This window comes from Hymenobacter coalescens, from assembly GCF_054783195.1.
Genome location: NZ_BAAGRA010000018.1, coordinates 1 through 57,671, shown reverse-complemented (window position 1 = coordinate 57,671; position 57,671 = coordinate 1). Strand labels below are relative to the sequence as shown.

General features: G+C 60.6%; 51 protein-coding genes and 1 pseudogene (1 of these 52 running past the window's edge). 43 read left to right on the top strand and 9 right to left on the bottom strand.

Annotation, left to right across the window (positions count from 1 at the left end; translation table 11 throughout):
• The 11 genes from ACYVKQ_RS16310 to ACYVKQ_RS16260 all read left to right on the top strand — a co-directional run.
• Positions 1-252 carry the 3' portion of a hypothetical protein gene (locus ACYVKQ_RS16310; RefSeq protein WP_345226614.1) on the top strand. The gene continues 114 nt to the left of window position 1, outside the view, so 252 of the gene's 366 nt are visible here — the last part of the coding sequence; its start codon lies beyond the left edge, outside the window; its stop codon occupies positions 250-252.
• Between the two features lie 27 nt (positions 253-279).
• Positions 280-1,209 carry a PAS domain-containing protein gene (locus tag ACYVKQ_RS16305; RefSeq protein ID WP_345226616.1) on the top strand — a complete coding sequence of 310 codons (930 nt, stop codon included), beginning with the start codon at positions 280-282 and terminating at the stop codon, positions 1,207-1,209.
• Between the two features lie 49 nt (positions 1,210-1,258).
• Positions 1,259-4,099 (top strand): PAS domain-containing protein, encoded by a 2,841-nt coding sequence (locus ACYVKQ_RS16300; protein WP_345226618.1) that lies wholly within the window; start codon positions 1,259-1,261, stop codon positions 4,097-4,099.
• Between the two features lie 143 nt (positions 4,100-4,242).
• A complete protein-coding gene (locus tag ACYVKQ_RS16295; protein ID WP_460676417.1) occupies positions 4,243-4,494 on the top strand; it encodes a hypothetical protein in 252 nt (83 codons plus the stop codon).
• A 248-nt stretch (positions 4,495-4,742) separates the two neighbouring features.
• Positions 4,743-5,393 (top strand): GAF domain-containing protein, encoded by a 651-nt coding sequence (locus tag ACYVKQ_RS16290; protein WP_345226621.1) that lies wholly within the window; start codon positions 4,743-4,745, stop codon positions 5,391-5,393.
• 558 nt (positions 5,394-5,951) lie between these two features.
• Positions 5,952-6,479 (top strand): LexA family protein, encoded by a 528-nt coding sequence (locus ACYVKQ_RS16285; RefSeq protein WP_460676416.1) that lies wholly within the window; start codon positions 5,952-5,954, stop codon positions 6,477-6,479.
• Positions 6,480-6,481: 2 nt separating this feature from the next.
• Positions 6,482-7,780, top strand: coding sequence for a Y-family DNA polymerase (locus tag ACYVKQ_RS16280; RefSeq protein WP_183405565.1), 1,299 nt, complete (start codon positions 6,482-6,484; stop codon positions 7,778-7,780).
• Between the two features lie 144 nt (positions 7,781-7,924).
• Positions 7,925-8,743 carry an ion transporter gene (locus ACYVKQ_RS16275; RefSeq protein WP_183405566.1) on the top strand — a complete coding sequence of 273 codons (819 nt, stop codon included), beginning with the start codon at positions 7,925-7,927 and terminating at the stop codon, positions 8,741-8,743.
• An 86-nt stretch (positions 8,744-8,829) separates the two neighbouring features.
• The gene (locus tag ACYVKQ_RS16270; RefSeq protein WP_183405567.1) at positions 8,830-9,159 is read left to right on the top strand and encodes a four-helix bundle copper-binding protein; all 330 of its coding nucleotides are present in this window, start codon (positions 8,830-8,832) and stop codon (positions 9,157-9,159) included.
• Between the two features lie 76 nt (positions 9,160-9,235).
• Positions 9,236-10,195, top strand: coding sequence for a mechanosensitive ion channel family protein (locus ACYVKQ_RS16265; protein WP_183405568.1), 960 nt, complete (start codon positions 9,236-9,238; stop codon positions 10,193-10,195).
• A gap of 127 nt (positions 10,196-10,322) precedes the next feature.
• Complete coding sequence (locus ACYVKQ_RS16260; protein WP_460676415.1) at positions 10,323-10,679, top strand: hypothetical protein; 357 nt, start codon at positions 10,323-10,325, stop codon at positions 10,677-10,679.
• A gap of 10 nt (positions 10,680-10,689) precedes the next feature.
• Here the strand turns inward: ACYVKQ_RS16260 and ACYVKQ_RS16255 are convergent, their stop codons facing one another.
• Entirely contained in the window at positions 10,690-12,036 is a 1,347-nt protein-coding gene (locus ACYVKQ_RS16255) for a DUF2254 domain-containing protein (RefSeq protein WP_460676414.1), read from the bottom strand.
• A gap of 20 nt (positions 12,037-12,056) precedes the next feature.
• Complete coding sequence (locus ACYVKQ_RS16250) at positions 12,057-13,325, bottom strand: cation:proton antiporter (RefSeq protein WP_460676413.1); 1,269 nt, start codon at positions 13,323-13,325, stop codon at positions 12,057-12,059.
• A 301-nt stretch (positions 13,326-13,626) separates the two neighbouring features.
• Here ACYVKQ_RS16250 and ACYVKQ_RS16245 point away from each other — a divergent pair, with 301 nt between their 5' ends.
• From ACYVKQ_RS16245 to ACYVKQ_RS16235, 3 genes are all read left to right on the top strand, one after another.
• Positions 13,627-15,000, top strand: a complete 1,374-nt coding sequence (locus ACYVKQ_RS16245; RefSeq protein ID WP_073288302.1) for a DUF389 domain-containing protein — start codon at positions 13,627-13,629, stop codon at positions 14,998-15,000.
• 389 nt (positions 15,001-15,389) lie between these two features.
• A complete protein-coding gene (locus ACYVKQ_RS16240; protein WP_183405572.1) occupies positions 15,390-16,274 on the top strand; it encodes a mechanosensitive ion channel family protein in 885 nt (294 codons plus the stop codon).
• 66 nt (positions 16,275-16,340) lie between these two features.
• The gene (locus ACYVKQ_RS16235) at positions 16,341-17,945 is read left to right on the top strand and encodes a mechanosensitive ion channel family protein (RefSeq protein ID WP_460676412.1); all 1,605 of its coding nucleotides are present in this window, start codon (positions 16,341-16,343) and stop codon (positions 17,943-17,945) included.
• 376 nt (positions 17,946-18,321) lie between these two features.
• Here the strand turns inward: ACYVKQ_RS16235 and ACYVKQ_RS16230 are convergent, their stop codons facing one another.
• Together ACYVKQ_RS16230 and ACYVKQ_RS16225 are read right to left on the bottom strand one after the other, a co-directional pair.
• The gene (locus ACYVKQ_RS16230) at positions 18,322-20,901 is read right to left on the bottom strand and encodes a toprim domain-containing protein (RefSeq protein WP_460676411.1); all 2,580 of its coding nucleotides are present in this window, start codon (positions 20,899-20,901) and stop codon (positions 18,322-18,324) included.
• An 84-nt stretch (positions 20,902-20,985) separates the two neighbouring features.
• Positions 20,986-21,342 (bottom strand): hypothetical protein, encoded by a 357-nt coding sequence (locus tag ACYVKQ_RS16225; RefSeq protein ID WP_460676410.1) that lies wholly within the window; start codon positions 21,340-21,342, stop codon positions 20,986-20,988.
• 296 nt (positions 21,343-21,638) lie between these two features.
• Here ACYVKQ_RS16225 and ACYVKQ_RS16220 point away from each other — a divergent pair, with 296 nt between their 5' ends.
• The 13 genes from ACYVKQ_RS16220 to ACYVKQ_RS16160 all read left to right on the top strand — a co-directional run bounded on the left by ACYVKQ_RS16220 (position 21,639) and on the right by ACYVKQ_RS16160 (position 32,901).
• Positions 21,639-22,304, top strand: coding sequence for a hypothetical protein (locus ACYVKQ_RS16220; protein WP_460676409.1), 666 nt, complete (start codon positions 21,639-21,641; stop codon positions 22,302-22,304).
• A gap of 56 nt (positions 22,305-22,360) precedes the next feature.
• Complete coding sequence (locus ACYVKQ_RS16215) at positions 22,361-22,780, top strand: hypothetical protein (protein WP_460676408.1); 420 nt, start codon at positions 22,361-22,363, stop codon at positions 22,778-22,780.
• Positions 22,781-22,787: 7 nt separating this feature from the next.
• Complete coding sequence (locus ACYVKQ_RS16210) at positions 22,788-23,114, top strand: hypothetical protein (protein ID WP_460676407.1); 327 nt, start codon at positions 22,788-22,790, stop codon at positions 23,112-23,114.
• Positions 23,083-25,698 (top strand): TraG/VirB4 family ATPase, encoded by a 2,616-nt coding sequence (locus ACYVKQ_RS16205; RefSeq protein ID WP_460676406.1) that lies wholly within the window; start codon positions 23,083-23,085, stop codon positions 25,696-25,698. The genes ACYVKQ_RS16210 and ACYVKQ_RS16205 overlap by 32 nt, the downstream gene beginning before the upstream one ends.
• Before the next feature lie 2 nt (positions 25,699-25,700).
• Complete coding sequence (locus ACYVKQ_RS16200; protein WP_460676405.1) at positions 25,701-26,819, top strand: hypothetical protein; 1,119 nt, start codon at positions 25,701-25,703, stop codon at positions 26,817-26,819.
• Between the two features lie 184 nt (positions 26,820-27,003).
• On the top strand, positions 27,004-27,519 hold the full coding sequence (locus ACYVKQ_RS16195) for a hypothetical protein (protein WP_460676404.1): 516 nt from the start codon (positions 27,004-27,006) through the stop codon (positions 27,517-27,519).
• A 42-nt stretch (positions 27,520-27,561) separates the two neighbouring features.
• Complete coding sequence (locus ACYVKQ_RS16190) at positions 27,562-28,311, top strand: conjugal transfer protein TraK (RefSeq protein WP_460676403.1); 750 nt, start codon at positions 27,562-27,564, stop codon at positions 28,309-28,311.
• A gap of 19 nt (positions 28,312-28,330) precedes the next feature.
• Positions 28,331-29,230, top strand: a complete 900-nt coding sequence (locus ACYVKQ_RS16185) for a DUF4138 domain-containing protein (RefSeq protein ID WP_460676402.1) — start codon at positions 28,331-28,333, stop codon at positions 29,228-29,230.
• 17 nt (positions 29,231-29,247) lie between these two features.
• Positions 29,248-30,648: a conjugative transposon protein TraM gene (gene traM, locus ACYVKQ_RS16180; RefSeq protein WP_460676401.1), complete on the top strand. Its 1,401-nt coding sequence runs from the start codon at positions 29,248-29,250 to the stop codon at positions 30,646-30,648.
• 24 nt (positions 30,649-30,672) lie between these two features.
• The gene (locus ACYVKQ_RS16175) at positions 30,673-31,563 is read left to right on the top strand and encodes a hypothetical protein (RefSeq protein WP_460676400.1); all 891 of its coding nucleotides are present in this window, start codon (positions 30,673-30,675) and stop codon (positions 31,561-31,563) included.
• 6 nt (positions 31,564-31,569) lie between these two features.
• On the top strand, positions 31,570-32,109 hold the full coding sequence (locus ACYVKQ_RS16170) for a hypothetical protein (protein WP_460676399.1): 540 nt from the start codon (positions 31,570-31,572) through the stop codon (positions 32,107-32,109).
• Between the two features lie 13 nt (positions 32,110-32,122).
• Entirely contained in the window at positions 32,123-32,512 is a 390-nt protein-coding gene (locus ACYVKQ_RS16165) for a hypothetical protein (protein WP_460676398.1), read from the top strand.
• A gap of 23 nt (positions 32,513-32,535) precedes the next feature.
• Complete coding sequence (locus tag ACYVKQ_RS16160; RefSeq protein WP_460676397.1) at positions 32,536-32,901, top strand: hypothetical protein; 366 nt, start codon at positions 32,536-32,538, stop codon at positions 32,899-32,901.
• Positions 32,902-32,973: 72 nt separating this feature from the next.
• Here ACYVKQ_RS16160 and ACYVKQ_RS16155 read toward each other — a convergent pair whose 3' ends face one another.
• Positions 32,974-33,123: a hypothetical protein gene (locus tag ACYVKQ_RS16155; protein WP_460676396.1), complete on the bottom strand. Its 150-nt coding sequence runs from the start codon at positions 33,121-33,123 to the stop codon at positions 32,974-32,976.
• Positions 33,124-33,816: 693 nt separating this feature from the next.
• Between ACYVKQ_RS16155 and ACYVKQ_RS16150 the strand changes: the two genes are divergently transcribed.
• From ACYVKQ_RS16150 to ACYVKQ_RS16090, 13 genes are all read left to right on the top strand, one after another.
• Positions 33,817-34,260: a hypothetical protein gene (locus ACYVKQ_RS16150; protein WP_460676395.1), complete on the top strand. Its 444-nt coding sequence runs from the start codon at positions 33,817-33,819 to the stop codon at positions 34,258-34,260.
• Between the two features lie 43 nt (positions 34,261-34,303).
• The gene (locus ACYVKQ_RS16145; protein ID WP_460676394.1) at positions 34,304-34,642 is read left to right on the top strand and encodes a hypothetical protein; all 339 of its coding nucleotides are present in this window, start codon (positions 34,304-34,306) and stop codon (positions 34,640-34,642) included.
• Positions 34,643-34,706: 64 nt separating this feature from the next.
• Positions 34,707-34,901 (top strand): hypothetical protein, encoded by a 195-nt coding sequence (locus ACYVKQ_RS16140; RefSeq protein WP_460676393.1) that lies wholly within the window; start codon positions 34,707-34,709, stop codon positions 34,899-34,901.
• Positions 34,902-35,372: 471 nt separating this feature from the next.
• Positions 35,373-36,311 (top strand): D-2-hydroxyacid dehydrogenase, encoded by a 939-nt coding sequence (locus ACYVKQ_RS16135; protein ID WP_460676392.1) that lies wholly within the window; start codon positions 35,373-35,375, stop codon positions 36,309-36,311.
• A 220-nt stretch (positions 36,312-36,531) separates the two neighbouring features.
• Entirely contained in the window at positions 36,532-37,713 is a 1,182-nt protein-coding gene (locus ACYVKQ_RS16130; protein WP_460676391.1) for a glycosyltransferase family protein, read from the top strand.
• A 129-nt stretch (positions 37,714-37,842) separates the two neighbouring features.
• A complete protein-coding gene (locus ACYVKQ_RS16125; protein ID WP_460676390.1) occupies positions 37,843-38,439 on the top strand; it encodes a polysaccharide deacetylase family protein in 597 nt (198 codons plus the stop codon).
• A gap of 1 nt (position 38,440) precedes the next feature.
• Entirely contained in the window at positions 38,441-39,205 is a 765-nt protein-coding gene (locus ACYVKQ_RS16120; protein ID WP_460676389.1) for a radical SAM/SPASM domain-containing protein, read from the top strand.
• Between the two features lie 13 nt (positions 39,206-39,218).
• Complete coding sequence (locus ACYVKQ_RS16115; RefSeq protein ID WP_460676388.1) at positions 39,219-40,106, top strand: class I SAM-dependent methyltransferase; 888 nt, start codon at positions 39,219-39,221, stop codon at positions 40,104-40,106.
• Between the two features lie 243 nt (positions 40,107-40,349).
• A complete protein-coding gene (locus ACYVKQ_RS16110; protein WP_460676387.1) occupies positions 40,350-41,207 on the top strand; it encodes a TauD/TfdA dioxygenase family protein in 858 nt (285 codons plus the stop codon).
• A gap of 119 nt (positions 41,208-41,326) precedes the next feature.
• Entirely contained in the window at positions 41,327-42,871 is a 1,545-nt protein-coding gene (locus ACYVKQ_RS16105) for a Gfo/Idh/MocA family oxidoreductase (RefSeq protein ID WP_460676386.1), read from the top strand.
• An 84-nt stretch (positions 42,872-42,955) separates the two neighbouring features.
• Positions 42,956-44,008: a GIY-YIG nuclease family protein gene (locus tag ACYVKQ_RS16100; RefSeq protein ID WP_460676385.1), complete on the top strand. Its 1,053-nt coding sequence runs from the start codon at positions 42,956-42,958 to the stop codon at positions 44,006-44,008.
• Between the two features lie 4 nt (positions 44,009-44,012).
• The gene (locus ACYVKQ_RS16095; protein WP_460676384.1) at positions 44,013-44,300 is read left to right on the top strand and encodes a hypothetical protein; all 288 of its coding nucleotides are present in this window, start codon (positions 44,013-44,015) and stop codon (positions 44,298-44,300) included.
• 16 nt (positions 44,301-44,316) lie between these two features.
• Complete coding sequence (locus tag ACYVKQ_RS16090) at positions 44,317-44,895, top strand: uracil-DNA glycosylase family protein (RefSeq protein WP_460676383.1); 579 nt, start codon at positions 44,317-44,319, stop codon at positions 44,893-44,895.
• A gap of 96 nt (positions 44,896-44,991) precedes the next feature.
• On the opposite strand, the gene ACYVKQ_RS16085 is transcribed toward ACYVKQ_RS16090, so the two are convergent.
• The 4 genes from ACYVKQ_RS16085 to ACYVKQ_RS16070 form a co-directional block, all read right to left on the bottom strand.
• The gene (locus ACYVKQ_RS16085) at positions 44,992-46,053 is read right to left on the bottom strand and encodes an HNH endonuclease (protein WP_460676382.1); all 1,062 of its coding nucleotides are present in this window, start codon (positions 46,051-46,053) and stop codon (positions 44,992-44,994) included.
• Positions 46,054-46,096: 43 nt separating this feature from the next.
• The gene (locus ACYVKQ_RS16080) at positions 46,097-48,046 is read right to left on the bottom strand and encodes an ADP-ribosylglycohydrolase family protein (RefSeq protein WP_460676381.1); all 1,950 of its coding nucleotides are present in this window, start codon (positions 48,044-48,046) and stop codon (positions 46,097-46,099) included.
• A 67-nt stretch (positions 48,047-48,113) separates the two neighbouring features.
• Entirely contained in the window at positions 48,114-50,513 is a 2,400-nt protein-coding gene (locus tag ACYVKQ_RS16075) for a GmrSD restriction endonuclease domain-containing protein (protein ID WP_460676380.1), read from the bottom strand.
• 1 nt (position 50,514) lies between these two features.
• A complete protein-coding gene (locus tag ACYVKQ_RS16070; protein WP_460676379.1) occupies positions 50,515-52,386 on the bottom strand; it encodes a DUF262 domain-containing protein in 1,872 nt (623 codons plus the stop codon).
• Positions 52,387-52,848: 462 nt separating this feature from the next.
• Here ACYVKQ_RS16070 and ACYVKQ_RS16065 point away from each other — a divergent pair, with 462 nt between their 5' ends.
• The 3 genes and pseudogenes from ACYVKQ_RS16065 to ACYVKQ_RS16055 form a co-directional block, all read left to right on the top strand.
• Positions 52,849-53,856, top strand: coding sequence for a site-specific integrase (locus ACYVKQ_RS16065; RefSeq protein WP_460676378.1), 1,008 nt, complete (start codon positions 52,849-52,851; stop codon positions 53,854-53,856).
• Between the two features lie 239 nt (positions 53,857-54,095).
• A complete protein-coding gene (locus ACYVKQ_RS16060; protein WP_460676377.1) occupies positions 54,096-57,071 on the top strand; it encodes an NB-ARC domain-containing protein in 2,976 nt (991 codons plus the stop codon).
• A gap of 377 nt (positions 57,072-57,448) precedes the next feature.
• Positions 57,449-57,671 (top strand): annotated as a pseudogene (locus ACYVKQ_RS16055) (hypothetical protein); the annotation flags it as partial.

Below are 57,671 nucleotides of genomic sequence, written 5' to 3'. Positions count from 1 at the left end.
TGGGCCGAAGCTACGCACTTGCAGCTGCACCAGACGCATTTTTCGCTGCACACCCGCGCCGGCGACCGCCACGCCGGCACCTGGCACCTGCAGCGCCACTCCCGCCTGGGCCAGCCGTTCCTGGCCCTGCAGGAGGCGGAAACCCCGGTCCTGGCGCTCATCACCCGCTTGCGGCGCTCGGCCGACGGAACGGTCCGCCAAATGGTTGTATATTTTCAATCGGGCTTGGAGCTGCAGCTTACGCACCCCTAGTCTTTAACCCCTAACGTTATTTCGCACATGTCAGCTTCCCTTGCCTCCGCGCTGACGCCCGAACGCATCGAAGCGGCGCTGGACGCCGCCGGCATCGGCGTCTGGGAGATGGATTGGACCGGCCGCCAGTTTTCGTGCTCGTCGCGCTGCAAGCACCTGTTTGGGTTGCCCGCCGAGGCGGCCGTGAGCTTGGACGACGTGCTGGGCGCCGCCCACCCCGAAGACCGCCCCGTGCTCGAGCAGCAGCTCCAGCAGGCCCTTGACCCGCAGGGCAACGGCCGCCTCGCCGTCGAGCACCGCGTGCTGCTGCCCGGCGACGAGGTGCGCTGGGTGCGCACCACGGGCCTGGCCGTCTTCGACGAGGCCCGCACGCAACCGGTGCGCTTCCAGGGCATCACCAAGGACATCACCGACACGCAGGCCGGGGCCCGGCTGCAGGAAGCGCAACGCCGCGAACTGGAATTTCTGGCCGAAAGCATCCCGGGCATCCTCTGGATGGCGCGCCCCGACGGGGCCGTGACCTACTTCAACCAGCGGTGGATGGAGTACACCGGCCAAACCCTGGAGCAGGCGCTGGACTGGGGCTGGGAGCCCGTGGTGCACCCCGACGACTTGCCGCGCTGCCTGGAGCGCTGGCGTGCGGCGCTGGCCACCGGCTCGCTCTACGAGGTGGAGTACCGCTTCCGCCGCCACGACGGGCAGTACCGCTGGTACGTAGGCCGGGCGTTGCCCTACCGCGACGCGGCGGGGCAGATCGTGAAGTGGTTCGGCACCTGCGCCGACATCCACGGACAGAAGCAAACCGAAGACGCGCTGCGCCGCCGCGAAGAGGAGCTCGAACGCGCCTACCAGGACCTGGAGGCCAAAGTCACCTTCCGCACCCTGGCGCTGGAAGACGAAGTGACGACGCTGCGCCGGCGCGTGGCCCAGCTGCCGGCTTCCAACCCTGGTTCGTAGCCGCGCAGCCCGGCGTTCCGTACCAGATCGGGTATCTTCGCTCGCCCCCATGCCGCACCCTGTTGATTCTTCTGCCGCGTCGCTGCTGGCCGACACGCTGTTGCGCGTGTCGGCCAGCGGCATCATTCTGTACCAGCCGATCACGGCCGCCGACGGGCGGATCGAGGATTTTCAGTTTGTGCGGGTCAATGCCGCGGCGCAGCAGCGGCTGGCGTTGCCCGAACGCCCCGCCCAAACGTTTCTGCAGCAATACCCCCACGCCGCGGCCCAGGGCGTGTTTGCTTTTTACTGCCACGCATACGCCTCGGGCGAACTGCGCCAGTTCAGCGTCGATTACCCGGGCAACAGCCTCAACGCGTATTTTCAGCTGACGGCCCAGCGCTGCGGCGAGCTGTTGGTCATCAGCTTCGCCGACGTGAGCCACCGCCACAACACGTCCGTGGAAACGCTGCTGCGCGAGGGGCGGCGCCTGGAACACGCGGCCCGCGTGGCTGCGGAAACCCAATACGCCCAGCTGCAGCGGGTGCTGGACCAGGCACCGGCGCTGCTGTGCATCTTGGCCGGCCCCGAATTGGTGGTGGAGTTTACCAACGCGGCCTACCGGCAACTGCTGGGCGGACGCGAGTTGGTGGGCCAGCCATTGGGGCAGGCGCTGCCGGAACTGGCGGCGCAAGGCTACCTGGACTTGCTGGATAAGGTCTACCACTCGGGCGAATTGCTGCATGCCGTGGAGCAACCGGCCACCCTGGACTTTGCCCGCACCGGCGCGGTCGAAACCCGTTACTTTACCTTCAGCTACCAACCCCGGCGCGGCGCCACCGGCCGCGTCGACGGCGTCATCGTGCTCGGGTACGACGCGACCGAGCAAGTACGCGCCCGCCAACAGGTGCTCGCGCTCAACCAGGACTTGGCCGGGGCCAACCAACGGTTGGAAAGCCGGGTGCACGCGCGCACCCGGGAGCTGCAGCAGGCCCGCGCCGAAGCCGAACACCAGCGCGCCCGTTTGGAGCGGTTGTTTCGCACGGCGCCGGCCATCGTCAACACCAACGTGGGCCCCGACCACGTCTTCGAGTTGGTGCACCCGCTTACGGACCAGCTCTTCGGGTTCCGGCCGTTGGCGGGCCTGCCCATCCGCGACGCCCTGCCCGATGTAGAGGCGGCGTTTTTCGACCTGATGGACCGGGTGTACCGCACCGGCCAACCTTACCACGGCCGGGGCGTGCCGGTGCGCGCCGGCCCCGCCGGCGGCCCGCTCACCGAGGCCTACTTCGATTTCACCTACCAGCCGTTGCGGGCCGCCGACGGCCAGATCGAGGGCGTGATGACCTTTGCCGTGAACGTAACCGAGCAGGTGCGCGCCCGGCAATTGGCCGAGCAGAACGAGGCGCGGTTCCGCCGCTTGGCCGAAACCGCCCCGCTCATCGTGTGGGAAGCCGATGCCGCTGGACAGACCACGTACTTGAGCCCGTACTGGGAGCAAATTACTTCGGCTGCCAACGGCCAAGGCCTGGACTGGCGCGCCTACGTCCACCCCGACGACCAGGCAGCGCTCGTGCAGGCGTGGCAAGCCTGCGTGCGCACCGAACAACCCTTTCAGCACGAATTGCGCCTGCGCCTGGCCGCCACCGGCGACTACCGCTGGTTTCTGGACCGGGCTGACCCGGTGCGTGACCCCGCCGGCCACGTCGTGCAGTGGGTGGGGGCGGCCGCCGACATCGACGCGCAAAAACGGGTGCAGCAGGCCCTGCAGGCCAGCGAGCAGTACTTCCGGGACATGGCCGACTTGGTGCCCACCCTCATCTGGCAAACCGACGCCCACGGGGCCTGCGTGTACCTGAATGCCTCTTGGTATGCTTACACGGGCCAGCGGCCCGGCGAAGCCTTGGGCTACGGCTGGCAGCAGGCGGTCCATCCCGAGGACTTGGCCCGCGTGGCCGAGCTGGCGTTGCCGGCGGTGGCCGCCGGCCAGCCGTTTACCGCCGTGTACCGCCTGCGCAACGCCGCCGGGCAGTACCGCTGGATCACCGACTCGGGCCGTCCCCGCGTGGACGCCCAGGGCAACGCCGGCGGTTACCTCGGTTCGGTGACGGACATCGACGAGCAGAAACGCGCCGAGCAGGCCCTGCAGCTTCTCGCCGGGGAGCTGCGCACGGCCCACGCGCACGCCCAGCAACTCAACGACGAACTGGCCGCCCGCAACGCGCAGTTGCAACGCCTCAACGAAGAACTGGACACGTTTGTGTACATGGCCGCCCACGACCTGCGCGCGCCCCTGCTCGACATCGAAGGGCTGGTGCACGCGCTCGGCGAGGACCTGCCGCCGGCCGCCGTGCCGCCGGACGCGGCCCGCCTGCTGCACCTGCTGCGCGGCACCACGCAGCGCTTCAAGGACCTGGTGGAGGGCATGACAGCCGTGGCGCGGGCGCAACAGCCGCCCACTGCTTTTGAGGAGGTGGACCTGCTGCCCGTCATCGACGCGGTGCAGCTCGACCTGCAGCCGCTGATCCGGCAAACCCGGGCCCGCATCGACGTGGCGTCCAGCGGGTGCGCGCGGGCCACGCTGGCGCCGCCAAACGCCCGCTCGGTGGTGTACAACTTGCTCAGCAACGCGCTCAAGTACCGCCACCCCGACCGGGCGCCGCGGGTGCGCGTGGCCTGCTACGACGAGGAGCCCTACACCGTGCTCACGGTGCAAGACAACGGCTTGGGTCTGGACGCGGCCGCGCAAGCGGCCTTGTTCGCCCCGTTTCAGCGCCTGCACCACCACGTGGAAGGCCACGGCCTCGGGTTGTACATGATCAAGCGCCTGGTGGAAAACGCGGGCGGTCGCATCGAAGTGGACAGCCAAGACGGGTGGGGCACCACCTTCCGCGTGTTTCTCCGCCGGTGAGCACCGCGTGCTGTTGCAGCCGCGCCGCGGCGTGTCGGGGCCCTGCGCATGCTCTGCTGATTCGGCTTGGCAAGCATGCCGACCGGTCCCGGCAAAACTTTTGCACCCGCGGCCAGTTTGGTAGTGGCCGCACTTTCCTGCCGATGCCACACCTCGTAACCCAACTGTCGGACTTCACCATCCACCACCGCGCCGACCTGGACCTGCTCGTGGTCCGCTGGTGGGCGGAGTACCGCTCGCTTCCCGTGCTGCAGCAAGAACACGCGGCCTTGTTGGCGGCGTTGGCCAGCCACCCAACCAGCCGGGTGTTGCTCGACGTGCGCCGCCACCAACTGCCCCACGTCGAGCCCGCGGCGTGGATTGTGGAGCAGTGGTTCCCGCAAGCGGTGGCCTAACTGGCGCCCCGCCGCCTGCGGTTGGCTTATTTGCTCTCGCCCAGCCGTCGGGCGGCCTTGCAGGCCGGGCAAGCGTTGCACCCGGTTGTGGCCGAGGCCACCCGCCCGCACCAGCCGTATGACCTGGGGTTGTTCGATACCGAAGGCGAAGCCGTGCGGTGGTTGCGAGAGCGCGCACCCACGGCCGTGGCGTCGCGAGCCGGCGGCCCAGCGGCGGCCCAGGAGGGCAAATTTCTGTAATATAAGGCATGGATCATATTTCCCCCCTTTCAGCGGCCCAAGCGCGGCAACTCCGGTGGCAGGGCTACACCCTGTGCGGCACGGTGCAGGACCGGCTGCTCAACGAGGTGGCCCTGGTCACGGCCCGCTTGTTCGGCGCCTCCGTGGCCCTGGTGTCGCTGGCCGACGCCTCGCAGGTGTGGTTCCGGGGGCAGTGGGGGTGGGCCGGCCCGGCCCGCGTGCCGCGGGACCGGTGCCTGTGCGCCGCCGCCCTGCTGCGGGAGCAATGCCTGGTGTTCGAGGATTTGCAGCGCGACCCCTGCACGCTGGGCAGCGCCGCCGCCGCGGCCGCCAGCGGGCTGCGCTTTTACGCCGCCCACGCGCTGGGGGCGCTGAGCATCATGGCCGCCGAGCCGCGCCCCTTCGACGCGGCCAGCCGGGACGCGTTGGCGCAGCTGGCGCACCTGACCAGCGCCGTGCTGGCCCTGCGCGGCGCGGCCGCCGAAGCCCACGCGTTGCCGACGCTGTTGCCGGTTCTGGAGCAAGCCGCCCTGCGGCCGCTGACGCAATTGCTGGTGGTGGCCAACCGCTGGCGCCACCCCGCGTCGGTTTCCGACGCCCCGGCCAAGTGGGCCGCCGTCGCGCAGGCGGTGCGCCAGGGCTTGGCAGCGCTGAGCTAACCCGTAAGGCAGGGCTACGCCCGTACCGCGGGAGAACGGCGGCGCCCGGGCGAGTCGGTAACGCCCAACCCAGCCGTGGTGGCGCTGTTCCCCTCGCCGGGCGTGTCCCGGGGCCGTCTACGCGCGGGGACAGCACGGATGAACCACGGCCCCTGCGGCGGGCTTGCCGTGCCTCCCGCGCTTTGGGGTAGGGCCGGGCCTCCTGGATGCCAGTCCCCCTTTTACAGGGCCTTGCCAAGACCTGCTCCGCAGCGATGCGCAGGCGGTAGAGGATGTTTCCAGCCCGTCCGCTCGTTTAACCTTTGTACCAAACTTTTAACCAAGGCCGACCTTCTTTTCCCCACTGCCCCCCTATGGAAAGGCCCTCAAACAACTGCTTCTTTCAACTGGTCAGCCTGCGGGCTGAGGAGTTGAAAAACCACTTTTTATAAGCGCAGGATGCCCCAACGCGGGCCTGTATTTGAGCAGGCTGGCGTTGGGGTCTGGTGCGGCCGGCGCTGTATTGGCCAGCCAGAAACAGCTAAGCGAACTGATTCAGCAGCTACAATTTTTAGCCTTATGATTACTAATTTTATTAGCAGCGCGTATTATTGCGGACACGCCTACTTTATACCGCTCATGCGCAACGTCGAATTAATCCCCGTCCACGACTCCCAAACGCCTTTTTTGCTCCCGCTTTTCAGCTGCTCGGTGTCCGCCGGCTTTCCCTCGCCGGCCTCTGATTACACTGATGAGCTCTTCGACCTGAATCGCCTGCTCTTGCGGCACCCCGACGCCACGTACCTGGTGCGGGTGAGCGGGGAGAGCATGAAGAACGCCGAGATTCACGAAGGCGACCTGCTGGCCGTGGACAAGCAGATGGAGGCCGACCACAACCACATTGTGGTGGCCGTGGTGGAGGGCGAATGCACCGTCAAGCGCCTAGTCTGTGAGCACGGCACCTGGTGGCTCAAGCCGGAGAACCCGGATTACCAGCCCTGGGAGATTGTCGATGCCGGCGCGGTGCGCATCTGGGGCGTGGTCACCCACGTGCTGCACGAACTGATTCCTGGCAAACTAGCTGCGCTGCTGCGCACCCGCGACTAGCCATGTACGCCTTAGTCGACTGCAACAACTTCTACGTCAGCTGCGAGCGGGTTTTTCAGCCCCGGCTCGAAGGGCGACCCGTAGTTATTTTGAGCAATAATGATGGCTGTTTGATATCCCGGAGTGCGGAAGCCAAGGCCCTGGGCCTGCAGATGGGCGACCCGTACTTTCAGGTCAAGCCCCTGCTGGAGCAGCACAATGTGGCCGTGTTTTCCAGCAACTACGCGCTGTACGGCGACATGTCGCGCCGGGTGATGTGGTACCTGAGCCAAGTGGCGCCGGCCGTGGAAGTGTATTCCATCGACGAGGCCTTTCTGGACCTGCATGGCATGGAACGCTTCGTGGTCAGCAGCCTGGACACCTTTGCCCGCACCGTGCGCGCCAATTTGCTGGCCCGCACCGGCATCCCCACCTGCGTGGGCATTGCGCCCTCAAAAACGCTGGCAAAACTGGCCAACCGCTTGGCCAAGAAAAACCCGGAGATGGGCGGGGTGTGCTACCTGGATACGGCCGAGCGCCGCCGCTGGGCCCTGGAGCAGGTCGCCGTGGAAGATGTCTGGGGCATCGGCCTCCAGTATGCCCAGAAGCTTTACGCCGCCGGCATCACCACGGCCGCCGGGTTGGCCGGCTGCTCGGAAGCCTTTGCCCGCAAGCACCTGGGCGGGGTGGTCGGGGCTCGCCTCGTGCGCGAGCTGCAGGGCTACCCGTGCCAGGGACTGGCGCCAAGCGAAGACGGCACCTTATCGCGCCGCACCCTGTGCGTATCGCGCACCTTCGGCCGGCCGCTCTCGGATTTTCTCGATGTTACGGGCGCCGTCAGCGCCTTTGCCTCCCGGGCCGCGGAGAAATTGCGCCGCCAGGGCGACGCGGCACACCTGATGACCGTCTTCCTAAGTAAAAGCCGCTTCGGCCTGGAGCCCCCGCCGTATTCCTGCTCCGCCGTGCTCACGCTGCCCGTGGCCACCAACGACACCATTGAGCTGGTCCGCTTTGCCCGGGCGGCGCTCAAGCGCCTCTGGCAACCGGGCAACCGCTACACCAAGGCCGGCGTGATACTCGACGGCTTGGAGCCGGAAGGACAAACCCAGCTCACGCTGTTTGAGCCCGCGCCCGTTTCGGAAAAACGGGCCAAGTTGACGGCCGAGCTGGACGCGCTGAACCGCCGCTTCGGCAAAGGCACGGTGAAGCTGGCCTCGCTGGTGCTGCCCCCCAGCCAAGACAGAGCACCCTGGGAAGGGCAGGCGCAGTGGCGTACGCCGCAATACACCACTCGACTGGAAGATTTGCTGCTGGTAGGCTAAGGCCACCGCGGGAGTTGAACCAGTCTACGGCGTGCCGCCTCGCGCCCAAGCAAGCGCGGCAGCAACGGTGGCCCCTACCGCGCGAGCCATAACCCGGGCCGGTAAGGCGCGTAAGCGCGCTGGTACTTGGCTACGCTTCTGCCTATGTCCCACCCGGATTCCGAAAAGCAACAGCTCCAACAGGAGCGCTACCACCTCCTGCAGCAGCTTACTGACTGGCTGGAAACGCCCCTGCTGGTGTTGGGCTTTGCCTGGCTGGTGCTGCTGGGCGTGGAGCTGCTGTGGGGCCTTAGCCCGGCGTTGGAGCTGGCGGGCACGATTATCTGGGTGATTTTCATCCTGGACTTTCTGCTCAAGTTTATCCTGGCGCCCCGCAAACTGGCGTTTCTGAAAAATAACCTCATCACCCTGATTTCGCTGCTCGTGCCGGCCCTGCGCCTGTTTCGGCTGGCGCGGGTGTTTCGGGCGGCGCGGGCCGTGCGCGGGCTGCGGCTGGTGAAAGTCGTGGGCTCCCTGAACCGGGGCATGAAAGCGCTGGCCGCCAGCTTCGGGCGGCGTGGCGTGGGCTATGTGCTGGGCCTCTCGGCCTTGGTGCTGCTGCTGGGCGCGGCGGGCATGTACGCGTTTGAAAAGGACGTGCCGGGCGGCCTGCGCACCTACTCGGAAGCGCTGTGGTGGACGGCCATGTTACTCACCAGCATGGGCAGCGAGTACTGGCCCCGCACCGGCGAGGGCCGGGCCCTGTGCCTGCTGCTGGCCCTCTACGGCTTCGCGGTCTTTGGCTACTTTACGGCGACGCTGGCTACCTTCTTCATGGGCCGCGACGCCGAGAACCCCGAGGCCGAAGTGGCCGGGGCCGCCGCCGTAGCGGCGCTGCACGAGGAAGTGCGGCAGCTGCGCGCCGAACTCCGGCAGGGTTCCTTACCCGCGGCTTCAGCAGAACCGCCCCCAGCGGACGTGTAGCGGTTGCAGCTGTCGCCCCATCAACCTTTGCGCGGAACCGGGGGTATAGAAGGTTTTACCCAGTTGGAAACTTTACCTACCTCGCGATGAATACACAGCATCAATCCCTGCTCGACGCCCTGAATGCCTGCGTGGCGGCTTGTGAAAACTGTGCGTCGGCCTGCCTGCAGGAAGACGACGTGAAGATGATGGCGCCCTGCATTGCCCTTGACCGGGACTGCGCCGACATCTGCGCCCTGACGGCCCGTCTACTGTCCCGCGGCTCTGAGCACGCCTGGCACCTGCTGCGCGAATGCGCCGAAATCTGCCGCCTCTGCGGGGAAGAGTGCGCCAAGCATGCGCATGCGCACTGCCAGGCGTGCGCCGCCGCCTGCCGCCGCTGCGAAGAAGCTTGCCGCCAGGGAATGACTGCGTAAGAAAGCCTCATTCGAGCTCTTGCCGGGCCGGGGCCACCCGGCCCCGGTATGGTACTGCTCCACTTACCCCCCTCCCATGGATTTTTCCCTTGCCTGGCAGAAGCTCCACCAGATTGGCCGCGACCTGATGCTGGCCCTGCCCAACATCGTCTTTGGCCTGGTAGTCTTTCTGGGGTTTCTGCTGCTGGCCCGCGGCGTGCGCGCCCTGGTGCAGCGCATCACGCGCGGCAAAAAAAGCAGTCACAACCTGCCCCTGCTGCTGAGCCGGCTGGCCTACGTGGCCACGCTCATCCTGGGGGTGCTGGTCACGGTCACCATCGTGCTGCCGGGCTTTACCCCGGCGAGCCTGGTCAGCGCGCTGGGCGTGGGCGGCATTGCCATCGGCTTTGCCTTCAAGGACATCTTCCAGAACTTCCTGGCCGGCATTCTGCTGCTCTTTACCGAGCCCTTCCGCATCGGCGACCAGATTAAGTACAAGGATTTCGAGGGCACGGTGGAAGACATCCAGACCCGGGCCACCAGCATCAAAACCTACGACGGGCGCCGCGTTATCATCCCCAACGCGGAGCTGTTCACCAACGCCGTGACCGTGAACACGGCCTACGACAAGCGCCGCCTGCAGTACGACGTGGGCATCGGCTACAGCGACGACATTGCCCGGGCCCGGGAGCTGATGCTCGAAGCCATGCGCGCGGTGCCTGGCGTGCTCCAGGACCCCGCGCCGGAAGCTCTGGTGATGGATTTGGCCGCAAGCTCCGTGAACATCCGGGCGCGCTGGTGGGTGGACCCGCCCCGGCAGGCCGACATCCTTGATGCCCAGGACAAGGTGCTCGAAGCCATCAAGAACAAGCTCGCCGAGAACGGCATCGACCTGCCCTTTCCCACCCGGCAGATTCTATTCCACGACCAGACCGAAGCCACCGACGGGGACCGGCGCCGGCAGCGCGAGGGCTGGCCGGCGGGCCCCGGCGACATGCCGGCGGCCCGGGCGGCCGCACGCGGCTCCGAGCCACCGACGCCGGACAAACCCCAATAACCGGCGGGGCGGGGGCCGCTTTCAGCCCTGTTCCCCCTCTACACGTAAGGCAGTTGTTTCGGCTTAGTGTATTCGCGTGGTTCCAACTCGCTTCTATTTTTCCAATGCCGTGGGCGCGGTCGATTATGTGCCTCGAACCTACGTGTACCTGCACTGGACGGGAGCCCCGCTGACCAGCGTTGAGTTCCGCGCCCTGTACGTGCACGTGCGCAACCTCTTGCGGCGCCACCAGCTCAAAGCCATTTTGGCCGACCACCAGGCCATGCCCGAAGCACCCGACGAAGCCGACCGGGCGTGGCTGCTGGAGCAGTGGCTCCCGGAGACCATTGCGGAAACGTCCCTGGCCCGCTACGCCGCCCTGCCTACGCCCGACCCGGGCCACCGCCTGCACACGGAAACGGTGCTCGACGGCTTGCGGCGGCACCTGCACGTCGCCGTGTTCGACGACCTGGACCAGGCCAGCGCCTGGCTGCGGGAGGCGTAATTTCCTGCCCTTACGGGTTGTTCGGTTCATCAGCGGCGCCGAAAGCTGCTTCTGCTTCCACCAGCCGCTGACGCACCTGCGCCCGCTCGTAATCGGTGGGTAAGGTGCGCCGGGCGGCTTCGGCTATCAGGTCGGCTTGCTGGCGCAGGGCCTGGCGGCGGGCCGGGGCCTGGGTCCGCTGCCCGATGGTGGCCAGGGCCGTGAGCAGGCGCAGGTATACCGCCACGTTGCCGTCGGCACTGCCGCGTATCTGGTCGAAGGCCGTGGCCAGATAGCCGCCAAAAGTGGGACGCACGGCCAGGATGCGGACCCGCTCGTGGTCGGTGCGCCAGGGCTGCTCGAAGCGCCGGTCGGCCAGCTGCGCCAGCAGGGCGCTCAGGTGGTCGATGCCGATGAGGGCCGTGGTGGTGTCGTTGATGCCCGGCGAAAGGGCCTTGAGGGCAATGTCCACCAGCTGACGCAGGCCGAAGCCGGCATCCTGCTCGATGGTGCGCTGGCTGCCCAGGCTAAAGCAGTCGTTGAGCTGCGCGGTGAGCTCCTTGGGCAGCGAGATGGATACCTGGTCGTAGTACGCCACGCTGACCAGCGCCGCGCCCCGGGCCACGAACCCGCCCATGCCGTGCTCCAGGCGCACCACGCCCCCCAGCCGGCGGCCCAGCGCGAGCAGCGCTTCCTCGTCCAGGCTTTGCACGTAGCCCGTGGCCCGGGCCGGGACCGGCTGCCAGTGCAGCTGCCCGGCCTGCCGGAGCACCTCCTGCGCTTGCGCCGGGTCGGCTTCCTCGCCTAGCTGCTCGGGAAACAGGCGGGCAATGGCCGCCTGGGTTTCCTCAGTGGCGTGACGGATGATGGTGGACGCCTGAATGGCCGTGGCCATGTGGTGGATGAAGAATATCAGCACCCCGATGCTGACCAGGGCCAGCACCAGGCCCATGAGCACGGCCAGGGAGGGAATAAAGCCGCCTTCGTCGCCCCCGCGGATGGTGCGCAGCACGATCAGGCAGTACACGAAGATGCTGACGAAAAATCCCAGCACCACCTGGTTGGCCCGGTCGCGCATGAAGTTGCGCAGCACCCGGGACGTGTACTGGCTCGATACCTGCGCCAGGGTGCTCAGCGTGAGGGAGAAAATCAGGGCCGCCACTGTGACCATGGAGCCGGCAATGGCCGTGAGCATGCCCCGGGCCCCGTCGGAGCCGGCCCCGAACAGCAGGGGGTAGTCCGGCACCCAGTCGTGGCGGATACCGGCGTCGAGAAATACCAGCGCAAAGGCCAGCCCGATGGCGGCGGCTACCATCAGGGTGGGCACAAACCAGAGGCTGGCGTTCAGGTGCTGCCACAGGGCGCGGAGTCGGTGCATAGGAAGCGGATTACGAGCGGTTAATGACCGGCATCGGCGGAAGCCTCGCCGGTGCTCAGGCCCAGCCGCTTGACCAGCGGCCCGATGGTGAGGCCCTGCCCGATGATGCTGAACACCACCACCACGTAGGTAACGCCCACCAGCAGGTCGCGGGGCATGGACTGGGGCAGCGACAAGGCCAGGGCCACGGAAATGCCGCCCCGCAGCCCGCCCCAGGTCAGCACCCGCAGCGTCTGGCGGTCGAAGGGGTAGTAGCGCTGTAGCAGAGCCAGCGGCAGGCCCACCGACGCCCAGCGGGCCAGCAGCACCACCCCGATGGCCACGAGGCCGACCAGCAGGGTAGTGCGGCTGATGTCGAGCACGAGCATCTCCAGGCCGATGAGCACAAAGAGTACGGCATTCAGAATCTCATCGAGCAGCTCCCAGAATTTGTCCAGGTACTCCCGCGTCTCGTCCGACATGCCCAGCTCCCGGCCCTGGTCGCCCACAATCAGCCCCGCCACCACCATGGCCAGCGGCCCCGAGGTGTGCAGCCGCGCGGCCAGGGCGGTGCCGCCCATCACCAGGGCCAGGGTAAGGAGCACCTCCACCTGGTAGTGGTCGATGCTGCGCAGGGCCCAGAAACCGGCGTAGCCCAGCGCCGCCCCCAGGGCCAGGCCGCCCAGGGCTTCGCGCAGAAACAGCTCCCCGATAACGGTGGGCGTGGCCTGCCCAGTCCCGAATTGGGCAATTTGTAGCAGGCTTACGAACACGACCACGGCAATGCCGTCGTTAAAGAGTGACTCGCCCACAATTCGGATTTCCAGCCGCGGGTCGATGCGCGCTTGCTTGAGAATGCCCAGCACCGCAATGGGGTCGGTGGGGGAGATGAGGGCCCCGAACAGCAGGCAGTAGATAAAGTCGGTGGGCAGCCCGAACCAAGGCAGCAGGTAGTAGAACGCCGTGCCGACCAGCAGGGTCGAGAGCAGCGTGCCCATGGTGGCCATCGCGCCCACGGCCACGCCTTCCTTGCCCAGGGCCCGCAGGTCCACGTGCAGGGAGCCGGCAAACAGCAGAAAGCTCAGCATCACCTGCATGAGCACCGTGTGAAAATCAATGCCGCGCACCAGCTCGCCCGCGGTCAGTACCCAGTCGACGCCCAGCTTGCCCAGCCCGATGGCCAGCAGGGACGAAACCAGGGCCAGCACCATCAGCCCGATGGTACCGGGCAGCCGAAGGAAGCGGTGGTTGACGTAGCCGAATACGGCGGCTAGGACGATGAGCAGCGCCAAGGTATTGTATAATTCCATCGAAAGGCCAGGGGCAGGTTGGGGTAAGGTAGGGTAGACGCGGAACAATAGCGCTTGGTTGACGCATGCTCCATTTGCAGCGCAGACCGGCGGCGCTGATTCCGGCAAACCTACGCCTTTCCGGGACTGGGTTGCCTGCCGGGCCGGCCTACCCGCTCGCCGCTGCTCCCCTGCGCCTGCCCTGTGCTACTTGTGCGTCATAACAAGTTTCCTGCTGGTTTCCAGCGCGGGTTACGGCCGCGCTTTGCGGCTACCTTGCGGCGGGATGCGTATGCAGCGCATTCATTGCTATTACCCTTCTATGAATGTGCGCTTCTTGGTCTGGCTCCGCCAGCGCTTTGACCTTTCCCACGACATGGCCGACCCGGCCCACATCCTGGCTGGCGTGGAAGAGGGCATTGTCTTCCGCGGCACCAACCTGTGGGTGCTCATCTTCGCTATTCTGGTAGCCTCGGTGGGGCTCAACGTCAACTCCACGGCCGTTATCATCGGGGCTATGCTCATCTCGCCGCTCATGGGTCCCATCGTGGGCATTGGCTTCGGGGCCGCCACGGCCGAGGTAGAGCTGGTGCGGCGGGGTTTGAAAAACCTGTTCATTGCCGCCGGCATCAGTTTGCTGGTGTCGGCCCTGTACTTCCGGCTCACGCCCCTCACCGATGCGGGCTCCGAGCTGCTGGCCCGGACCCAACCTACCACCTGGGACGTGCTCATTGCTTTGTTCGGCGGGGCAGCCGGGGCCGTGGGCCTCACCCGCCGCTCGCGGGGCAATGCCGTGCCCGGCGTGGCCATTGCCACGGCCCTAATGCCGCCGCTGTGCACGGCCGGCTACGGCCTGGCCACATCCCACTGGAGCTATCTGCTGGGGGCGCTGTACCTGTTTTTCATCAACAGCGTGTTTATCAGCCTGGCCACCTTTCTGGTGGCCCGCATCCTGCCGCTGCCGCACCACACCTTTGTCAGCCGCCAGCGCGCCCGGCGCGTGCAGCTTTCCATCTGGGCCGTGGCCCTGCTCACCGGCATACCCAGCGTGTACCTGGCTTCGCGCATCGTGCAGCGCACCGTGTTTGCCCACAATGCCCAGCAGTTCGTGGACGAGCAGTTTAATCAACAGCCGGGCACCTACGTGGTCACGCGCCGCATCGAGGCCGACACACGCACCATCAACGTGCTGCTGGCCGGGCAGCGCCTCACGCGGGCGCAGCTGCGCGAGGCCCGGCAGCAGCTGGTCCGCTACCGCCTGCCCCAGGCCCAGCTGACCGTGCGCCAGGGCCTGGCCCAACTCGACTCGGCCGATGCCCAAACCATGCGCAACAGCCTGCTCGAAGACGTACGCAGCCGCAACGAGCAAACCCTGGCCGGCTACGATGCCCGCCTGGCCCAACTCCAGCAGGTGCTTACCCAGCCCGATAACCCCGCCCTGACCGGCCTGCCCACCGCCCCAGTTCTGCTACGCGAGGTGCAGGCCGAGCACCCCGCCGTGCGCCAATTGGGCGTGAGCCGTGTGGTGCGGCCCGCGGCCGATTCGCTGCGGGCCGATACGACCGTCGTCGTGTCGGTGCGCACCGCGCAGCCCCTGCCGGCGGTCGAGCAGCAGCGCCTACGGCAGTGGCTGAGCGTGCGCGCCGGCAGCCAGCATCCCGTGCAGCTGCTACTGGAAGCGCCACCCCGGCGCTAAGGATAGGGTCCCATCCTTCAGGTTGGACGCAGCTTCCACAGTTTGTCGATGTACTACCCACCCAGAACGTACACCCGCAAAGCCACCGGCAGGCCCGCTTCTGCTCGCTTCACCCCAACCTACGCAGCGCAAGTCCAACCAAGCCGGGCGCGAAGAGCCAGAATGTTTTTGGTGCGGTCCTCTTTTCTCGCTACCGCAAAAGAAGCGAGAAGCATTCAATGCTATTCACTTTCAGTAGCTTCTTGGTTAAGCTTATGACGTTGCCTGGGCACGATAACCACCCAACGCCCCGGCCGCCGCGGGGACTTTTTCGTGCCGCATCCGCGCCAGCCGACCCAACCCCGCTGCCCGGCCGTAGGTAAGGGTACCCTCCACCATTCCCCGGCCGCATGACAGATATTAACCGCGCCTTCACCCTATTATCGGGCAAGCTTACTCGCTGGCTGCAGCAGTTTATTCTGCTGCTGCCCAACCTGCTCATTGCCGTGCTGATTCTGGTCGTCACCTTCTTCGCGGCGCGGCTGGTGCGCCGGCTGATGGGCCAAGTGCTGCCACGGGTATCCACCCACGCCACGCTGAACAACCTGGTGAGCACCTTGGCCTACCTGGGCGTGCTGCTGGTGGGCACCTTCTTCACGCTGGAAGTGCTCAGCCTCGACAAGACGGTGACCTCGCTGCTGGCCGGCGTGGGCATCATCGGGCTGGCGCTGGGCTTTGCCTTTCAGGACATGGCCGCCAACTTTATCAGCGGCATCATCATCGCCGTGCAGCGGCCCTTCACCGTGGGCGACGTCATCCAGACCGACGCCTTTTTCGGCACCATCGAACGCATCAACCTACGCACCCTGGATTTGCGCCAGGTCACCGGTGAGCTGGTGCGGGTGCCCAACCGCAAGGTGTTTGAAAGCGCCGTGATAAACTACACCGTCACCACCCGCCGCCGCGTGGACCTGGACTGTGGCGTGGCCTACGACTCGGACCTGGAGCAGGTGCGCGCGGTGGCGCTGCAGGCTATGCGCGACTTTCCCAAGCTGCTCACCGACCGGCCGCCGGAAGTCATGTTTACCGGCTTTGGCGATAGTGCCATCACCTTCACGCTGCGCTTCTGGATTCCCTACCAGCAGCAGGTCGACTACGTGGGCGCCAAGAGCGAGGCTGTTATGCGCATCAAGCGGGCGTTTGACGAGGCCGGGATTGTCATTCCCTTCCCCATCCGGACCCTGGACGTATCGCCGGCGCTGCTGGCCCAACTGCGGCCCACGGCGGCCGAGTAGGGCTGGCACCTATTGACCTGAATCAGGAACCAGCCAGGAGGGTTTTTCTGTGTATTTTTCCCGCATATGAGGCCATTTTTTACCTGCTTATTCCTGTTGCTGACCTGGGGCGCGGTAGCCCAGACGCCCGATTCCCTGGCCCCGGCGGCCCAGCCCGCGCCGGCGGCACCGGCCGGCGCGGCCGTGGTGCTGCCCCCCGCCGATACCTTGTTTCGGGTGTACGGCCGGGTGGGTTCGTTTGGCCCCCGCGAGCGGGCCGAGGCCATCCAGCGCCGCCTGCAGGCTCTGCTCGACGCGCCGCTGTTCCGGCCCGACTCGCTCTACGTGGTCGACGCGGAGCAGGACTCCGAAATCATGTACGCCGACGCCCACGTGCTGAGCGTGGGCGAGGCCGAAGCGCAGGCCCTGGGCCAGCCCCGGCAAGCCGTGGCCCGCCAGTACCTCGGCCTGCTGCGCCGCCACCTCACGGCCGCCCAGCAGGCCAGCTCCCTGCCCGCGCTGCTGAAGCGCGGCGCCCTGGCCGTGCTCACGCTGGTGATGTTGGCCGGCTTGATTTTCGGGCTGAACCGCTTTTTTCGGGCCATCAACCAACGCATTCTGCGCTGGCGCGGCAGCCCCCTGCGGCCCTGGCGCATCAATAACTACGAGCTGCTCACGCAGCAGCGGCAGCTGGAGGTGCTGCGCACATTACTCAAGGTGCTGCGCCTGGTACTGGTAGCCCTGACGGTGTACCTCGCGCTACCCCTGCTCTTTAGCCTCTTTCCCTGGACCGAAGGCTTCTCGCGGCAGCTGCTGGGCTACGTGCTGGGCCCCGTGCAGCGGGTGGTGCTGGCCATCGTGCACTACATTCCCAACCTGCTCACCATCGTAGTCATCTACTTCTTTACCACCAACGCCGTGCGCCTGCTGCGCTTCCTGGCCACGGAAGTGGCCGAGGGCAAGCTGGTCATCGACGGCTTTTACGCCGACTGGGCCCTGCCTACCTTCAACCTGGTGCGCTTCGCCCTGTACGTGTTCATGTTCATCGTCATCTTTCCCTACCTGCCCGGCTCCGACTCGCCGGTGTTTCAGGGCGTGTCAGTGCTGCTGGGCTTTGTCATTTCCTTCGGCTCCACCTCGGCCATTGGCAACCTGGTAGCGGGCATTGTCATCACCTACATGCGGCCCTATAAGGTGGGCGACCGGGTCAGGATTGGCGAGGTGGTGGGCGACGTGCTCGAAAAAACGCTGCTGGTCACCCGTCTGCGCACCATCAAGAACGAGGACATCACCATTCCCAACTCCAACATCCTCACCGGCCACACCGTGAACTACAGCGCCGCAGCCGAACGCGAGGGCCTGGTGCTGCACTCCACCATCACCATCGGCTACGACGTGCCCTGGCCGCAGGTACACGAGCTACTGCTGGCGGCGGCCCGCGCCACGGCCGGCGTGGAGGCTATGCCCGCGCCTTTCGTGCTGCAAACCAGCCTCGACGACTTTTACGTGTCTTACCAGGTGAACGCCTACACCCGGCTGCCCCACCGGCAGGCGGCGCTCTACTCCGAATTGCACCAGCATATCCAGACCGAGTTTGCCCGCGCGGGCGTTGAAATCATGTCCCCGCACTACCGCGCCACCCGAACCGGGGCGGAAGCAGCCAGCACCATTCCGCCGCTTCCGGCGAGTTAGCGCCGCCAGGCGGGCCGTGTCGCTGGTTTACCGGCTACCACAGCACGTTGCCGTCCCGAATGGGTGGCTCCATCCCTAGATGCGGGTAACCCCAGGCGCACTTCTAGGTAGCTGCTGTTCACGTTAGAAACACCTGAGCTTCGACAGCGGGCAGTGGAGTTTGTCCTCAAGCTGTCGGCCCATACGCTCTTGGACCCGGGCCATTACGAACAGCAACCACGGGCCCGTGCAACACTCAATAGAAACCGACTGGTAGGAGCGCCGCAACCGTTGCATCCAAGCCGAAGCCTGGACCCGCACTAAGCACCTACGATACGCGTCACCCTTAGCCAAAGAAAGCAGGAAAGCAGCGGATTGCCCCCTGCTGCCGGTTACCTCATCTCTCCAGTTGCTGAGTTGGCTGCTTGGCCTCTAAGCTATGGCGCACCACCTCGTGCCGCTCCGCCCGGTCGCTGCTGTGCTCCACCAGCTGGCTGCCGCGCTGCTCCGCCACGGCATCAAGCGTCTGGCTTATCTGCGTAATCTCGGGTTGGTCGGTGCGGTACGACACTTTCATCTCCGAGTGTCGGATGCCTTGCTCGTCGGTTGTGCTTTGTACGCTGCCTACCTTGGCCCCACTGGTTTCGACGGCCGCCTGCACGGCCTCGGCCTGACCTCGCTCGCCCGTAGTCAGGGCTGGTTCGTCCACCCGAATAATTACCTGCTTTTCGGTACCTGACGTGTCGGCGCGAATAGCCTCGGGTGCAGTTGCACCAATCGCGGCATCCGGCTTAGCCGCCACGTCCAGACTCCGGTCGCGGTTATGGGGCTGAATGGGGGCGGCTTCGGCAGCCAGTTGCCGGGCCGCGCGGTCTTCGTCGCGCTCGACGACGCTTACCCCAGCGTACTGCTCCTTGTTGGCCGCGGCGCGGGTATTGGTGTTGGTCACAATGGCGTGGATGATGGCAATATCCGGCTGGTCGTTGCGGTAAGTCATGTCAAACTCGGCCCGTCGGATGCCCTTCTCATCTACCGTGCTGCGCACGTCACTCGTGCGCATGGAGTAGCCGGAGTTGTCCAGAATAGCTTTCCAAGCCTCCGCGCGCCCGGTGGTGTTGGGCTCCAACTCATCAATCTTCCACGTTGCCGTTTTCACTTCAGCGGCTACCACGGGTGCTGGCCCGGTGGCCATCGCGGCATAGCGGGCACGGTCGCGCAGCTCCTCACGCTCGGCTTCGTCGACTTTGCGGCCTGCGGGTGGGGGGTTGTCGTGGATGTACTCTTTCAGCAGCACCAGCCCGGCATCTTTGGCGTGCACGAACTGCGCGGTGTGCTCAGCCGCTTCCTGCTCGCTGCGGTAGGAGCGGGTAGGCCGCTGCTCTACCTCGACTACGGCGGCTCCAAGCACAGCTTGGTTGAAGCGCTGGTCGTTTCGTTCGCGCTCCTGCTGCGCTTCTGGCGCATTCTCCCGCTCCCGTTGCGCTTGTCGCTCCAGTGCCCGCTGCTCCCGCTCCTGGCGCTGGGCTTCGGCCAAGCGCTGCTGGCGCTCTGATTCGCGCTGCTGCTCCTCGCGTTGGGCCGCAGCCCGGATTTGCTCGGCGCTCAGGCCTTGGTTGGTGTACTCCAACTCCTTGTTGAAGTCCTTGGCCAGCGGGTAGTCCACCCGCAGAAAGCTTTCCTGCTGGCGCTCCGCCTCCGGGCGCAGCTGCTCACGCTGCCGGTAGAGTTCCTGGGCTACTACTTCCAGCTGGGCCGTGTCGGCGCGGGCCACGGTCAGGCGCACGATGGTGGCCTGCTCGGTGCTGCGTTGCACTTCCACCGCGAGTGAGGGGCCGTCCTGCTGGGTCTGGTTGATGTGGTCCACCCGCTCGCGCAACTGCTGCACCTGACCGGCGCCCTGCTCGGCCGAGTCGTGGTGAAAAGTCACCTTCAGGCTGGTGTGGTACTTGTCGCTGGTGGCGTGCCACTCCACCGGCCGCCCAGCCTCGCGGTAGGCTTCCTGCTCGGCCACGGGCACCATCGGCCGGGCGGGCTGCAGCTCATTGAGGTAATTAATGTTGAACTGCCGGCCGCCGGCGTCGCGGTCGTTGGCCAGCACCACCTCCCGGGGCTGCTGCTTGTCGATGACGCGCTGAATCAGGGCAATCTGCGCCTCCGTCGGCGTGCCGCTGGTGGCAATGTAAAGGGTGTTTTTGGGGTCCTGCCCGTGCTTGAGCTGGAAGTGAGAAAGCGAATCAATGGCCGACTCGCTCACCACCACGCGCTCCACCGGCGTATCCTTCCCATCGGTAGGGTGCGACACCCAGATGCCGTTTTTGGGCAGCGGCAGCAGGCTTTTGTAGTGCTCGTTCTTCTGCTCGACGCTGGCCAGCCCGTGCTCGTTGTAGAGCGGAAAGACCGTGTTTTTGTGCTCATTCTGCTGCGCGGTGAAGATGCGGCCCTGAAAGGCGGGGTTATCTAGCGTCGCGTCGGTAATGCCGCGCCCATTCAGGTAACTGCGGTCAGTCAACTCCTTCTTCACGCCCAGCACCTGCGAAATCAGGCGGGTGCGGCGTTCCTCCTCGGCTTGCCGGGCCTGCTCCGGGTCGCCTACGGGCAGGCTGCTCAGGCGCGCGGTATCCGGTGGCGTAGCGTACTGCGTCGCATACTGGCGGGCGGGAGCAGGGGCACCGTCGAGGTATTCGCGCAGCTGCTGGCGTACCTGGCCCAGGTTCAGGCCGTGGCCGTCGCCGCCCCGGGTTTTGGCAAAGTCAATGATGGAGCCCGCGTCGCGGTCGTCGCCGGTGTTCAGGTACACCTGGTGGTCGCCCTTGCGGGTGACGATGACGTGCTCGTCGTCCTTGACCAAGTGGTGCCAGTCGCCGCGGCGGCTTTCCTTCTTGATGGTGTAGCCCTGGCGCTGGGCGTAGTCAACCAGGTCAATGTCGCGCTTGAAGCGGTCGAGCTCAGTGGGGTCGTTTTCCCGGGGTGCGTTCATGGGGTGGGCTGGGGGAGTGGAGCCAGACAGCTCCAACTCCCTTCCGCACCCTGACCGGGCCGAATGGGGAAAGCTATTCGGCGTTTAGGTTGTCAGCGGCGGGCTGCCGGCCCGCTGCGCGGCCGCGTCGAAGAAGGCCAGCTGCTCGCGGAATTGTGCTAGTAGCTCGGCGCTACCAAACACGTACTGGTTGGCGCCGCTGCCGATGTCGATGCGCACGATTTCCGTGGGCACGCCCAGGGCACGCAGCACGCGCTGGACCAGCCGCGGTTCGTCGCGCTTGAGCTTGCCGTTCTTCAGGTTCACGACGTTGGTATAAGTCAGGCCATGCTGGGCACAAAAAGAGGTTAAATCGCCCTGGGCAATGGCTTTGAGGCGGAACTGGACGTAGCGCAGGCACTCGCTGTAGGGCGCGGATAGGCTTAAATCAGGAAACCCCAAGGGGGCGGAAACGTGGTCGGAGGGTACCATGCGAAGGGGGCTCACTGCTGGGGGCAGTGGGGGTGAAGTATCAGAGAGATACCCCAAAGGACGCATATCGGGCTTAGAAGCCGCACTGCCTTCGTGGAAAAACTCAAATCTTCTACCAGCTTGCTTACCAAAGATGGCATCTGGCCGAACCCCTCCTCGCTGGTAGTCGCATTATACGACTAAACCTTTTTTATGTTTTCACTAACTTTTTACTAACAATGTGACGCATCCTGCCGTAAGGGGGCGGTATGCGTTCTGGTATACTCTTGTTGGTGGTTGTTCTGGCCTTGGCCGCACTGGCGGCGCTGCTTTGGTGGCGGTTCAAGGGCAGCGGCCTGCCGGCGACCCCGGCCGCGACGGCTACCCGCAACCATCATTCCCTGCGCACCTTCCACTACGCGCCTGTTGGGGATACTCCTAAAGCAGCTGTGCCCGCCGGGTCCGCCGCAGCTGGCGCGGCCCTGGCCAGCCTGCTGCCCGCCGAAGACCTCGAAGCCCCGGCGCCGGACCAGTTGCCGGCAGAAGCAGTCACCGACGACGACGTGGCCAACAGCCCGCAAGCAGCTCCTCTGAAAGCACCGGAAGATGCACCCGGGACGGCAACCGATGAAGCACCGCGGCCAGCCTCGATTCGCCATGCCGCCGGCGCCGTGGCCGTGCTGCTGGACGCCGTAGACGAGGCTCCTGCCGCCGTAGCGCCCACGGCCCAATCCGCATTAGACTCGGATGAGGAGCCGGCCGAAGCGCTGTTCCTCAACCCCCTCACCGCGCCGGCGCCCACGGCCAACGACCAGGCCAACCGCGCCGCCGAAATCGCCCTGCGCCAGCAGCGCCGAGCTCGCATGAGCAAGGACGCGTCTGCCCAGCGCGCTGCCCTCAATGACCTGTTTCCCGGCGCCGGCAGCCCGGTGCCCACCGCCAAACCCTCCTAACTGCCACACCTGCTTTTCGGGGAGATAAGCACCCTGTTCCACCAATACCCTTTTCTATGCTAACTCATTTGCTTTCCCGGGCTCGTACCCACGTCGCCACCACGACTGACACCCTGCACTCCCTGGCCGCTGCCGGCCAGGCCTACCAGCCTTCCAAAGCCGAACAGCGCGTAGCTGCCCTGCTCACCACCCTGGCCCTGACCACCAGCCCGGCCCGGGCGCAGCTGGGCGGCGGGGGCGCCGCCGCCGCGCTCGAAGGCGTGCAGGAAACCGTTGTGGGCATCGTGCAGGTCATTTTCGCTATTGTGCTCATCGTGGGCCTGATTCGGGTGGTGATGAAGTTCGTGCAGGGGGCGCCCGACGCGCTGGGCTCCCTAGGCTGGCTCGTGGGCGGCGTGATTCTATGGTTCGGCTTCCAGCTGTTCAAGGACGATTTGGTCAGCGCCGTGGGCGGCGGCGACGGAGGCGTACGCTAACCTCACCATGCGCTCCTACAAATCCATTGAGCGGCCTGCGCAGGTGCTGGGCATGAACATCCAGGACTTGGGCATTATGGTCGGCCTCTTCATCGGGTCGGTGCTGCTGCTCGGCTTTCTGGGCATGGCCGTCAAGATTCCGCGCCTGGTGTACCTGCTCGTCATTCTGGTGGAGCTGGGTCTGATTCTGGGCCTGCGCTACCTGAGCAAGCGGCAGGCGCCCGGTTTTCTGATGGGCTGGCTCTCTTTCACATTCATCCAGCCCCGCCGCCTGGCGGTGGGGTCCCTTCCCACTCCCAACCATGACCAAAAAGCCCAAAACGGCCGCGTTTAACGCCGTCATGCCGGTGCACAGCTTCGAGGGCGACAAGGTGGTTTTCAAGGACGGCCGCGTCGCGGTGGGCTTCCGCGTGGAGCCCGCCGAGATGGAAAGCTGGACCTCGGACGACTACGAGGCCTTCCAGACCGCGCTGGTGGGCGTGCTGCGGCCCCTGCCGGTGGGCACCATCGTGCAGAAAACCGACATCTACTACGACCGGCCCTACCGCGAGGACAAAACGCAGCAGACCTACTTCGAAAACAAGATGAACAAGCACTTCTTCGAGCGGCTGGTGCTGTTCCAGAAGTCCTACCTGTTCCTCTCCTTCGCCCCGGTGGCCGTCAAGTCGCCCAAGACCAACGCGGTGAATGCCCTGGTGGCCCGCGCCGGCGAAGCGGTGCTCAAAAACCCGTTTGCCCAGCTCGTGCACACGCTCGAAGCCGCCGAAAGCGGCGCCGTGGAATTCATCCAGGGCATCAAGAACCTGGGCGGCGTGACGTTTGAGCGGCTGCCCAGCGCGGAGATTCACCAGCTCTACCTGCAGTACTTCAACCTCAACTTCGACGGCCAGCCCACCCGGCAGGAGCGCGAAATTGGCAACGACCTGGGCACCTTCAGCGTGGGCGAGCAGAAAGTAAACGTGCTATCGATGGTAGGGCAGGGCTCGGATGCCTACCCGGCCGTGCGCAACAGCTACGGGGTGACGGCGCCGATGCTCTACCCGCTCACCCACATCCTGCAGTGCCCCCACGTGCTCACCCAGGCCCTGCTGATTCAGGATACCCGCGCCGAGCTCAGCTCGCTGGATACCGACCGCAAGCTCAACGCCTCGCTCTCGTTTCTGGCCACTCAGGATAACCACCTGCGGGCCGCCGAAGTCGAGGAGTTCACGGCCGAGGTGCGGGCCGAAAACAAACAGATTGTGGGCCTGCACCTCTCGTGCGTGCTCTGGGACACCAACGACACCAGCCGGCGCGAGAACGTGGAGCGGGCCACCGCGGCCTTTCGCTACATGTTCGGCACGGAAAGCGTGGTCGAGAGCTACCTGGCCCTGCCCGTGTTCTTCGGTTTGCTGCCCGGCAACGCCTGGCAGGTGCCCGACCGCTGGCTGACGAGCACCGCCGACCGCGGCGCCTGCTACACCCACTGGACGGCCACTTACAAAACCGACCCGGTGGGGGAGTACCTGACCGACCGGTTCCGTAACCTGGTGCAGGTAAACCTCTTCAACACGGCCCTGGACAACCAGAATGCCATTGTTATCGGCCCCTCGGGCTCGGGCAAGAGCTACACCTTCGGCAACCTGATTGTGCAGCGCTTCGAAAAGGGCGCCCGGCAAATCATCATGGACGTGGGCGGCACCTACCGCAACGTGCTGCAGTCGCTCAACGGGGAGGACTTCGATAATACCTACTTCGAGTACGACCCGCAGCGCCCCATCGAATTTAACCCCTTCGTGGTGCCACGCGACGCGGCGGGCAAGTGGCTCTACAACGACGAGAAAACCAACTTTCACCTGGCCCTGCTGGCCGCGCTCTGGAAGGGGGGCAAGGACACGGCCCTGGATAAGTCGGAGCGCACCATTCTCTCGCGCTTTCTGATTGAGTACTACGCCTGCCTCAACGAGAGCCCGCGCCTGAACCAGAAGGACGAGGAGTTTCCCGGCATGGAAAGCTTCTACCGCTTCGTGGAGGGCTACGACCAGGAAATGCAGAAGCCGGTGGCCGTGCCGGGGGAGGGCGTAGAGCCCGACCCGCTGGATGGCGCCCGCCGGCAGTACCAGAAAAACCTGAAGTACATCGACATGCACCAGTTCTTCCTGGTGCTGGGCCAGTACATAACCGGCGGCCGCTACGAGCGGGTGCTCAACGCCAAGCGCGACGTGGATTTGTCGGAGTACCGGCTCATCTGCTTTGACCTGGCCAAGGTGCAGGCCGACCCCGACCTCTACCCGGTGGTGGCCATGCTCATCACCGAACTGAGCCTGGATTTGTTCCGCAAGTTTCCCGACGACATCAAGTACATCGCCCTGGACGAGGCCTGGACCATGCTTTCGGGCGTGCTCTCCGAGTTCATCGAGTCGATGTACCGCACCATCCGCAAAACCAACGGCTCGGTCACCATCATCACCCAGGGCATCACCGAGATTACCAGCAGCAAAATCGGGCCGGCCATCATCAACAACTCGGCCACCAAGATTATCCTGCGCCACGTCAACCCCGACTCGCTGGCGCAGCTGCAGGCCCCGCTGGGCCTGACCGGCCACGAGATGGATTTGATTAAGTCGGTGCGCTCCACCGAGGCCCTGCGCGAGTTTTTCATCAAGCAGGGCGCCAAGGGGAAAGTATTTGCGCTGGAGGCCTCGCCGCAGCTTGATGCCATCCTGACCTCCAAGCCCGTGGAGCGCAACCACCTCAACAAGCTGGTCAAGTTCTACCAGCAGACTCAGCAGCGGCCCCGCACCGACAAGAACGGCCACGTGCTGCTCAACGCCGAGGGGCAGATTGAGTACGAGCCCGTGCGGGTGCAGCGCCTGGACTACGCCGTCGACCAGTTCGTGGAAGATAAACAGGCCCGGAAAGGGGCCCTAGCGAAATGAGCATGTTCGCGATGGTAGCCTACGGCATCGACCCGGGCTTTCTGCGGGCCTGCGACCAGACCCTGCAGGTGGTGCTCACGGCCTGCCGCTTCATCACCCCCTCGCTGATGGGCATCGCCCTGCTCTACACCATCGGGCGGGGCTTTATCTCCGGTAGCGGCCTGGCCATGGACTGGGGGCCGATTATCAAGGCTACCTGGATATTCTTCCTGCTCTTCTTCTACCAGACGCTGGTGGACACGCTGGGCACGGGCATTGCGGCCTTTACGGCGCTGTTTGCCACAAACCAGTCAGCAGCCGAGGCGCTACGCGACCTGACCACCCCGCCGGCCGTGGCAGCGGCGGCCCGCAACGATTCCATGGGCATTGGCGACATCGTCTCGGGCGCGTCGGCACTGATGACCAGCATTTCGGAAACGCTGTCCACGTTCACGTTTTCGGGGCTGATGACCCGGCTGTTTACGGCCACCACGGTGCTCATCATCCGCAAAATCATGACGTTCATCCAGCAGTTCATCCTGGGTTTCCTGTACGTCTGCGGCCCGATTGCCATGACCTTGTCGGTCGTGCCTTCCTTCGGTCAGCTGGCTATGAAGTGGCTGCAGAACTTCCTGGCGGTGCAGATGTGGGGGCTGACGTTCGTGCTGCTCGACACGCTCTACAAGTTCTACGCGGAGTCGGCCCGCGCCCCGGGCGGGCTGTTTGGCAACATCGTGAACGGGCCCCAGCAGTCGGTTGATGACCAGATGTTCATGCTGACCTCCGTAGCCTTTGTGCTGCTCTACGTGATGGTACCCTACCTCACCTCGATGTTCATCGGCTCCTCGGCCGCGCAGGGCTTTATCGGCTCCATGACGGGCATGGCCGTTGGCGCGGCCACGGCCGCCGCCGGCGTCGTGGCGCCCGGTGGGGGCGGCTTATCCAGTGCCGTTGGCCGCGCCCTGGGAAACGGGGGCGGTGGGAGTGGAGGAGGAGGCAGTAGTGCCACCGCCTCAGGCAGTAACGCCGCCGGTAGCGAAGCTCCCAGCGCTTCCGCTTCCTCCGGCCTGCCGGTCATTACGATGTCCGACGCCCTGAACCCATCCTACCGGCAACGCGCCTCCGGCATCTGGACCAAATAGCTCCTTCCACCTAACCCGTCACGCTATGAAAAGCCTGCCTTTATCCCTCGCTGCTATCCTGCTTTGCTGCCTCGCTTCAAGCTGCCAATCCAACAACACCACACCGGCTACCACCACCCCCGAACCTGGTTCCAGCCCATCTGCCCCAGCGGCAGCCGCTTCATCCGTCAGCGCGCCGGCTCCCTTGTCTCCTTCCGCGTTCGATGTGCGCCCGGGCGTGGAGCAGCAAACGCCCAAGCAAGGCTACCTGCAAGTTGTTTCCGCCAAAGTCCTGAAGGCGGAGCCGATGCAAGTGACACTACCCTGGATGTGGGGCTCGGACCCGGACCGCCCCGGCGGTCGAAAAGTCGGCACCGCGCCCGGCTACCGCATTTCCTACGAAGCCGTGCTCCGCTGGCAGCCCATGGGCTACGGGCCCAAGGAAAAGATACCGGCCTCGTTGCCGCTGTACGCGCCTAACGGCACCGATTCGCTGGCCAGCTTCCAGGTCGGAGCCCAAGGCCTGACGAAGCCGGAGCGCTTCACGGTGTCGCAAATCCAGCCCCATACGCCCGTGACGGTACGCGGCACCTTGTATGCCTACACGGGGCAGAACAACCAGAAGCAGCCAGCCCTGGTGGTATACCCGTACCGCGACCCTTCCGGTTTGCCGGAACCCACCAGGATGACCTTCCTCACGCTCCAATCACCGGGGCGGTAGGGCCAAAAGGCATTCACTCTCAACACTCACAACCACTCACCAATGGATTCCGCCAAAGACTTAAGTACCTCTTTCTCCACCATGCGCAACCTGGCGCTGGGCAGCGTGCTGGCCCTGCTGCTCGTGGCCCTCGCCTCGGGCTTCCTGGTGTACCGCGCCTATGAAAACAGCGGCCGGCGCGTGTACGTCGTTTCGCAAACGGGCTCCGTAGCGGCCCTCTCGGCCGGCAACGACGCGCACACGCCCTACGAGGCCCGCAACCTGGTGCGCCAGTTCATGCAAACCATGTTCGGCCACGACCAATACACCTTCAAAACCAACCTGGACGCGGCCCTGCCCCTGATTGAGGGCCGCGGCGGCCGCCGCATCTACGAGGGCTTTACCCGCGGGCAGGTGCTGCAGAACTACGAGCGCTACGCGGCCCGCAATGTGGTAACCGTGGACAGCGTGCTGGTGGACATGAGACGCCGCCCCTGGTCGGGCGCGGTCTACATCAAGCAGCGCATTTTCATCGGGGGCCAGCAAAAGGAGCCCCTGCCGCTGGCTGCCAGGTTCAACCTGGTGGAAACCAACCGCTCGGATGCCAACCCCTACGGGCTGCTCATCACCAACTTCGACTACATCCCCTACAGCCCGCAGCTGACGCGGGAAGAGCAGGAGCTGCTGCAGGCCCAGGAGGCCGACCGCCAGCGCCGCCTGCAGGAAGCCGAGCGCGGCCTGACTCCAGCCGGTACGCCCGCAGCGCCGGCGGCTCCGGCCACTACGCCTGCCCCAACTGCTCCCGCCAACTAATCACCAATCCCCTTCACCGATGCGACTTTACACCTTCCCCGCCTTGCTGGGGCTGTTTTTACTACTGCTGCAAACGGCGCCGGCTGCTGCGCAAAACACTGCCACCACCCCGACTACGACCTTGGCTACCGCTGACAACCTGCTGGACGTGGCCGTATCCGATTCCTCCACGACTTACCTGGTGTTTGGCGGGCCCGTGTCGCTGGTCGACGTGGGCATGGTCGGCAATTACCTGGTCAAGATTGAAGCCAATGCCGTATTCGTGCGCGCGAAGCGCAAGCACGCACCGCCCACGCCCATGCTCATCCGCTACGGCTCGAAGTACTGGATGGGCCGGCTCGTGTACGCGGACCGGCCAGTGCTGCAGCTCTACGACTTCCAGAAGGACGGGGCGCTGAGCATCAATGGTAAGAGTGTCTCGTCCACGGGGGCCGCGCCGGAAAACGAGCTGGCCCTGGACAAGGAGCGCGAAAAGAAAGCTGTCGTCGAGGGCAAGCTCAGCCAGTTGCGCAAAGCCCGGGAAGAGCATCAGGCCGTGGCCGTGGTCGACAACGACCTGGTGCTGTCGCTGGCCAACGTGCGCAACGACAAGGATTTTACCTACCTGCGCTTCAAGGTCATCAACAAGACCAACATTGACTACAACGTGGACTTCACCGACTTCCAGCTGGTGGAAAACGCCCAGAAGAAGTTTCTGGCCCGCAAAAAGAACGAGGCCCGGCGCCCCTTGGCCCCCTCCGGCGGACGCCCGAACCAGGTGATTACCGGGCGCACCACAGGTTACCTCACCTATGCCATTCCGCTGTACGCGGCCACTGAGCGCGGCTACCTGGAAGTGACCCTGCGCGAGCTTAACGGCGCCCGGGTGCTGGTGCTGCCCGTGCCCTCCCGCGTGATAAACCGCGCCGCTACCATCTAACGCCGCTATTCTCTGCTATGGAACCCATCACTCCCTCAACCTCCGACAAGCGAACCGTTTCTAATTCGGAAGCCGAGCAGCCCGCTCCGGCCACTGCCCCGGTTAAGCGCACCCCTGCCGAGCTCCTGCGCGCCAACTGGATGGTGCTGGCCGGCCTGCTGCTGGTGCTCATCATCGGCGGCCTGCTGCTGTGGCTGAAAGCCGCGCAGCGAGCCGCCCAACAGGAGCGTGAACCAGTGGCGGCCGCCTCGGCCAACATCGAGCCTGAAATTCCTTCAGTGGAAACGGCTCCTCCGGCGCCGGCTGCCTCGCCCTCCGCCCAGATAGAAGCCCAGCGCCGCGCTGAGCAGGATGCCCAGAGCGCCCCGGCCCGGGCCACCGACCAGGATGTCGTGGACGTGTTTGCCGTCGATACCACCGGCCTGGCCCTGCGCAAGCGGCGCCGCGCCCAGGCGGCCGCGCAGGCCGCGAGCCGCCGGGCAGAAGCCGCCCGCCTGGCCGCGGCCGACGTGGACACCATCGAAGCCACCATTCAAGACCCCACTACCGGCTCCTATCGGGCGCAGACGCTGGTCGTGCCCCGCCGGCGGCTGACGGCCGGGGGCGGCAGTGGGCGCCGCGCAGGCGCTGGTGCCGGCCGGGCCGGCCGCAGCCTGGTCCCAGCCCGCGACGTGGACGGCACCCCGTTCGAAACCGACCCGGACGTGCTGGCCATGCTGAGCTCCTCGCCGCCGGAAACCCGCGCGGCCTACGAGCGCATGACCGGCAAGCGCTACCGCGACCCTAACCAGACCGCGCAGCTGCTGGCTACCCGCATGAGCGCCCCCGGCATGGATGGCTTCAACACCGTGAAAGTGGGCAACGCTACCCGGATGATGGCCCAGGGCAGCCAGCGCGAGCAGCAGCTGGCCCCGGACGTGTTTTTCAAGTGCGTCATCAACGGCGAGCAGAAGGTGCGCACCGGCTCGGTGGTTATCCTGCGCCTGCTGGAAGATGCCGTAGTGTCCGGGGTGACCTTCCCCAAGAACATGGTCTTTGCCGGCGTGGCCACCGTGGGCACCAACAACGTGACGCTGGAAGTCAACCGCCTGGGCCCGACCCGGGTGCAGGCCGACATCTACGACTTCAACTACATGCCGGGCATCATGATTGACCCGGTGAAGCGCGTGGCCCGCGAAGCGGGCATGGCCGGCAATGAGCTGCAGCAGCAGACGACCCAGGAAATCAGCACGGCCATCGACCGCTCGGCCTCGGCTGCCAACTCCGTGGTGGGCGTGGGCGGCCGCGTGGCCGCCTCGGTGCTCTCGCGGCCCAAGACCCGCACCAAGCTGCGCGACGTGCTGCTACCCGATGGCTACCCCATCCTAATTACCACCGCGGCGGCTGGCCAGCTCGGCACGGAAGCGGCCGTGCGCTAATTCTTCCACCTAACCGATACGACAATGAAAAAGACGCTTTTGCCGGCCCTCGTGGCCCTGGCCCTGATTCTCGCTTCCACGACCGACGCCACGGCCCAGGCTGTGGTGAACGACCCGCTGCACATGGGCGTGCACATCGGCGAGTTTGCCAAGCACCTGAAGCAGTGGACCGAAACAGTCAAAAACTACCAAGTCATCAAGGACGCCAAGCAGATTGCCGGTGTCACCAAGGATATTACCGGGCAGGTGAAGGACATCACCGACCAGACTTTGCAGCTGCAGCGCCAAGTGCAGGCCGACCTGCGCAAGGTGCAGAGTATTCAGGATCTACGCCTCTCCAACCCGCAGGAGCTGTTTGCCCGCGCCCTGGCCATGTCGGGCCGGGGGCAGAGCAACCAGTACATGCCCGTGTTTCAGAAAGCCGAGCGCCTGCGCCAGGCCCTGCAGCTGAATAACCCCCAGCAGGATTTGAACACGGTGTACGACGTGTTTTCCCGCTTCGGCTCGGGCGCCACGGCCGGCAACAACCGCATGAGCTCCCAGCAGTACCAGCAGAAGCGGGAGGAGGCCGCCGTCTCCACGTTCGCCTACGAGGAGATGATGCAGAAAAAGAAGATTGCCACTGCCTTCGGCTACTACAAGATTGCCGATGAGATGACCCAGCAGAGCATCGAGATGAACGCGACGCTCAAGAACCCCGGCCGCTACGCCATGACTGAGGGCGAGCGGATGGTGGCCCTGAATACCTCGAACGACAACATGATTAAGGCGATGCAGCTGCGCCAGGAAGCCGACCGGCTGTTGGCCGAAGCCGCCCAGCCCGGCCCCTCCCGGCAGGCGGCCGAAATGGTCTATTCCGACATCCTGGTGCAAAACGCCCTTATCAAAGCGGACCGGGCCCGCCCCCGCAACTAACCCTTCATGAAAAACCTATTGCTAGTGGCCCTGCTGCTGGCGGGGGCCGGCGCCGTGCCGGCCTCCGCTCAGCGCCACGTCCGCCACATTTCCAGCTGGGGCGCCCACCTGGGCCGCTCCGAACAAGGCACCTACTACGAGCTGAGCTACACCAGCATGCTCACCAACCACCTAGCCCTGCGCGCCAGCGGCCTGCGCGAAGCCGGCACGCTGGATGGCCGCGGCAATTTCGCCAGCTACGCGGGCCGGGTGCTGCTCGCCCCGCAGTTGTTCCGCCTGGGCGAAGTAGCCTACGTGCACCTACTGCTCGGGGCCGGCGCCGGCTATGAGCGCACCGGCGAAAACGGCACTGGCGAGCTGCCCGCGGACGCCAAGCAGCCGCAGCGCTTTACCTATGGGCCACAGGCCGGAGCCGAAGTAGATGTGTTCCTCGGCAACCGCTTTTCGCTAGTGGGCTCTGCCACCAAAGGCTACCTCTTCAACAATCCCCTCATCGACCAATGGCCGGGCTTCGCCAGCGCCGGCCTGCGCTACCACTTCCGCTAACCTCTCCTGCCCTATGAAACGACTTGCCACCCTACTCCTAAGCTGCGCGGCCCTGGCCACGGCCAGCAGTTGCGCCAAAGACGACGCGATGCCTACCGGGCCCAAGGAATACCAGGTGGAGTACCGCATTTCTTCAACCACCGCCCCGGTATCGGACTACATCAGCTACGATAACGAGAGCGGCGGCACCACCACGGTCAACAATGTCCCGCTTCCGGCTACCTACCGCTTAAAGCGCACCATGAAGCAGGGAGACCACCTCAGCCTGCTGGCCAGCCTTGACGGTGGCACGGCCGCTTCGGAAATTACCGCGGCCATCCTGCTCGACGGGCGGGAAGTAAAGCAGGAGGCCGGACGCGGCCCCAACGCGCAGGCCGTGCCGGTGTACGTGATTGGGCAGTAGGGAAGGAGTTCGTACTTCGCGGCATGGATTCGCCTATCGTTGCGGCTGGCTTTCCTGACCCGGCCCTGGTCATCAACTACCCCACGGCCCTGCGCTTCGTCCGCTTCCGCCTCAACCGCATGGCGCACGGGCAAATGAAGCCCTGGGCGAAGGAACACCGCTTCAATTATGCCCGGCTCGTGGAAATCAAGAAGGATGACCGACAGCTCTACGTCCCCTTGGTCCAGCGGCTGCTGGCCGTCTTCGGCTACGAAGTTGCGGTCCTCCGGCTGGTATCAACGAGCCGGGTGAAAAACCACTTCTTCTGGTTCGCCTCGCCCGAAGTCCACGCGCTGTTCTGCCAGGAGCTGCGTACCTACGACCAGTTGGTTGCGCTGGCCAGTCAGTAGGCCTACCAACCATCTATAGACCAGAAAAAAGGCCGACCAGCAACCCTGGCCGGCCTTTCTGTTTGATTGGGGCTAGTCGACTTGGACCAGTTCACGCTGCAGGCAGGCGAGCAGCTGCTGATAGGATTCCGGACAAAGCCGGATGGCCGGCTCCTGGGCCGTGCAGTACAGCAGCGTGGGGTCGGCCAGGGCCACGGCCCGGGCCCAGGCAGCTTCTGACACCTCAGCAGCAAGGTTTAGCAAAGGGGTGAATTCTTCTTGAATAAGCCGAATTACCAGCGCCTGCACGGTAGGGCAGATGCTGGAAAAGCGGCGATAGGGGCTCGCAGCCATAACAGTAACGTCAACGGAAAGGAATGAAAACGCCCCGCCTGCGACCAGTTGAGGGGCCCGGCAGGAAACAGGACAGCCGCCCAGCCGCCCGTAGTGGTGAGGTGGCGTGCTGCTTTTCAGTGGAGAGCGTTACGCTAAGGAGCCCACAAACAGGGCGGGCCGCTGCTGGATGGGCAGCGGCTGCCGGAGTGCCCAGCTCAGCCAGTCGGCCAGAAGGCCAGCTGAGGAAGGGCAGCTATGCACAGCGTAGGATTTCAAAGCCAGCATACTCGGCAATCGGTTTAACAGGCAAATCTAGCCAATACGGCCACACCAGACGGTAGTTTGGCTTTTTGGCCTGCAAAATTGATAGAATTTGGTGCCCGCTTTTGCCAAGTGAGTTTTCCCTTTCGCACCGCGTCCAAGACCCTATCCGGCGGTTACCGAGAACGGTCTGAACTACACACGTCCCGGAACGCGCATACTTTGAGACTGGCAACCAGTCTCTGGAATGCCCGTGCCTTCTCCTTATTGGAAATTATTCGCCAATTTCATTCTCTTACAAGACTGTTATCCTCATTAGCTACACCCAAGGCTCCGTTAATGGAACAACCGCACACCTGGGCCAACCTGCCGGAGCTGCTTCACCAGGTCGAAACGGACCTGAGCGACCCGACCGTGTATTACTTGCTGGGCGCCCACTACTACGACCGTGACAACCACCCGCGGCGCCGGCACTCCCCGGCCGTGTTTTCCCTGCACTACGGCGAGGTAGCCAATCTGGAAATCGGGCCTGATTACGTGGCCTTCGACACAGAATTTGTGCGCTACCCGGAAGACGACGAGCCGCACGCCCCGGGCCCGTGGACCGACCGCTTTCGGGCGACCATTCCCTTTGAACAGCTCTACCAGCTGCTGCGCAAAGTAGTGCCCGCCGGCCAAGAAGTAGGCGAAAGGCTTACCTTTCAGTCAACCGACGCGGTGTACTACAACGAGCGGATTCACCACGAGAATTACCCGACCCCGTGGGTCATAAACCAGCCTTAAATACCGCCTTATGTCCCGGGAGCCGCACCCTTTAGTTGCCGTTATGCAGCAAGTGCAGGCTGGCCTTTCCACTCCGCAGCACCATTACCTGGTAAGCACAAACTACTTTCAGACTGAAAACGGGCCGGTCATGCTCGGCACCCTGCACCTGCACCAGAGCACAGTCTGGCAGCTGGAAATTGGCGCGGAAGACTTCACCTGCGAAGTGCTGCTTGATGGCAATGACCTAACCCACCGCTCACCTATCCGGGTATCATATGAACAGGTCTGGCAGGTACTGCAGGGCGACAGTCCGCAGTTTAACGGCGGGAAGCGGAAGGGCATGCTGTACGAAAACACCAGCGCCCTCTCCGCTTTCGCACAACAGGGCCCAGCTGAATAAGATGGAAGAGTTGCTCCAGCCCCGCCACCCACACGACAAGCACCACTAGGCCCAGCTAAAGGCTTTGGAGCAGCTGTCCGAAAGCCAGCGGGCCGAGATGGCCCGCTTGTTCCGCCTCGGTAACGCCACGTATCGTTATCAGCAGCTAGCCGACGGGGAAGTGACGGAAGAAGACTACCAGCACTGGCTGGAAGGATTGCCTGACGGCTTTCGCAAGGCCATGGAGAAGGGGGCTTCGAAGGCTCCAAACGTAGTTTAGCACTGCGCCGACACGCTCTGGAGCGGCGCGACGTGGGCTACTCGGCTTTTATGCAAGCCATCCTATCCCCGGAAGACTGGGCGTTCGAGCAGCAACAGCGCGTTGCCGGTGGTCTGTAGCAGGCACTACTATTCGGCATCCGCTTGCCCCGGCAGCTCTTTGCAGGTGTGCACTGTCCACATTTTCGGGCATTCTCATACCTACGCCCGTCCTCTATGAGCCCTTGTTGAGCCCTTTGATAAGGCACGTTACCCCATTAAAAATCGCCCTTTTTGCGCTAGTAAGGCTCTTTGACCAAATTTGGCGCGGGAGTGCTGAGCCCTTGGTGAGCCCTTTAGGAATCCAGAATCGTGTGTTGCATGAATACCCCAATTTTCCGGATTTCTGCATCTAGCGTTCCGAACCCCTTTCACAAGGATAAGGACCATCCTTTAAACCTAAAATACACGCTGCTCACGTAGCGGCCTTAGCATGCAGCTTTTTGTCTTTTCGCCCCTTAGCTCCACAGCCAGAACATATCTTCAGCTCAATCTCGGCCCTGAAGTAGTAGTCACGTTTAGGCAGGACTTGTCCCCTGAACAACACCTATCGGCGTTTAGGAACGCCGAAGTGCTTATGGGGAATCCGCCACCAGCCTGGTTTGAGGCAGGACAACCATCGCTTCTGCGCTTCTGGCAAATCGATTCTGCTGGTTTTGAGCAGTATCGCCACCTGCGCATGTCGCTACCAGTGGCCAATATGGGCGACTACTTTGCTTGGCCCTGTGCTGAAACAGTAGTAGGCGGCTTGCTCAGCATATATCGCCACTTGTCTGAATTAGCCGTACTGCAGTCTCGAAAAGCGTGGATGAATGGAACCTATATCCGCAGCCGGACGGGGCTACTGCGCGGCAAACGCGTAGTGGTTCTAGGTGCTGGTGCCATTGGTTCGGCTGTACGGCAACAACTTACAGGCTTCGAGTGCCAAGTGCAGCTCTTGGCCCGCACCCACCCCGACGCTCAATTGCATTCTAAGGAAGACTTGCTAGCTGTGTTGCCCGACACCGACATTGTCGTCAATTGCCTGCCAGGCAGTGCCGAGGGCTTCTTCTCTGCCGATCTAGTAGCGGCCATGCGGCCGGGCAGCATTTACGCAAGCGTGGGACGCGGCAATACTACCGACGAGTCAACTTTAGTGCGCATGCTACAATCGGGCTACCTTGGCGGGGCAGTGCTCGACGTGACGGCTATTGAGCCTTTACCCAGTGATAGCCCTCTTTGGGCTCTTCCTAATGTGCTACTTACTCAGCACACTGGCGGCGGCCAGCAACAGGAAGATGAGGGCAAAGTGGATATGCTTTTACGGAACATGGACTTGCTCCATGCGGGAAAGGCACTAGACAATCTGGTGGAGTTAAGCCGGGGGTATTGATAGTTGTAAACCTTGCATAACAAGGCGGCGCATAGCTTTCATTTCATCTACCACCGTCGGGCTACTTTCGATACCGGGTATAGTATAGCTTATCCTGCCACATCCTGGCAAAGACCATAACTTCGCTATAACCACCTCATTTGCCTTTTCTCTTTATCAGGAGTCTTCCTACGCTCATCACTATCCTTGGTAACCGGGCAGATTCTAGCAAATCAGCATCATGAGCCGAATCAAAATACGCCCGAAGGTCCTCATCCATTGCCAGTACGTGTATGGCGTAGGGCACTATGTCCGCACAATAGAGCTGGCTCGGGGCCTCAGTTCACAGTTCGAAGTATTCGTGCTCAACGGGGGGGAAATGGTGCCAAATTTCGACGTGCCGTCATCGGTAACTGTCATACAGTTGCCAGCCATCTACAAAGAGGAAACAGAAGCCTTCCTGACTCCAGTAGACCGCTCGCAGACGCTGGATGAGTGCTTCGCGCTCCGCAGCATAATCATTAATCAGGCGGTTGAAGAAATCAAGCCAGCCATTCTGATTACTGAGCATTTTCCCTTTGGATTGCTCTTCGAGGGCGAAGTCATTGAGCTGATCAACAAGGTCAAGCTCGCCAGACCAACCGCTAAAACTGTATGTAGCGTGCGTGATATCATCGAGTCGAGTGCGGGGGGAGCTCGGGATGCACACACGTGCGACTTGCTTAACCACAATTATGACATGGTTCTGGTGCACGGAGACGAGCGTTTCGCCGCGTTATCAACAAGTTTCCCCCGGGCCCACGAAATCAAAGTTCCTATTGTCCACACTGGCTACATCGCAAGGAGCGTCTCAACAACCAGCCAAAGCGGCAGCCGCCCCATTGTACTGGCTTCGGTTGCAGGCGGCCGTTTAGGTAATGAACTACTGGATGCTCTGATTGATAGCTACCCGATAACCAATGAACTGGTAGGGCACAAGCTCATCCTGTTCTCAGGCGCTTTTCAAAAAGACCTAAAGGCGCAACAGGACAAGCTAAATCAGACCCAATTGGATGGCATAGAGCTTCAGCCGTTCAATAGCCGAAAATATCTTGAGTGCTTTTCAACAGCATCGCTGATAATTTCGCTTGGCGGCTATAATTCACTGATCGAATCCATATCAGCGAGTAAGCCCCTTCTCATCTACAATCGTGACTTTGCTGGATCCAACAAGGAACAGCACCTAAGAATAAAGCTATTTGAAAGCAGTGGCCACCTAGAAATCATAACACCAGCGGACCTGACCCCAAACAAGCTATCAAACCTTATAAGCCGCAAGCTCAACAGTTTGCCGGTTCCTGCATGCTCGTTGAACATGCAGGGCGCTGAAGCCTCATGCGAGAGCCTAGCAAGACTATTAAGCGACTCGTTAATACCGGTTTAAGTGAACGAGAACCACAACCCTAGCCCTCCTCACAGCATTAACCTTCTGCTGTATCACCAGGTTGGCGACACTCCCCATGCGAACACTAATCTGGACTGTTTCTGCAGAACGGCACACTTTTACTCCCAAATGGAGTTTTTAAGTAATTCCAGTTATCAAGTCATCTCTTTAAGCAAGGCAACCGAACTCATCAGCAACCAGAGCCCTCCAGATGCTGATTATGTGGTACTTACTTTCGATGACGGATGCGAGCGGTTTTATGATATAACCTTCCCCATACTGGAAAGCTTCGGCTTCCCCTCAGCAATCTACCCAGTGGCCAACTACTTGGGCAGGCGTGCTACATGGGGGAATGTCATGACGCGTGAACTCAGAATCCTTTCTAAAAGCCAGCTAATTGAACTGGCTGGACTCCGGGTTGAGATTGGAGCGCACACCATGGACCATGTTAAATTGACATCGGTCAGTAAGAATGATGCCACTGCCCAGGTGCTTGAAAGCAAGAAGATGTTAGAGCAGCTGATAGGGCGAGAGATTCGCTCCTTCGCTTATCCACACGGCGCCTACACGCGGGAAACCATTGATATTGTGAAAGAAGCTGGTTTTAGCAATGCCCTGACCTGCGTAGCTCGTGCGGCTGGAGCTGCCGAATCCATGTTTGAAATACCCCGCAAGTACATAACCTACTACGACGATTTGAAAGCCTTCAAACAAAAGCTTCTTTGAGATGAGCAACCCTCCGTATCCGCTGTTTGAAAAGATTTCAATCGAATGCAACTCCTTCTGCAATAGGAATTGCTCATTCTGTACCCGGTCGACCGAGAGCCGTGAGAAAGCGCGGATGCCGGAAGCATTGGTGCACAAGGTACTGTATGAACTTGCCGACATAAAGTACCAGGGACTGATCTCATTCCATTTTTATAATGAAGTATTTACAGACAAACGCATCTTCTCGTTCTTTGATAAATGCAAAGAACTGGAGCTGAACAACTACTTATTCACTAACGGCGATTACTTAACCCGGGAAACTGTTGAGAAGCTAAGCACCTACAATATCAAAGAGTTTACTTTATCCATTTATGACTGGAAGACCGACGAGGAATTTCAAGAGAAATGTGATGCTTTCGAAGAAGAGCTCAAGCTAAAGAATTACCCGTGGAATTTCTACATTGTCAAAGGCGGAGAAAACTTCGGAAACAGGGCGGGATATGTTCAACATAAAGTGGAAGAACTACCCCTGCCTATTACAGCGGGATGCTCCAAGATCGAGAAAAAGGTCGAAGTCCGGTACGATGGCTCGGTCGTTATGTGTTGCCTAGACTATCATGCAATTCATAAGATTGGTGACATTCGGCACGAAAACATAATTGATATATGGTATGGCAGCATACGGCAGAAACAAATCGCTGACTTGCGCAAAGGCTTGAGAAAGTGCTATAAACTATGCTCTAAATGTTCTGACTACATACAGGAGGTTGCAGTAGATGTTTAGCCAAAAGCCTCCGATGAAGCGTTTAAAAGTATTAGTTGATAGCCTAAAAAGGGCGTTTAACGCACCGTCGCCAAGCTTAACCACCGGGGACAGAGATGACGCCTTATTACGTGTTGAGAGAAAATTAGACTTACTTTCTCAGCAGTTGATTCAACTAAGCCTTGAACCGTTGGCCAACCAGACTGATGAGCCTGCAGAAGACCAAGGCAGCAAATTAGCGCCTAGTATAATCCCTGTTATTGAGCAAAAACTTGAGAATCAATTTCTCCAGCTTGAATCCCTGTTTTCGATATACAATAGACTGCCTAACTTAAAACTTCTGCCGCCAACCCGAGGGTGGGCTGGGTCGCCTGACTTCCTTGCAAAAATTGTGGAGGTAATTCTCAAGCAAAAACCGGCTTTCGTTCTGGAAGCAAGCAGTGGGGTGTCAACAGTAGTAATTGCCCTGGCATTAAAGCTAAATAACTATGGCAAAGTAGTTTCGTTGGACCACGAAGCCCATTACGCTGACAAAACAAGAGAAACTGTTAAAGTAAATGAGGCAGAGTCCACCTCGACTGTTAAGCACTGCTCACTTAAAGAATATACCATAGGTGAGCAAAGCTGGAAATGGTACGACATTGAGGGTGTAGATTTAACAAGGAAGATAGACATCCTCATAATCGACGGCCCACCACGCACCACGCAGTTCTTAGCTCGGTACCCGGCAGTCCCTTTGCTACATGAGTGCTTTGCGGATAAGGCACTGGTTCTACTAGATGATGCCAACAGGAGCGATGAAGTCATCATAGTAGAAAAATGGAAAGCGTTTTTAGAGGCCAGCAACTATAAAGTTGACGTCCTTACGTTTAGCCAGTTCGAGAAAGGGATGGTCATCTTGGAGGTATGCAGAGTAGCGTAGGAGTCACCCTACCCACTGCCTATGACCGAAACGAATACAATTGGTCGTGTGAAGCCTGGATATGTGGCCAGAACCACTGAAGTCCTGATTTCCGAAGAGACTACCACCAATCCTGGTTACCTTCCTGCTTAGAATCGGGAAGATTGACAGAACTGAACCGGAGAGCTACCCTCTATCAGGCTTTGTATCACCCATTTGGACAAAGGTTCAACTACGAATTCCGTCTCAACCCCACCATTAAGAATGACCACGCTCTCCTTTTCAGTAAACAATAATGGTGTAGGCGTCACAGTCCACGAAGTCAACGTAGCCACTGGTATCTCTGCAGCTCAAGTGGTACAAATCCAGGACCTACTCAGCCGTCACCGGGTCGTGGTCATTCCAAATCAGAGTCTTACTGACGAGCACCTACAGGATTTCGCTTTCAAATTTGGTCCGCCTTTCGTCCCGGATGACAATTCTCCTGTGCTAGGGAGCAAGGATTCGGCAGGCTCCATCGTGGTGGTGGGCAACCAAGCACACGAATTCGCAAAGTCCTATCTGGGACATCAGGAAGTCCTGCCGCATTCAGACCACCAATGGCTTCGTTGCCCTTCATCCGCTTCCATGTTATACGCACTGGATATTGAAGAAGGCTCTCCACCAACCATCTGGACAGATATGGTGAAAGCGTACAGCTTGCTTGATACCGATATGAAGCGTGTCATCAATGAGTTGCAACTAACCACCTTCAATCCCTTTTACAGGCCATTCGGCTCGGTTAGTGCAAAATATGTTAACCGTCACGAGGATGTTCCGCCGGGTGAAACATTCCCGCACCCGCTCGTTCGGACCCACCCAATAAATCGCGAAAAGGTACTATACCTAAATCTGGCCTACGAGATGGAGATTGCAGGTATGCCCTACGAGGAGGGGAAGCGGATTTGGTCACTGCTGTGTGAACATGTCGGGCAGCTGAGCTTCCGGTATGAGCACCATTGGAAGAAAGGCGATTTGGTTTTCTGGGATAACCGGGCAACGATTCACTACCGCCCATCTTTCAATTCGAACGTAAGGCGGGTTCTCAAACGGGTCACAATTGGTGGAGAAATCCCCTTTTAGCCCAATAGGCGAAGGCTGCTGCATACACTATACTGGATAATACAGTCTCCTATCAGCTTCTTTTGATAAGTAACGAATGAGTAGCGCAACAAATTCTTGCGCTGGAACATCAGATTAACATGAGTGAAGGTTACACGAAGGCTCGTATCATCTTGGTTGGATGTGGCCCGCATGCAAGGCGGGTTTATCTGCCCGCATTGCGTCAGCTTCGGCACATAGAATTGAGCTTAATTATTGACCTGGAAAGTCAGGAAGCCACCGTTAGGAGTGCTACCCACGGTATTCCTGATATAGAACTCCGCTTCGTCAGGCCATTCACAGACAGTATTCCGGAGGATGTGGCGCAAATGCTTTCAACCTTCGTAGCCGAAAGGGGGATTACGGGGGTGATAATTGCTACGGAACCCCTTGTACATAAAGCATACGCCGAGTGGGCACTGGGCAATCAATTGAGCATCCTCATTGACAAACCCATTACAACCCAAGCGGATGCAACTACTAGCATAGCCAGCGCAGAAGGCATTCTCGACGACTACACATTTCTACTGGAGAAGTACAATGAACTTCAGCTTAGAAAGGAGACCGTCTTTATGGTTAATTCACAAAGGCGGTTTCACAAAGGGTTTCAGTTTGTGCAGGATAAAATACGCGAAGTCGCGCAAGCAACAAATTGCCCGGTAACATTCATTCAAGCGTACCACTGTGATGGGCAATGGCGTTTACCCAATGAAATTGTCAAGCAAGAGTACCACCCTTACTGCTTCGGATACGGGAAGGTATCGCACAGCGGCTATCACATTTTAGACACAGTTTATCAGCTATACAAAGCCTCCGAAACACGTGATAAGCTAGCAGACACGATGGAAGTCGTTAGCTCATTTGTTCAACCCAATGGGTTTTTCAACCAGCTGACAGAGGATGATTACCTGAAAATATTTGGCAAAGAGTACGAGAAAGTGAATCAGTGGTCTGATGACCAGCTCAAACAGCTTTGCAATGATTTTGGCGAAATCGACGCGTCAGCTATTATCACTTTAAAAAAGAACGAGGCAGCGATTGCTAATTTCAATATAAACCTTCTGCACAATGGATTTGCGGGCCGCACCTGGGTTCAGCCAGGCCATGATTTGTACAAGGGAAACGGCCGGATAAAGCACGAGAGCTATCACATTCAACAAGGCCCTTTCCAAAACATACAGATTCATGCCTATCAGGCCTCTGACAAGCATGATGAGCACAAAGGGCCGGAAGATTATCTAGGAGGCAAAAATCACTTTGACATCTATGTTTTCAGAAACCCCTTTGTAGCTGAAGCAGTCAGTCAGCCTCAGGTTTACAAGCTAAGCGACATCACGGCGACCATCGACCAGGCGGCTGACTCCATGATTACGATGGAGCGGGTCAAGTACCAGGTTGTGGCAGAGTTTGCAGCCTATCTCACAGGACGCCTCGTTAAAGCCGCGGTTCAATCTCAGATTGACGATCATCTCGTCCCCGTGCAGATGATGAGTGGGATGTATTCTTCCCACATTCGTAGACAGAACAATCAGTCCAACGTGGTTAAATGTGCCTTCGGACTAGAAGAGGTTGTATGGGGTGGTATAGCTCCCACGAACAGTGAGTTGAGAGAGGTGCTGGGCGATGGCAGGATTGCCATCGTCTAACTGAATTTTCGGGATATCTTGGATTTGCACCGTCCCGCTTCCCAATGCTTATTGGGCAGGACTTTTACCCACGCCCTTATACCAATGCAATCCGAAGAAACAGAGGCCGACGAGTTAGAGGCGCTGCTCAATGTGTACCGTCGCCGCTACCCACACGCGGAAGATCCTATGAGCAACCTGTTTGGGTTTGGCCCCAGCGGCTTGCTCGCGCTGCTGCGCGAGGCTCAGGGCCGCGAAATTGTATTTAGCTACCCCGGCCTGGAAGAAGGCGTATTGGACGGATGCGCCTATCATTTTAAGGAGGCGCCGCGGCCGGTGCTCTCGCTGCAGGAGCTGCTCTACCACCGGGGGCTGCCGCCGCAGGCCCGCACCAAGCTCGTCCGGCACCGGGACACCAGCGGGGCACTGGACGTGCACGAAGCGTACCGGAACCGGCACGCGGACTTCCTGGACTACCAGCGGCAGCAGAGCCACCCCATCTTCCACAAGTGCGACTACGTGGTCGCCTGTTTGGGCGAGTCCGCCTCCCAGGCCCGGTTCGTTGGGGTATACCGCGTGCTGGGCGTCGAGCGCGAGACCGACGAGCACTACTACTACCAGCTAACCGAAGTGTCCGGCTTCGAGGAGCTGAAGGAGCGGGTGCTCATCGACTGGGGCAAAGCTGCACTGAGTTGGCACCAGTGGCTACGGCCCGACACCCCAAAGGTGGTGCTGGAAATCCAGCCCAAGCCGTTTAGCCGGCCCTTCACCGATTACCTCGGCTTCACCCTCTCGTTTGCGGAGCTGCAGGAGCTGGTCGATAGCCAATCGCCGCGGGACGACTGGCGCCGCATGCTGTCAACCGTCGCCGGCATTTACCTAATTCTAGACTCGTCTACCGGGCAGCAATACATTGGCTCGGCGTACGGCGAAGGCGGCGTCTGGCAGCGCTGGAGCGTCTACGCCAAAACAAACGGCCACGGCAACAACGTGGCGCTGCGCAGCTTGCTGGCCACTGCGCCGGACCACGCCCGTCACTTTCAGTTTACGCTGCTGATGACCCTGCCCAAGTCCATGACGGACCAGGAAGTGTGGCAGCACGAAAAGCTGTTCAAGCGCAAGCTGGGCTCCCGGGCGTTCGGCCTTAACCTCAACTGACCCTATGAAGGCTCCTAAAATCGTAACCCACGCGGGTCTGACCCTCGACTTAAGCCAGGTGAAATGCTTAAAGCTCTCGCCTTTCACGAGCAGCGAGAACGAGAGCGGTCAGCTGGTGGTGGAATACCGCACCCGCACGGATTATGTGTGGCACCCGGGTACCCAGCAATGGGAGTCGTTGCCAATCGCCGAGGTCATCCGCTACGACTTCCCTAGCTACGAATCGGCCCAAGCATACGTGCGCGAGTGGGAAGCCCTGTGGCAAGACTATTTAGACGAGCACGCCCACTGAATTATCACCCCATCCCATGGCCGATTCCGCCCCGCTGGAGCAACACCCGTTTCCGCCTTTTATGCCGGCGCAGGCCCGCTACTTGCTCATCGGCACCTTCCCGGGCCGGCAGCTGACGCAAAAGCCGGCGGCCGAGCGCACGCCCGAAGACTGGTACTACGGCACGCACAAGCGCAGCCTGTGGCACATTCTGGAACAGGTGTACCAGCTCCGTGAGCAGGCGCTGCCCACCGTCGCGGACCGGCAGCGCCTGCTCACGGAGCTGGGCCTGGGCTGCACCGATGTGGTGCTATCGGCCCGGCGCAAGCAGGTCAGCAACCGGGACGCCGACCTGACCGATGTAACGTTCCAGGTCCGGGAGCTGGCCCGGCTGCTGCAGTTCTCCCTGCAAAGGCTTTACTTCACCAGTAAGCTGGCCCAGCAGTGGTTTAACAGCCTGGCCGGCGAGCTAGCGCAGCACGACGTTTCAGCCGCGCAGCTGACCGTTCCGCAGCACGTACTGCCTTCCCCATCGCCCGAATACATCCGGTTCAAATTCGATACAGTTGAAGGGCGCCTCGCCGCCTACCGGCAGTTGCTGCCGGTACTGGGCTAGAACCCGAAACCAGTTGGCGACGGGCTGCTGGGGCTTGCTCAGCAGCACCCGCCCGAGCTGCACGCAAACAAGCACCGCTGGCTCTGACGGGCAGCTTCACAGCTTGATTTTTGGTATCTCCAGCCTACGCCCGTCGATTTCAAAAGAGAAGTGGGTTGCCGTCTGTTGGGTCAGACGCACGTTGCCGTAATGCAACTGGCGGTGGTGGTTGGCGCACACCGTGATGAGGTTGGCTACCCCCAAAGAGCCTACTGCCCGTTGCGCCACAGGCTCGACGTGATGGGTTTCGACGTAAGGAGTACCGTCCGGCTTGGTAAAGCCCACGGGGTTCATCCCCAATGCCTCACAAATCAAGCACTTGTACTGCGTCAACGCCTTCACCTTGCTGGCAATGGCTCCGCGCTCAATGAAGGACGAAACGCGTTCCTTCAGCTGGGGGCGTAGCTGCTGCATCTTCTTTTCCAGCCGGGCGACCGACTCCAAGCTGTCCGCGTCCTGGCTGCCCAAGATATCCCGAAACGCCTCCGTGTCAATGACCTCGGTGACGTAGCTCAGGTCGTTGGGGAATTTCTTCAGCAGCTGGGCGAGCTTAGCGTTATTGGGGTTTTGCCGGGCGGCCAGCAACAGGATGTTGAAGACGTTGTCTGAATCCAGGTAATTGAACCCCTGCTGGGAAATCAGCTTGCCCTTCGGCAGCAGCCTCTCCCGCACCACGCGCTCGTTGTCAATGACCACCGGCTGCTCGAAATAAATGATGTCGTCCACGTGCGAGCGGACGTTGCCGGCGTCGTACTTCTCGTAGACCGGGTGCTCCGCCGTACGCTCAAACCATCCCAGCTCGGGAAATCCGTACAGCCCCACAATGCACTTGCGGTTCTGCTGCTGGTAGTCCGAGCTGAGAAAAAACACCGCACATACATTTTTGGCCTTTTCGACGTCTGGCAAGCGGCGCAGCATTGGTGTATATCCAATGTAGAACCCGTCAGCCTCGGCCGGGTACCGCTCATGCCCGAAGTTGATGCTTTCGTGCGTGTGCTGGTTTTCTTTGACGAAGTCGTACTTCGATCGTTTCAGGTCTGCCGCCGTTGGGTCGTCATGCCAGTTGTTGCTGTTCCAGGCGATGGAAGCCAGGATGCCGTAATTTTCAATGAACTCCATGGTTGGGGGTGGGCGTAGAGGTATTAAGAGAGGATGCGTTTGCTTAGTATCCGGGATAGCGCTCCCACCACTCGTGGTCCAGCGTCAACGAGTCGCCCTTGACACGGGTAAACAAGTCATCGGCCAGCGCGAGGGTCAGCCCGGCCAGGTCGTGCCTGCTGCGCCACGCCGCCGGCCAGGCTGACTCGCCCAGCTGCGCCCCGAGCAGGGCTCCCGTCAGCGCCGCCATGGTTCGCCCACCGGCTTGGGCCGCTGTTGCCAGGGCGGTTTCCGGGGCCTCCCGGAAGTGCAGCGCGTGGTAGAGCGCCCCCATCAGCGTCGCCGGCGCGGTGCGCGCCTGCATGTGCCGGTGGTAGTCGTCCGCGAGCAAGTGGGTCGGTTTTTCGTGCAGCTGCAGGGCCATGCGCACGGCGTGTCGGCACTGGTCACCGGCTTCTGAATCGGGCGGCAGGAGGTGCCAGGCTACCTGAGCCGCTTCCACCAGCGGGAGACCCCGCACGAGCAGGGCCACCGTGGCGGCCACCCAGCCGGCCGCTGCCTGGGCCACGGCATGCCCGTGGGTATAGGCCGTTACCGCTCTCGCCTGCTCCAGGGCATACGGCGCGGAGTAGAAGTGAAACAGACCAAACGGCACCACGCGCACCAGCGGGTCCGCGCCCATGCTGGTATTCACCGCAGGCTGCGGAGGGTGAGCCGGCGAGGTAGTCAGCGCCTGCCAGGTCGTGGGCGCCGGCTTGCGGGAGTGGTGCAGCGCCGGTTGCCGGCTGAGCCAGCCCGAAGGCCATTCCTCGGCCTTGTGCCACCCCGGCCGGTCGATGCCCTGCGTGCTGAGCCAGCGCAGCCAGCTTTCCCAGACGATCTGTGGCCCGGCCCCGCCGATGCCTTTTTGCATGGCGCGATGCTCGGCCCGAAGCAGCCCTTCCGCCGTGAACAGCATAAGCTGCGTCACTGCCGTAGCCTGCACTGGAATCTGGGTGGGGGCGCTTTGCGCGGCCAGTGCATCGCCGTAGGTAGCGCCGAGCAGGCTCCCGCGGTAGCGGTCCCGCCGGTCCAGAGGCCGGATCGGCTCTGTGACGTCGCCCCATGTCTGAAACAATACCCGCCCATAGTAGGAGTGTGCGTTGTGCTGAGGCAATTCTGTGGGCAGGGCATGTACGCCGGGCCGGTCAACGGCCCAGGTCACGCAGTGCAGCAGCCCGCCTTGGGGAGCCAACTCGTTTGCCAGCAGGGGCACCACTTGGCATCCGGGAAACAATAGCTCGGTCTGGTACACCGCCGCCTCGTCGGCAGGCAGCCCGAACACTGGCAGCAGCACCAAGGGCCCCACCCGCACGAAGTTGATGTAGGCGCCCATTGCCGAGGTAGCACTTTCTTCCTGGGGAAAGTAGGGAAACGGGATGACCGTCAGGCCGGCGTTCTGCAATACGCTGGTTACCTGCTGCCCCAGGGTGGCTTCTTTGCCCTGGTAGTCGTTAACGAGCACCGTTCGCTCGTTCAGGGCGTACACCATGCCGTCGGCATGGCCTGTGAAGTCGCGCGGATCGGCGGGAATAATAATCAGTTCGGCCCGCAACTCCTCGCTGAGCTGCCGGCGCACCTGGTCCGCCGGAATGCTGGGGTTTTCGGCAAACACCCGGTCAGTGACGATAACCTTTTGTCCCACCCGGACCACGTTGCCGCCGTCGAGGCGCAGCGTACTGGTAGCAGCCGCCGGCAGGGGCAGCGTCGCCATGATCGGAACGGCATCGGTTCGCTTGTCGGCGTACTTCTTGTACTTCAAGTACGATGGATCATAGCGAAACTGCACGAATTCCGTTCGGCTCACCTGAACCGGCATATAATCGACCGCCCAGATATCCTTGGTCAGCGGCAACAGGTGATACGGAATCTCATGCTCGTCCAAAGCGGCTGCCAACGCCCGCCACAGCACAGGGGCAACGGTCGGCAGCAACTCGGAAAAGCACACCAAACTAGCAGTAAACACCTGACTCATAAACACACGGGTGTTTGATAAAAGAACGCGCAGCCAGCCGCCCAGACCAGCATGATGGGAAAATGGATTAAACTGCTTCCACGCTCGCGGGCATCACGATGCGAGCTTGCAGAAATTCTCCATCAATAATTTCCTGCTGGATAGTCTGCACCAACGCTATGACCTGCTGCTCACTGGTTACCGTGGCATAGGGGTAGTTTTTTCGCACCAGCCAGTAGTCATCCTGCTCAGCGTCGGTGACCAGCTCGTTGACTTCGAGCGCTGAGGCACCCGAGCGCACCACCCCGATACGTAATGTGTGCCAGGGGTCAAACTGCGCCGTCACGGTCCACTGGCCGTCTGGCCGGTGGAGGGTCAGCCAATCGCCCCAGAAGCAAGTACTGTTTCCGCAACGCTGCTCCGTGGTGAAGCCCAATAGCTCGATGAGGTCGTTCGCTATTTGGTTGCGATGGGTATCCAGCATCACCCGCGTGTGCTCGCGCCCGAAATACCGGTAAGCATAGATGTGGTCCTGCTTCCATTTAAGCCCCGTTGCACCGATGTACCCATCCTGCATCCATCGTTGCAAGTCGGCCGACTGGTAAAGGTGTTCGTGCACCAAGCGCACCTGCTGCACCAGATGTGATGCAGGGGCTTTAAGTCTGGAGGGCTGCTTTACCAAGGCTGGAAGCATCTGTCCCATGATTTCCTCGGTTGCCAGTTCTGTAAGCTGCCCGACAAAAGCGCGCACGACGTCATTTCTCCTGAGCAACAGCCGCCAGTTGTCTTCGCTATCCTCCAGGTTCAGCTTTTGCAGCCAGTCCCAGTCAGGCGCCTGGCTGATAACGGCCCGCAGCAGCAGGTGTTCTTCACCTAGGTTTTGCTGCGCCCCCCTGGCCGAAAACAAGCTGCTCGCTACAGCAGCACGGCGTTGAAATTCCGGCAGGGACGGCGCATCCAATAGCAGGAACCCAACATTGCCCCGAAAAAGCCCGTGCTTTTCACTGGCCACCAGCGCGTCTTCCCAGGCCTCATCGGCTAAGATCAGGCGGGCTTTCTGCCGCTCCTCCGACAGCTGCCTGCTGACAAAGGAGCCTTCCGGTTGAGCAATGACCGCGCACTCGTCGGAAGCTAAGAAAGAGTAAATGCTGGGGGATCCCACGCCCAGCTTGGCCACCACCCGCATGACGGAAATCATGGCTTCGGCGCTACGCACGTCGGGGTCAATGCTGAGATTCCAGACCACGCGCAGCCAACGCCGCAACGCCACCTCGTCAAAGCCGGGCCTGTCCAGGTATAGCATCAGGGCCAGAAAGAGAATGCGTTGCCGTTGGCTAATCGGGCGCGCCAGCACGTGCCAGTCGGTCGCCTGCTCTCCCCAGGTAGCCGCAACGGCCGCATGAATCGCGGCGTGATGCGCGACCAGGCCATCCAGCAGTCGTTCAGCCGCGGCAATGGTGCCCGGCTTGGCGAACAAGGGTTGGTACTGCGAAAAACCGGTGTACTCCGCACGCTCCTGCCCTTTGTCCAGGTCAGTCAACGGTTCTGCCAGCCTGGCGGTCGCTTCTGGCTCTACCAGGTAGCGCGCCGCCAAAAAGCGGTTCCAGAAGCGCAGGTAGGCTGCGTCGAGCATAGTGCTCCTGAAGCCCAGCCCCCAGAACAGATCGGTCCAACTCGTATCAAGCTTGGTAGCGAATGCCAGGTGGTAAGGCATTTGCTGGCCATTTAACATGGTCGGCTGCTCAAACTCGGCGCGGGAGGAGTTGTCTTCGGCACCCAGCCAGTTTAGCAAATCCGCTTTAAAATTCTCAAAGCCTGTGAGCTGTTTGCCCCGCGCATTCATCTTGATGTACAGCTCATCCGACAGGCCGAAGCCATCAAGGGGTAGGACGTAGAACTTCAAGCCAGCCAGCGCGGGGAACAGGGTGGTTACGCCGCAGGCCCGGTACTTTTTCCAAATGGCATCGAGCATACCCAGCATGGCCTGGACGGTGGGATCCTGCTCGTAGCTGCGGTAAAACCAAGCCAGGTTGCGGATGGCGGAACTGGGCTCGGCTGCGGGTTCCAGCACGACGGCCGTGAGGTTTTCGCAAAAGTCGCGGGCCGTGCTGCGGGTTGCGTAGCTGAACCGGCGAAGGCGTGCTTGCTGGTCATTTCGTTCGTCGCCGGTCAGCTCGCAGTTGCCGATGTACCAATGCAGCAAAAACAGCGTCGTCAGCCGCTGCTGTCCGTCGAGAGGCACGAAATACGATTGGTCATCCAGCTTCTGTACCGAGCCATAAACAAAATCCAGCGTGAGCGGGCGACCGCCGAGCAGTGCGTCGAACAGCGCTGTCAGGAAACGGTTACGCACGGCTGCTTCCGACTTGCGCCCCTGGGCATAGTCGCGCTGAATCATGGGTACCTGCACGCCGGCAAAACGGATGGTTGATTGCTCCGCCAATGCTATCTCGCCGGCCAGCAGTTGCTCTAAGTTGTATTTTTCCATCTCAGTTGAGCGGCTTGGCGGGTAAGAAATCAGCCAGGGCGCCTGCTATTCGGTCGCTATGTGCCCGGATATCCGCCACCCCCCAACTGGTTCTGGCAACTCCTTGCAAGTCGAAGTATTTTAAAAACACGTTTTTAGTACAAGGCGGGATGAATTGTCCAGCAGTGTCATTCTCAATGATTCGTCGGCGCTTAGTAACGAAGAGCGCGTTGCCGTATGAGCGGTTCGTGCGCGCATCGAGCAGGGTGAGGTTCCCAATGCCGTTCTTTGTTTGGGTGTCATTCTCGGCTTCGCCGGCGAGCTCCACGACGGCCTGGTAGATATCCTGAAAGTCTTCCCGCTGCTCGTGCTTTGCGACCTCGAATGTTTGGATGCGTTGCAGCAGTATGGGAGTGGCCTTCAATTGGGGCAGGTCGTGCTGCGCGGCCGCCAACCACTTGAGTTGGTCCTCCGCATTGGTCAAGGGCCTTTCCGATGAAGAGTCGATATGCTCGATGTCCCACATCTCCTGCTTGAATACCTTGAATGGAAACCGGGTGAATCCGAGCGAGGAATTGCGCTGGCGAATCACTTCCTGCAGGTTAAAGAGCAGCAGCACCCGGTGCACCAGTTCCCGGTTCCGGTCGTTGTAGGGCAGTTGCAGCGAGTATGCTCCGGCAGCGTCACGCTCCCACTGCAAACGCCCCGTTGATGTATCAGCCAGCCTAGCCGCGATGCGGGCTTTCAGCGCTGCCGTGATAGCACTTCTGGTCGCTTCGTGGTAAAGCATCACCAAGTCTTCAATCCGCTCCCCGCAATAAATCAGAAAGCCCACGTAGTGGTACCACTCCGGGTCCTGGTACCACTCCAACAACTGGTTGAAGCGCATCTTGACAGCGGCCCACTGCTGCTGCACGAAGCGGGACGCGTCAGCCCCGGTAGCGCGCCGGTAGTAAAAGCGAAACGTGGCGTAGTCATCGGAACCGATTTGCGCAGCCGGGTCGGTCGTGCCCCGGTCCTCCAATTGGTTGATGAGGTCAAAAATGAATTCGATGCGGGCGCTGGCGTTGTTCGCTCCCTTGTTCAAGAACCACCACAAGTCGTCGTTCTGCAGCGTGTTCTCTATCCGGTCCCACTCCGCGGCAATCTCCAGCTGGCGCAGCCGCCCCAACTCGCCCCCATCGGCGCCAAAGTTTCTGGTTTGCAGAAACAATGCTTTGATCAGCTCCGCATTCGTCAAGGGTATCTTCCCCAGGTTGATGCGCGTGAAGCTGTCAATTGCATTTTCAGTTGCCGCGAGCTCATACCAGATCACCTGCACGATTCCCTCGGCCCGGTGCTGTTTGCTGGTCCCCACGAGGGTCCGAAGAACTGATTCCCTAACAAACCCAGGCTCGTCCTTTTCCTCAAACCACTCCCGAATGTGCGTGTAAGTCTGGGCGATGTAGTAATGGTCTATGCATTCCTCGTTCCCTTCCTCTATGTTTTCCAAAAATGAATTGGTGGTCGCCCGGGTCTCGTAGTGCAGGTTGAATAGCTCACGCTTGTATTCGCTTCTGAAGGATGCCCCCCGCAGATGCACCCGGATGAGGTAGAGAAAGAGAATCTTCAGCGTCGTCAATCGCTGCTGCCCGTCTACAACTTCCCAGCACGGTTCAGCAGGAATCGACTCGCCCGTTGGAGACGCGCCGGCGGCTCGTGGCCGCACCACCACCGGCTGCAGGCAATAAAACTCCCCCTGTTTCTTGTTCGGCTTCTCGGCAAAGCTCGCGATGTCATTCAACAGGTCGACCACTTGTTGTTTGTCCCACCGATACCCGCGCTGGTACGCCGGGATGAAGAAGTCCTTGCCCAGCAGTTCGCCGATGGCAGAAAGTCGTACTGCGCTCTTCATCTACTACTAGTCGTTGGATTCACTCATGATGCGGTCGTAGTCCTCCGAGCCGTAGAGCTTCCGAAGCTCGGCCTCGGTGCCGAAATAACTGTCCGGCTCCGGCAAGTGTAGATTGATCAAGTCCCGGTCGAGTTCCTTGTCTGTGATGTTGTGGGAAGTAACCGTTGGCTCTTCTTCGGGGTTGGGCGTCGGGCACATATAATAAGGAGTGACGGAGGATCAGCCGCAAAAGATTCTGGGGCTGTAGGGCGTGCAATCTACACGGCCAGCCGGATACCTGCACTACGACCCGCAACCACCCCATCACGAAAGTTTAGGCATCATAAGTGTTAATTATGATATCCAAATTACTTGCGGTAGCCTGCCAAACTTAGGATCCATAACAGTTCATTATCGGACCTAAGTTTATTGTATATTTGGCTAGCGTTTGCAATCCCACAGTTTGCAATTGCAAACTCATAAATGGCACAAAAGGGAAAAAAGAATCTGCCGGCGGTCACCGCTGACTTGCCGGCCCTGGCGCTGGCCAACGACCTGGCTGGACAAGTAGCACCCAACGTTGGTCGCTACCTGACCATGGGTCTGGAAGGCGCCGAGAATACCCGCTTGGCGTATTCGGCCGACTTGCGCAGCTACGAAGCCTTCTGCGCTGCGCACGACTTTACAACCTGGCCAGCTGACGTGGCTACGCTGGCCAGCTACGTCGCCCATCTGGCCGACATCCCACGCAAGCTGGCCACCATCAACCGGCACCTAGCCGCTATCGAGAAAAACCACCAGTTGCTGGGGCTGCCCTCGGCCGTGAGCGCGCCGGCGCTGGACGTGCTGCGCAAAGGCGTGGCCCGGGCCGTGGGCAAAAAGCAGAAACAGGCCCCGGCTTTTTCGGTGGCGCACCTGAAAAAATGCATCAGCGAGCTTGACTTAACCCGGCCCGAAGGCGTACGCGCGCGCGCACTCCTATTAATAGGCTTCACCGGCGCCTTCCGCCGCTCCGAGCTGGTGGCTTTGAATCTGGAAGACGTCGAATTAACGGACGCGGCCCTCATCCTAACGCTGCCCAAAAGCAAAACCAACCAAACGGGCGAGCTGGAACAGAAAGCCGTGTTTTACGCTTCCAACCCACTGTTTTGTCCCATCCGCGCCTACAAAGCTTGGGTGGAGTTACTGGGCGGCCGCACCGAGGGCCCCGTGTTTGTCTCGCTCGCGAGGGGCAAAACCGGGGAAGCGGGCACGCCATCGCGCCGGCGGCTGTCGGACCGCAGGGTAAACCTGTTGGTAAAAGAGCACCTGGGCGAGAAGTACTCTGCGCACTCGCTACGCGCATCCTTCATCACCACGGCCAAGCTCAACGGCCAATCCAACGAATTCATTAAGAACCAGACCAAGCAGAAAACGGATGCCATGATTAGCCGCTATTCCCGGCTCGAAGACATCATCGCCTACAATGCGGCGCATTCGCTGGGTTTGTAACTTGGCGCACCTCTTATATAAGGTATGGAAAACCTGCTTCAGCCCCGGCACCCACTTAGTAAGTACCACAGTCGCAGCTGAAGTTCCTAGCTGCGCTCCTCGAAGAGCAGCATCTGCAGGGCGGATACTGGGCGTTACATCGTGATGTCGGCTAGTTATAGCCAGCGCTCCTCAACGTCCTAGCTGGTTGCAGAAAGCAGCTACAAGACTATTAGCACCGATTCTGTTAGGCTGACCATATGAGTACCATGAATAATGATGAGCGATTGCTTGATTTGTCAGCAGCAGCCTATTTCCTCCGGATCACGCCTGAACTACTCGCTGCATATGTCAGGAATGCTCCCAAGAAAGGACATAACAGGCGGTTAGTTACCGTGGAGAAAAATGGCCAGACATTGTTCCGTCGAGGCGATTTAGAAGCCTTTGATGCTTATTTAAGAGAACCTTGGTCCGTTAGCGCGCACCCGCGGCCAGGGATTCCAGACTACATTGTTCAATACCTCGGCGTAGAGTGCGGCGGAAAATGCGCACGATGCGGGGAGGGCTTTAAGCTTGAAACAGCTCACATAGAGCCGTATGCAACGAGCTTATCTCATCACCACCATAATCTGATCCGCCTCTGTTCGCAGTGTCACTCAGAGTTTGATGATAAACGTATTCTTCCTCCGGATGAAATCCGTGCGCTGAAGGACAAACTGATTGAGCAGCTCCAGGAACGGTCAGCACGAAGGCCGCAAACGTGGCCAACGGCTGGTTCCTTTATTCCCACACCGTCTCCCACTTTTATTGGCCGCGATTCAGAGGTAAGCAGCCTGGTGGATGCAATTAAACATAAACGCATATTGTGTATTCAGGGGCCTGCGGGAATTGGTAAAACCCAATTAGCCCTTAACGCCTTGGGTCAGTTTCAAAAAAGCACTGCCTCTAAAGTCGTGTGGCTTGAAATAGAAACGATTACAACAATATCCGATCTTGAACTGCGTCTATGGTCAGCTCTAACCTCGCATGGAATACAGCCAACGTCAGCTCTAACAGAGGTGATGGATGAAGCGGTTGGGCTGATGGTCCTTGATGGCGTAGAAGCTGTTGCACCTGCACTTCTAGAAGAAATTGAGGACTTCTTCTCACATCTGATTTCACGAACGCGCTTAACAAAGTTCCTTTTTACTTCGCAAGTCGAGCTTCTCAGTATAGAGCCAGATTTTATCATTAGCCTTCAACCATTAAGCGAAACCTCAAGTGCTGATTTACTAAAAGCCCTTATTAGCGCCCATCCGCACAACTTCAATGATGATGCAAACGCCATTCTCAGACTTCTGGCTTTCTCGGATGGTCATCCCCTTACCATCAAGATAATTGAAGGTTTACTCCGCTTTTTTAAGTCAGCGCGGGTAGTAGGAGACCGAATAGAGAAATACGGGGCGGCAGCCTTAATTAATCCAACTCGTAAGCATCAAACCAAGGCGACATCATTGGAAGTATGTCTCGCTGTCGCATATGAGGCACTTTGTCAGGAAGAACGTAACGTCCTATTCCTGGTTTCTCATTGCCCAGCCGGATGCCTCGCAGTTATGCTCGAGCGCCCCCATGCGTATGGGTTAAGGGACAGCCAAGCCGCCACAGCCGGGCTATCAAGGTGGAATTTGATATACTTTGATTCTGATTGGGCGCCTGGGCAACGTCTGCACGCTTTATCACCGATCCGCGCTTATATACAACAGCAGTACAAAGATGATGTGGACACTGCGAACGCCTTATTTTTAGAACTGGCAAATGACCTTGCCATTCAATCAGTTATTATAGAAGACACTTATAATCAGCGAGGTGATGTACGAACAGGCTTTATACGATTCAATCAAGAATTTTTAAACTTTAGTTACATATTCGATGAATCAGCTAAACGATCAAAGGTTAATCCCGAATTTCTACAACCGATAGTTGCAATATCATCCGCTGTCCAGACTTTCTGTTTCTTAAGTGGACTTACAGGGCGAGGCATCGAAATCATGCGGGTAGGTGCCGCAGCGGCTGTACAATCGGGTAATCCCTTTCTTGCTTCTGAAATATTACTGCAACTGATTAGCCTCGCAATGCATGGTAGGCACAATGACCAAGTCCGGCAAGTCGTGTCGCAGATCACGCATCTTGCCAATGGCTCGACCGACGTAGGTATACTAGGCAATGCCGCAATGGCGCGTGGGCTGTTGGCCAAGCACGAAGAACATCTCCAAGAAGCCGAACAACACTACATAGAAGCTATCTCATATTTTGAGCAACCACGGCCTGCCCGGACACGCAATTCCACTGAAAAGGAGAAACACGGAACTCATGGGAATGAACGAATGCTCGCGCTGTCACTTATGGACTTGGCTTTCACATACGAAAAAACACTTCGGCAGACAGATGCATTAGAAATATATCAAAGAGCGCTTTCCCTGATGTTCAAGACAAAAGATAACGTCAACTATGGCTCTGTCTTAAATCAAATGGGAAACTGCTACTTGGATTTGGGTGAGCACGAGAAAGCCTATGAAGCCTACACTGAGGCCTCTATTCGCTTCTACGATATACAGGCTTCAATTCACATCGGAACCAGCTTAGGTGAGTTAGGCTACCTCCTGCTCGACTACATTCCGAATGAGCCGGTTGAAAGCATATTATCTTCAGAATTACTCGAAAGTGGCCTTATCGATGTCGGAGAAGAGTGTGCCCGTGTCTTTCATATAGAGGTTAACCCATTACCTGCTGCAGAATGTATTCGTTTAATAAGAAAAGTGGTTGGCATATCGATCCTCGTCAGCTTTACTCCATATAGCAATCTTCTTGAGGCATTCAGTGAGCAGTTAAGGGAAGACATGGTTAAACCACTATTAGACCAGTACTCAAACGGTAAAAGGGACAAGGCGAACGATGGCCTGCCTCTCATGCACCTAGATATTATGAGTTCCTTAATTTATAATATATGGTATTCATGTGAATTATCATTTGATAACCAGAAGGTAACAATTGCAGATATTGAGCTGTATGTTGAGCTTTGTTATCGTCAAGGTTACCCAGTATGGCAGATGTTTCGCCTTTATGATTGGGTTACTGCGCATCTGAGCCATAGACACAAGATTAAAGGTCTTACGGCATCACTACTTCAGGAAGCAATTGAGAATCACTTTGAAACAGGCACGCCATTTTCGTTACCGATGTACCCCGCAAACCAATAAACTTATTTGGTCATAGTGCCTAGCGAAGCCGTTAGCAGACGGCTAAATGAAGTCAGAACTAGAGGGCTGTTGCTTACTTGCTTCACGACGCACCCATGGCTAACGCAAAAGGGTAGGGCAACTGACCTCATCGGCTCTCCAGCCCACATGCTCTTCACACTGCTAGGGGCGTTGGGCTTCACAGTGCATGTAGCCAATTTAAACCCAGAGCGACATTACACATGACATGTAAGCCTCATCAGCCGGCCTGTGCGGTGTAGAGTGGTACTATGCGCTGGCTATTATCTGGAGTAAGGGTCGAGTAGTAGGGTTTTGTTCTAAAATGGGTCGGTGAACACCATATGATATGCATCATTTAATAATTATAACTGAATAGCATGCAACAGTTACCCCAAAGCGACACTGTGAACATAGCTGCTTTGTCAGCCGTCTTTGCCGATACGACTAATTCCTACAAATTCTATTGGCTGCTGGCCATCCTTGACTGCTTGCGCGATACGGGTAACCCGCGCATGTCCATGCGGGACCTCTCCATGCGGCATTGCTACAGCAGCATAGATAAGGTGCCGTTCTTCTTGGCGCGCAGCAGCAAGACGGCCT

Excerpts from the sequence above, each read along its gene's own strand:
- ACYVKQ_RS16205 (WP_460676406.1), top strand. The coding sequence starts at position 23,083 with ATGACCAAAAAGCCCAAAACGGCCGCGTTTAACGCCGTCATGCCGGTG.
- ACYVKQ_RS16240 (WP_183405572.1), top strand. The coding sequence starts at position 15,390 with ATGACAGATATTAACCGCGCCTTCACCCTATTATCGGGCAAGCTTACT.
- ACYVKQ_RS16090 (WP_460676383.1), top strand. The coding sequence starts at position 44,317 with ATGGCCGATTCCGCCCCGCTGGAGCAACACCCGTTTCCGCCTTTTATG.
- ACYVKQ_RS16245 (WP_073288302.1), top strand. The coding sequence starts at position 13,627 with ATGAATGTGCGCTTCTTGGTCTGGCTCCGCCAGCGCTTTGACCTTTCC.
- ACYVKQ_RS16265 (WP_183405568.1), top strand. The coding sequence starts at position 9,236 with ATGGATTTTTCCCTTGCCTGGCAGAAGCTCCACCAGATTGGCCGCGAC.
- ACYVKQ_RS16105 (WP_460676386.1), top strand. The coding sequence starts at position 41,327 with ATGAGTGAAGGTTACACGAAGGCTCGTATCATCTTGGTTGGATGTGGC.
- ACYVKQ_RS16125 (WP_460676390.1), top strand. The coding sequence starts at position 37,843 with ATGGAGTTTTTAAGTAATTCCAGTTATCAAGTCATCTCTTTAAGCAAG.
- ACYVKQ_RS16210 (WP_460676407.1), top strand. The coding sequence starts at position 22,788 with ATGCGCTCCTACAAATCCATTGAGCGGCCTGCGCAGGTGCTGGGCATG.
- ACYVKQ_RS16160 (WP_460676397.1), top strand. The coding sequence starts at position 32,536 with ATGGATTCGCCTATCGTTGCGGCTGGCTTTCCTGACCCGGCCCTGGTC.
- ACYVKQ_RS16145 (WP_460676394.1), top strand. The coding sequence starts at position 34,304 with ATGCAGCAAGTGCAGGCTGGCCTTTCCACTCCGCAGCACCATTACCTG.
- ACYVKQ_RS16060 (WP_460676377.1), top strand. The coding sequence starts at position 54,096 with ATGAGTACCATGAATAATGATGAGCGATTGCTTGATTTGTCAGCAGCA.
- ACYVKQ_RS16170 (WP_460676399.1), top strand. The coding sequence starts at position 31,570 with ATGAAAAACCTATTGCTAGTGGCCCTGCTGCTGGCGGGGGCCGGCGCC.
- ACYVKQ_RS16085 (WP_460676382.1), bottom strand. The coding sequence starts at position 46,053 with ATGGAGTTCATTGAAAATTACGGCATCCTGGCTTCCATCGCCTGGAAC.
- ACYVKQ_RS16290 (WP_345226621.1), top strand. The coding sequence starts at position 4,743 with ATGGATCATATTTCCCCCCTTTCAGCGGCCCAAGCGCGGCAACTCCGG.
- ACYVKQ_RS16165 (WP_460676398.1), top strand. The coding sequence starts at position 32,123 with ATGAAACGACTTGCCACCCTACTCCTAAGCTGCGCGGCCCTGGCCACG.
- ACYVKQ_RS16305 (WP_345226616.1), top strand. The coding sequence starts at position 280 with ATGTCAGCTTCCCTTGCCTCCGCGCTGACGCCCGAACGCATCGAAGCG.
- ACYVKQ_RS16280 (WP_183405565.1), top strand. The coding sequence starts at position 6,482 with ATGTACGCCTTAGTCGACTGCAACAACTTCTACGTCAGCTGCGAGCGG.
- ACYVKQ_RS16150 (WP_460676395.1), top strand. The coding sequence starts at position 33,817 with ATGGAACAACCGCACACCTGGGCCAACCTGCCGGAGCTGCTTCACCAG.
- ACYVKQ_RS16075 (WP_460676380.1), bottom strand. The coding sequence starts at position 50,513 with ATGGAAAAATACAACTTAGAGCAACTGCTGGCCGGCGAGATAGCATTG.
- ACYVKQ_RS16190 (WP_460676403.1), top strand. The coding sequence starts at position 27,562 with ATGGATTCCGCCAAAGACTTAAGTACCTCTTTCTCCACCATGCGCAAC.
- ACYVKQ_RS16135 (WP_460676392.1), top strand. The coding sequence starts at position 35,373 with ATGCAGCTTTTTGTCTTTTCGCCCCTTAGCTCCACAGCCAGAACATAT.
- ACYVKQ_RS16295 (WP_460676417.1), top strand. The coding sequence starts at position 4,243 with ATGCCACACCTCGTAACCCAACTGTCGGACTTCACCATCCACCACCGC.
- ACYVKQ_RS16230 (WP_460676411.1), bottom strand. The coding sequence starts at position 20,901 with ATGAACGCACCCCGGGAAAACGACCCCACTGAGCTCGACCGCTTCAAG.
- ACYVKQ_RS16300 (WP_345226618.1), top strand. The coding sequence starts at position 1,259 with ATGCCGCACCCTGTTGATTCTTCTGCCGCGTCGCTGCTGGCCGACACG.
- ACYVKQ_RS16070 (WP_460676379.1), bottom strand. The coding sequence starts at position 52,386 with ATGAAGAGCGCAGTACGACTTTCTGCCATCGGCGAACTGCTGGGCAAG.
- ACYVKQ_RS16215 (WP_460676408.1), top strand. The coding sequence starts at position 22,361 with ATGCTAACTCATTTGCTTTCCCGGGCTCGTACCCACGTCGCCACCACG.
- ACYVKQ_RS16185 (WP_460676402.1), top strand. The coding sequence starts at position 28,331 with ATGCGACTTTACACCTTCCCCGCCTTGCTGGGGCTGTTTTTACTACTG.
- ACYVKQ_RS16270 (WP_183405567.1), top strand. The coding sequence starts at position 8,830 with ATGAATACACAGCATCAATCCCTGCTCGACGCCCTGAATGCCTGCGTG.
- ACYVKQ_RS16080 (WP_460676381.1), bottom strand. The coding sequence starts at position 48,046 with ATGAGTCAGGTGTTTACTGCTAGTTTGGTGTGCTTTTCCGAGTTGCTG.
- ACYVKQ_RS16065 (WP_460676378.1), top strand. The coding sequence starts at position 52,849 with ATGGCACAAAAGGGAAAAAAGAATCTGCCGGCGGTCACCGCTGACTTG.
- ACYVKQ_RS16110 (WP_460676387.1), top strand. The coding sequence starts at position 40,350 with ATGACCACGCTCTCCTTTTCAGTAAACAATAATGGTGTAGGCGTCACA.
- ACYVKQ_RS16235 (WP_460676412.1), top strand. The coding sequence starts at position 16,341 with ATGAGGCCATTTTTTACCTGCTTATTCCTGTTGCTGACCTGGGGCGCG.
- ACYVKQ_RS16255 (WP_460676414.1), bottom strand. The coding sequence starts at position 12,036 with ATGCACCGACTCCGCGCCCTGTGGCAGCACCTGAACGCCAGCCTCTGG.
- ACYVKQ_RS16200 (WP_460676405.1), top strand. The coding sequence starts at position 25,701 with ATGTTCGCGATGGTAGCCTACGGCATCGACCCGGGCTTTCTGCGGGCC.
- ACYVKQ_RS16130 (WP_460676391.1), top strand. The coding sequence starts at position 36,532 with ATGAGCCGAATCAAAATACGCCCGAAGGTCCTCATCCATTGCCAGTAC.
- ACYVKQ_RS16115 (WP_460676388.1), top strand. The coding sequence starts at position 39,219 with ATGAAGCGTTTAAAAGTATTAGTTGATAGCCTAAAAAGGGCGTTTAAC.
- traM (WP_460676401.1), top strand. The coding sequence starts at position 29,248 with ATGGAACCCATCACTCCCTCAACCTCCGACAAGCGAACCGTTTCTAAT.
- ACYVKQ_RS16275 (WP_183405566.1), top strand. The coding sequence starts at position 7,925 with ATGTCCCACCCGGATTCCGAAAAGCAACAGCTCCAACAGGAGCGCTAC.
- ACYVKQ_RS16175 (WP_460676400.1), top strand. The coding sequence starts at position 30,673 with ATGAAAAAGACGCTTTTGCCGGCCCTCGTGGCCCTGGCCCTGATTCTC.
- ACYVKQ_RS16120 (WP_460676389.1), top strand. The coding sequence starts at position 38,441 with ATGAGCAACCCTCCGTATCCGCTGTTTGAAAAGATTTCAATCGAATGC.
- ACYVKQ_RS16100 (WP_460676385.1), top strand. The coding sequence starts at position 42,956 with ATGCAATCCGAAGAAACAGAGGCCGACGAGTTAGAGGCGCTGCTCAAT.
- ACYVKQ_RS16285 (WP_460676416.1), top strand. The coding sequence starts at position 5,952 with ATGATTACTAATTTTATTAGCAGCGCGTATTATTGCGGACACGCCTAC.
- ACYVKQ_RS16095 (WP_460676384.1), top strand. The coding sequence starts at position 44,013 with ATGAAGGCTCCTAAAATCGTAACCCACGCGGGTCTGACCCTCGACTTA.
- ACYVKQ_RS16250 (WP_460676413.1), bottom strand. The coding sequence starts at position 13,325 with ATGGAATTATACAATACCTTGGCGCTGCTCATCGTCCTAGCCGCCGTA.